A 53,997-nucleotide genomic window follows, 5' to 3' on the forward strand; every position below is an offset into this window, starting at 1 on the left:
ATCCAATGGATCTGTTCTGTATAAAATATTGCGATGACCAGGATAGCTCCCAGATCATCCACAATTGCCAAAGCAGCAAGGAAAATTTTAATGGAATTCGGAATTCTTTTTCCCAGCATGGAAATAATTGCCAGTGAAAAAGCAATATCTGTTGCCATCGGAATTCCCCAACCGTTTCCGTATGAAGTTCCGAAATTAAAAAAACTATAAATAATTGCCGGAACAAGCATACCGCCGATTGCCGCAAATATCGGCAGAGAAGCATTTTTAAATGAAGAAAGTTCACCTTCCACCATTTCTCTTTTAATCTCCAATCCTACCAAAAGGAAGAAAATCGCCATCAAACCGTCGTTAATCCAGATACTAACGGGATATTTCAGATGAAAAATTTCTGTTCCTGCTTCTCTGTCCAAAAAGTGCTGAAAGCTTTCCGCAAAAGAGGAATTGGCAATAAGTAAGGAAACTAAAACACAGAAAATCAGGATAATTCCTGAAGCCTGACTGCTTTCGAAAAATTTTTTAAAATATACCGTTAAATTCATATCTAAGATTGTAGTCGTCTCACTCTGGAGACGCCGTTAATATCATTCAGTTTGGTGAAGGTCTGCTCGAGCTGGCTTTTATTTTTTACCTCCAGAATGATCGTTCCGGTAAAAATCCCGTCGTTGGATTCGATGGACATACTTTTCATATCCATTCCCATTGCGCCACTGATGACGGTGGTGATGTCATTGATCATTCCCATTCTGTCGAGTCCCTCAATTTCTATTTTTACTCTGTTTTTGAAGCTTTCCGCATTCACCCATTTCGCAGGAATTACCCTGTAATCGTACTGTGCGCGAAGGTTGATCGCGTTCGGACAATTATCGCTGTGTACTTTGATTCCGTCTGAAATCGTGATGAATCCGAAAATTTTGTCTCCCGGAATTACCGTACAGCATTTTGCATAGCTGTAATTCAGTTTTTCTTCATCTTTTCCAAAGACAATCATGTCGAGATTCTGCTCTTTCGGCTCTACATAAGTTGTATTTTTCGCAGGCGATTTTCTGAATCTTGAAAGCAGGTTGTTGAATACGTTTTTACTTTCAATATATTTTCTTAAACTGCTTGCATCCAGTTCGTTGCTTTGGAATTTTAAAAATAATTCCTGTGAACTTTTAAGGTTAAAGAATTTTTGAAGCTTATTAATTTCCTCATCATTAAAATTAATTTTCGCATGACGCAGTTTTCGCTGCAGAATTTCTTTTCCGTCTTCAACCAGTTGATTTTTTTGTGAGTTTAAATAACTCTTGATCTTGGATTTAGCTTTTGAAGTAACAACAAATTCAAGCCAGTCGGATTTTGGTTTCTGATTTTGGGAGGATAAAATATCGATCTGATCCCCATTTTGCAAAACATACGAAATCGGAACCAGTTTGCCGTTGATTTTCGCACCTAAACATTTCATTCCCAGATCGGAGTGAACGGAAAAGGCAAAATCCAGAGCGGTTGCATTGGTCGGTAAAATTTTAATCTCACCTTTTGGCGTAAACACAAAAACTTCCTTTGAATATAAATTCAGCTTAATATTATCCAGTAATTCCGAAGTGGAAAGATCCTGCTGCTGTTCCAGAACCTCGCGGATTTCGGTTACCCAGTTTTCAAAATTCCGGTCTTCGGAGCTTTGTTTATAGCCTTCTTTGTATTTGTAATGTGCTGCAACGCCTTTTTCAGCAATTTCGTCCATTCTTTCGGAACGGATCTGTACTTCAATCCATTTTTTATCAGGACCAAGAACCGTTAAATGCAAACTTTCGTATCCTGTAGAACGCGGCTGAGTGATCCAGTCCCGCATTCTGGATGGATTACTGTGATAAACATCCGTTACAATGGAGTAAATTTTCCAAGCCAGGAATTTTTCGTTTTTGGCATCCGATTTATAAATGATTCTGATGGCGTAATTGTCGAAAACCTCTTCAAAGGAAACGCCTTGTTTCAGCATTTTCCTGTAAATCGAAGAAATGGCTTTCGCGCGTCCTTTAATTTTGAAATTTAATCCTTCTTCATTTAATTTCTCAGAAACTTCTTTTTTAAATTCCTCAATATATCTTTCGCGGCTTTCTTTGGCAAGTTCTAATTTCTCGGTAATTTCTTTGTAAACATCCGGATTGTTATACTTTAAAGAAAGGTCTTCAAGCTCAGATTTGATGTTGTATAATCCGAGACGATGCGCCATCGGAGCGTAAATATAAACGGTTTCGGAAGCAATTTTCTTCTGCTTGTCCGGAGCCATGCTTTCCAGAGTACGCATATTGTGAAGACGGTCTGCAATCTTAATAAGAATCACCCTGAAATCTTCAGACAGCGTCAACAGAAGCTTTCTGTAATTCTCAGACTGCACCGAAATATTCTGATGATTCATGATGGAGATTTTCGTGAGTCCGTTCACGATATTGGCTATTTTCTCCCCAAAAATTTTCTTCAGGTCTTCGTAGGTGTAGTCGGAGTCTTCAATTACATCATGCAATAAGGCGCAGGCAATGGAAGTGGCTCCCAAACCGATTTCCGTTGCTACAATTTTGGCAACAGCAATAGGATGGTAAATGTAGGGTTCACCAGATTTTCTTCGCTGATCTTTGTGCGCATCGAGCGCTATATCGAATGCCTTTCGGATGAGCTTGTTATTTTCCTCATCTAAAGTTCTGTATGTATTCGAAATCAGATCCTTATACCTTGCAAGGATCTCCTTGTTTTCCTGTTCTAAGTCGTAACTCATTTGTGTAAAAGCCTATATTTACACGAAAATACGAAATTTTTTGCAGTTTTCAGCATTAAAAGATCCGCAGAACGCTCTGCGGATTTCGGTTATTAATTTTTATCTTGAATGGTTAAAATTTTACTTCAGAGTCCATTCCGGCAGTAGAGGTTTTTATTCTTATATCCGGACTGTCGTGGATTTCCGCTTTATTTCTGGCATCGATAAACTTTTTGATGTTCATATAATTTGCCTGCTCAATTTCTATGTTTTCAAAAAGATAGGTTTTTAGCACATTATTCCGGCTGAAAATAGAGGAAGCATTATCCGTCTGATGGTGGTCTTTTACGGCTACACTTACCAGATACTGGGAATGTAGCTCATCATCATGAAGATAGACAATATATTCTGAATCTGTGAAACCTGAGTTTTCAAGGTCTGCTTCTATTTTTTTATAATCGCTGTGATGTCCAAATAATCCAGCTAATATATTTGACATAAGCAATAGTTTTTAAGTTGAATATAAATTTAGTGAAAATAATTCATGTATTTTAAGAAAATAACAATTAAATGGTTGTATTAATATAAAATCTATAAAGTTTTGCCTTTTCTTTGAAATCTTCTATTGAACAGATGTTTGATTTTTACTAATTGATAATTTCCAGATTTTCAATATTTTCATTTTTAAAAGCATGATATATATCTGAGATGTTATTTTTTCTTGTTTCGGTTTTTGCATGGATGATTGTTTTTGCTTTGTTGACCATAACCTCGATTTTATCATTAAAAATGGTATAGCGTATATCGCCACTTTCAAAAGAAAGCGAATTTTCTTTTTTTGAATAGAAAAATACATCACGGTAAAGAAGTTCAATATCTCCGTTTTTTTTGGTGAAAAAATAATACAGATGGTTTGTTTCAGTTTTAATGAGGTACATTTTTTTGTTATTTTCCAGCGTGTAGGAGAGAAGAATGTATTTACTTACAATATCAGTATCAATGGTTTTGTATTTATACGTGATGTATCTGTTTTTCCATTCTTTAACTTCTGTTTCAAAATAAAGACCGGAAGCATCGAGCTGTTCTTCAGATTGTTTCAGAAGAAAAGGTGAGCCATTTTTTATAATGAAATCAGAATATTGATGCCAACAGCAGCCAGACTTAGTCATCACATGAATCTGCTTTTTAGCTTTATCGACATCAAAAAAGCCACAATAGTTTTGGGCTAAATCTGAAAAATCTGCATTTTCAACAAATGTGTTATTTTCATAAAGATAAACCACGAACGACGGACCGCCGTAGCAGCTTTCATTACCATATTTTATCGCAATGTCTTTTTTACCGTCAAAATTAAAATCATCATAGATAATAATGCTATAATGACCATATGGGATTTCTGCAATATTGGATTGGGTATTTTTAAAATCATACTCGCTTAAATTTACCGTTTGCGTGATAAGCGGTTTTTTGTTTTTTAAACTAAAAACTTTGAGGATCTGTGATGTTTTGTCTCTTGAGTTTTTAGTAACTGTTGCGTAGTAATCTTTAGAAAAATCTGATATTTTATAATTTTGAGCGTTCAGAAAAACAGTTGAAAATGGCAGAAGAATAAGCTTTTTCATGATAATTAATTGAATTTAAAAATAACAAAAAAACCTCACATTTCTGCGAGGTTATATATAGGTTTCAGTGAAAAATATTAAATTCTTTCGTTCTTGATTTCTTCAACAATTTCAGGATTCAAAAGGGTAGTGATGTCTCCGAAGTTGCTGAAATCTCCTTCTGCAATTTTTCTCAGGATTCTACGCATAATCTTTCCGGAACGCGTTTTTGGAAGTCCTGAAACAAACTGTATTTTATCAAGCTTCGCAATCGGACCGATCTGGTCTGAAATCAACTGATTAATTTCTTTTTTCAGATTGTCCTTGTCTCTGCTTTCACCGGATTCTTTCAGGATCACGAAACCGTACAGCGCATTTCCTTTGATGTCGTGAGGATAACCTACGATTGCAGATTCCGCTACAGCAGGATGTTCATTGATGCTGTCTTCAATTGGCGCTGTTCCTAAATTGTGTCCGGAAACAATAATTACATCGTCTACACGGCCAGTAATTCTGTAATAGCCGACTTCATCTCTCAAAGCTCCGTCTCCCGTGAAATATTTCCCCGGAAAAGCGGTAAAATAGGTTTCCTTGTATCTTTGATGGTCTCCCCAGATCGTTCTGGCAATTCCCGGCCATGGAAAACGAATGCAGAGATTTCCCGTCACCTGATTTCCGGTAATTTCGTTGCGTTTATCATCCATTAGAACAGGCTGAATTCCCGGTAAAGGAAGAGTAGCGTACGTTGGTTTTGTAGGGGTAACGAAAGGGAGAGGAGAGATCATAATTCCTCCGGTTTCTGTCTGCCACCAAGTATCAACAATCGGACATTTCTTGTTGCCCACATGATCATTGAACCAATGCCAAGCTTCATCGTTAATAGGTTCTCCAACAGAACCGATCACTTTTAACGAGCTTAAATCGTGTTTGTCTACCCATTCTGAACTTTCTTTAGCCAGAGAACGGATTGCAGTCGGAGCTGTGTAAAACTGTGTAATTTTATGTTTTTCAATCACTTCCCAGAATCTGTCCAGTTCAGGATATGTAGGAACGCCTTCAAAAATAACGGTGGTTGCACCATTTAAAAGCGGTCCGTAAAGGATGTAGGAATGTCCTGTAATCCAGCCTATATCTGCGGTACACCAGTAAATATCATTTTCTTTATAATTGAATACATTTTTAAAAGTATACGCGGTGTACACCATATATCCGGCGCAGGTATGAAGCATTCCTTTAGGTTTTCCCGTAGAACCGGAAGTGTACAGAATGAACAGCGGATCTTCTGCATCCATAATTACGGTAACGAAATCCGGAGAGGCGTTTTCGTAAAGATCTTCCATCCAGAAATCTCTGTGCTCCTTCATTTTTACTTCATTGTTGGTTCTTTTTACCACCAAAACTTTTTCTACACTTGGCGTTTTTTCCAGAGCTTCGTCTACAATGCTTTTCAGATCCAAAACTTTGTTTCCTCTGTAGCTTCCGTCTGAAGTGATGACCATTTTTGCACCACAGTCATTTACTCTTGAAGAAACAGCTGAAGCCGAAAATCCTGCAAAAATAACGGAATGAACTGCTCCCAGTTTTGCACAAGCCAGCATTGTGATGGCTAATTCAGGGATCATCGGAAGGTAAATACAGACTCTGTCGCCTTTTTCGATCCCCATTTCACGAAGAACATTGGCGGTTTTGTTGACTCTTTTGTAGAGTTCGTTGTAAGAAATATGCTGTGCTTCTTCTTTCGGATCGTTGGGTTCCCAGATGATTGCCGTTTTATCGCCTCTTACCGCTAAATGTCTGTCGATGCAGTTTTTGGTAATATTTAATTTAGCATTTTTAAACCACGAAATTTTGGCTTCATTCATATCGTATTTCACAACCTTGCTCCATCTCTGATACCACACGAAATTTTCATCTGCAATTTTATCCCAGAATTTTTTAGGATTTTTGATCGATTTTTTATACTCTTCAAAATATTGCGGTAAGTTTTCTATCTGATAGTTTCTCATATTTTTCTTTTTAAAATTTATTTTATTATTTAAATTATTGTCTTAACACACAGTGTGCGGAGTTTTTTCTTTTTTTATATAAGCCTAAATCATGAATAATTTGATCTATAATTTTAGTTCCATTACAGGTAAAAACCGATTTTTTATTGATGTTTCAATCTGGTTGATTTTTAGAAATCCGAAACCTTCATAAAATTTCTCTGCATTAGGATCAGCTTCCAAAATTATCTTTGCTGTTTTTTCTTTCTTAGTTTTATTGATGAGATCGTTCATAAGCGTTTTTCCGTAACCTTTTCTCATTTCTTCAGGAACAACGAATAAATTGTCAAGTTTAACAGTATTCTTATTAATGTTAAGATAAGAATAGTAAGCAATAATTGTATTATTTAATGATAATTTATAAACCTTACTTTTTTTGATATAATCTTTAGTTATCGTTAAATCTTGCGACCATTTTTCAATTTGTTCATCCGAATATCCCCAATGTGCTTTTGATTTTTTGGTTATTTCGGTTAAAATCTTATCATCATCAGGATTTGCTTTTATTATTTTCAACATTTTGATTTCAATTTATGCTCCGTATTCTTCAATTTTCTCCTGAATTTCTTCAATGATCTTTTCATCATCAATCGTCGACGGAATCTGGAATTCTTTTCCGTCCAGTAAAGTTCGGATCAGCTTTCTTAAAATTTTTCCTGAACGGGTTTTAGGTAAGCGTTTTACAACCATCACATTTTTAAGACAGGCAACGGCGCCTATTTTTTCGCGGACTGTTTTTACGATGTCTTTTTCTACATTTTCCTCAGAACTAGAAGAGCCATTTTTCAAGACGATTGTTGCAAAAGGAATCTGCCCTTTCAGTTCATCATCAATTCCGACTACGGCGCATTCTGCAACATCGGGATGAGAGGAAACAATTTCTTCCATTTCGGAAGTGGAAAGGCGGTGTCCTGCAACATTAATTACATCATCCACTCTTCCTGTGATGAAAATATAGCCGTCCTCATCTTTTATGGCTCCGTCTCCGGAAAAATAATAGCCTTTGTACTGCGAGAGATAGCTTTTCTCAAAACGGTCATAATCTTTCCAGATTCCCAGCAAAGCTCCGGGAGGAAGCGGTAATTTTATAACTAAATAACCTTCATGATGCGCATCCAGTTCATAGCCGTTTTCATCGAAAATTTTAATATCATAGCCGGGAATTGGTTTTCCTGCGGAAGCTCTTTTTATTTTGTAGTCTTCATTAAAAGTCATTAAACCCAGCATTGGAGAACCGGATTCGGTCTGCCACCAGTGATCGATTGCCGGAACGCCGATGTGTTCTGCAAACCAGTCCAGAGTGGCAACATCACATCTTTCTCCTGCTAAAAACTGCTTTCTGAAGTGGCTTAAATCATATTTTTTCACCAATTCTCCGTTCGGATCTTCTTTTTTGATGGCTCTGATTGCAGTAGGAGCGGTAAACATGGCTGCTACTTTATATTCGGAAATAATTCTCCAGAATGTTCCCGCATCGGGCGTCATAATAGGTTTTCCTTCAAAAATAATCGTTGAATTTCTGTTGATTAAAGGACCGTAAACGGTATAACTGTGACCAACTGCCCATCCGAAATCGGAAGCTGCCCAAAAAGTTTCTCCCGGTTCGATTCCATAGATGTATTTCATCGAAAATTTCAACGCGGTGGCGTAACCTCCTGTATCTCTTGCAACACCTTTTGGTTTTCCGGTTGTTCCGGAAGTATACAGTAAATAGAGTGGGTGAGTGGATTCCACCGAAACGCAATCCGCAGGTTCTGAGTTCTGTACCAATTCTTCGTAATCAATTAACCCATCAAACATTTCATGTTGATTATCAACCAATTTCCTGTTGTATACAATGATGTGATCTACCTTATCTTGTGCCAGTTCGATCGCTTTTTCTACCAAAGGCAAATAAGGGATTCTCTTTGCGATTTCGACTCCTGCGGTTGCCGTAATTAATGCTTTTGGTTTGCAGTCGTCGATTCTCACCACCAGTTCATGCGGCGCAAACCCTCCGAAAACCACATTATGAATGACTCCGATTCTTGCGCACGCAAGCATGGAGAACAAAGTCTGCGGAATCATCGGCATATAAATAACGGCGGTATCACCTTTTTTCAGACCTAAAGAAATCAAACCTCCCGCCAATTTTGAAATTTCCTTTTTGGCTTCATTGAAGGTATAGGTTTTCTTTTGGTTCGTTACCGGAGAATCGTAAATAACCGCAATCTTATCTCCAAAACCATCTTCAATATGTTTATCAATACATAAATAGCAGATGTTGAGTTTTCCGTCCGGAAACCACTGATTGTAGTGGTTTTCGTCAATAGAAGTAATGGTTTTCGGGAATTCAAACCAACTGATTTCCTGAGCCTGCTCTTTCCAGAAATTCTCTTTGTCTTCTATGCTTTGCTTAAATAAAATATCTGTATTCATATTAGTTTTTGTGTTTTTGTCATTGCGAGGAGCGTAGTGACGAAGCAATCTTTTAATATTTTGTTGAGATTGCTTCACTTCGTTCGCAATGACGGTTTGTAAAATGTATCAAAACATTTCTTCTATTTGCTGCATGAGTTTTTTGATTGAATAAGGCTTTGTAACGTAAGCATCGGCTGCCATTTCCAGACCTTTTTCAATGTCTTTCGGATTGTTTTTGGCACTCAGGAAAATTACTTTTGTATCTTTCAGTTTCTCATCCTGTTTTATTAGTTCCAGAGTACTGTATCCATCGAGATTTGGCATCATAATATCCAGTAAAATGACATCGGGAGTCATTGTTTTCAGAAATTCCAGAACTTCTGTTCCGTCTCTTGCAATAAATACATCGTATCCGTTTTTCTTAAAGCTGTATTCCAGCGACATTAATATTTTGTGCTCGTCGTCGGCAATGATTATCTTCTTCATATTGTGGTTATCTTTTTGTTCGACTGCATTGTTTTTTTGTTTCTTTTGGGGAACCCGAAGGGTTCAATTTAAATAGCCGTAGGTGAAACCTATGGAATAATGATTCGCATCAAATCAACCCTTAAGGGTTGAATTTTATTAATTTAATTCCGGCTCGATTCCATGTTCTGTTAAAAGCTTTCTAAATTCGTCATCAAAAGTCTCTGTTTTATGGTGATTTTTTTGATTTTTTATAAAATTTATAATTGTTTGTTTATCCTTTAATGAATAGGTAAATGCTCCGTATCCTTCCTGCCATCCTGAGAATTCAGGAAATAACCCCGATTCTTTCATCCATAAATTGGTTGCAACTTTTATATCTTTTACAAGATTACTGAGGTTGATATTTGGGTGCAGGTCACAAAAAATATGAATATGATCCGGCATTCCGTTAATTCTATATAATTTACACTTTTTATTTTTTAAAATTCCCCAAATATATTTGTATAGCTCTGATTCATTTTCTTCATTAATTGTTTGTTCCCGATGCCTTGTTCCGAAAACAATATGATAAAATATTTGTCGATACGTTCCCATTTTTTCATTTGTGTTTTTTATTATTGAACCCTTCGGGTTCCGGTATAATGTTATTCATCTGTTTCCATAGGTTTTACCTAAGGCTATTTAAATTGAACCCTTCGGGTTCTCCTCCTTCTTGTTCTTTTGGCAGAGCGATTGTAAAAGTCACGCCCAATCCGCTGTTTTCTGCTTTTATGGTTCCGCCCTGTGCTTCTGTGATTTTTTTTGAAATAGCCAGTCCCAGTCCGCTTCCTGTAGGTTTCAAAATGTTTTGATTTTTCGACTGGTAAAATTTATCGAAAATCATTTCCAGATCCTCTTCGGGAATATGTTTTCCGGTATTGAAAATTTTAATGATTAACCCATCTTCTGTTTCTGATAATTTGGTCTGAATAGTTCCCTGTTCATCCGTAAATTTCAAAGCATTTCCTAAAATATTCTGAAAAAGCTGAATCATTCTTGCTTCATCATATTTAAATAAAAACTGATTGAGAAGATTAACTTCACTCAGATGAATATTTTTCTGCTGAATAAGATGCATAAGAGGGTTGACTGCTTTTTTGTACGTTTCAAGAATGTTATTTTCCTGAATGTGCAGTACGATTTCACCATGCTGCAATTTGTCCAGATACAGAATGTCGTTGATGATTTCACTCAGCCTGTCGGATTCTGTGATGATGTTGTTTAAAAATTCCTTTTTAATTTCCAGAGGAATATCGTCATCATCGGCTAAAATTTCTCCTGCGGAACGGATGGCGGTAATCGGAGTTCTTAATTCATGGGCAACAGAATCCAGAAAATCGTCTTTCTGACGGTCTTTAATGATGAGGTTTTCATTGGCATTTCTCAGATCATCGGATAACTTTTGCAGCTCTTCCGATTGTTCGGTAAGCTTTTTATTAAGCGTGATGGTTTCTTTTGATTCTTCAAGAATGTTTAAAACTTCCTTTAAAGAAATTTTATCTTCTTTGGTTACCCCTTCGATAAGGATTTTGGCAGAAGCTGTTCCGATTCTACCCGCAAGAAGGTTTTCGGAGAATTTAATGAATCTGGAATCGGCGGTTTCCGTCTGCGAATCAATATTATATTTTAAATTAAAAATTCTTAATGCCTGTTCCGTTTTGTTTTTACCTAAAAATCGTTCCAGAATATTTTTAATGTCCGAAACGTAGGCTGTTCCGCGCCAGATAAAGGCATTTTCGTGGTTTTGAATGTACTTATCAATGTCTACATACAATTCAGCGAAATTTCTTTCACGGTAATTGCCTTTGGTGCTCACCGAAATGATAGAAAATAAAGCAGTATTCACTAAAAGAGACCAGAAGAAAATCTGTGGAATTCTTCCTAAAAAGGAAATCTTGAAAAAGTCAAAAACATCGTATAGATCTCTTAAAATACCTTTAAATTCCTGATTGTAAGAGAAATAATATTGCGGAATAATCAATCCGAAATAACAGATTGCCAATCCTGCCAATAAACCGATAACAGCACCTTTATAACTCCCTCGTCTCCAGAAAATAGCTCCGAAAAAAGCAGGTGCCAATTGAGCAATGACAACGAAAGAAATAAGCCCGACAGAATCCAGCGAAGTTTTTAAAATAAAATATTTGTAAAAACCAAAAGCCATGATAATCAGTGCAAAAATACTGAATTTCCTGATGTTGGTGATATTTCTGGTATTCTGAACTTCGTTTTCAGATTTGAACTTTCCTAATAATCCGTAAGGAATGATCAGGTTATTGGAAAGCATGATGGATAAGGTGATCGCGGAAATAATAATCATCGAAATAGATGAGCTTAATCCTCCCAGAAAAACCAAAACCGTAATTAAAGTATTGTCAAAATACTGAGGAATCAGGATAGAGTAGAACTCCGGATTGACGTTTTGTCCGTCAAAAATCAATCTTCCTGCCCATGCAATTGGAAAAATGAAGATCGTAAAAATCAATAAATAAAGCGGAAAAAACCAGATGGCTGTTTTGATGTGTTTTTCCTGTCGGTTTTCTACGATTGCGGTATGAAACTGTCTTGGAAGAATACAGATTGCTGTTCCGGAAATCATGCAAAGCACCATCCAGTTCATCGCACCTTCAATACCGTTGAATGTATTTTTTTCTTTAAAATCTTTAAAAAGACTTGCCTTTTGGAAAATATCAGAGAATCCGTCAAATGCAAAGTAAATAACAAATAATCCTAAAATAATGATAAAGAACAGTTTAAGAAAACTTTCCAGTGCAATGGCGGAAATTATTCCCAAACGTTTTTCCGAAGCATCTACGTAACGTGTTCCGTAATAGGATGAAAATAAAGCAATTAAAACAACAACGAAAGTTGCGTTATCCGTTAAAATATTTTTAGAAATTGCTGTTTTGGTTACAAGATGAAAGGTTTCAGAAATAGCCTTGATCTGCAAACCAATGTACGGAACAATTGCCAAAAGACAAACCACCGTAATAATCGCGCTGAAACTTCTGCTGTTCCCATATCGTAAAGAAATAAAATCGGCTAAACTGCTGATTTTATTCACCCTGGAAATACGTACAATTCTCGTGTTGATGTAGATCCATGCAGGAATTACCATAACCGGTCCTACATAAATCGGAAGATAATTAAGTCCGCTTGTCGCTGCCACACCAATGCTTCCGTAGTACGTCCATGCGGTACAGTACACGGCGAGAGAAAGTGCGTAGATGTAAGGATTGTTGATCCAGAGCTTGCTCTTTTTCTTCTCCGCCAGATGAGCGACTAAGAACAAAAGTGCCAGATAAAACAAAACTACGGTGAATAAAGCGAAACTACTCATCATACTTTTTTACGATTACAAAAGAAATAATGATGGAAACCATCCAGACAGCGAAAATATAAACCAGAATCATCGGGTAACCGAAAACTTCCCGGTCACTGTTGAACAGCAACGAAACAGGAATGCTGAAGGCTATCAGAAGTCCGATGCTCAGAATGATCAGTTTTTGTTCGTGTCTTTTTTTCATATATGATAATTAGATGAATGATAATTGATTATCTGACATTTTTGTATCATCAATCAATTATCATTCATCATCAATAGATTAAACTTTATCGTCAGAATATTCCCCGATCAGTGCATAGTAGCCAAAAATTGCCATTCCGCCGGAAATAATCGGCATCAGTACACAAAGGATAATGATCCCGAAAACCAGATCTTCCTGTTTTCCTGAGGTGATTTTTGGAATTCCCATTACTGTAATTCCGAAATATCCTACAGCTAATGCAATGGCGATCCAGAGTACGCCTAATATTTTTTTTAGTCCGTTCATTTTAGTAGTTTTAAAATTAATAAATTTTTAAGTGATTCTGGGCTTAATCGTGAATATTATTGTTCTTATTTTTTAGATAAATTAATCCGACTAAAAGACAGACTCCGGCAACGCCGATTGGATACCAAAGTCCTTCCAGATACCATTCAGGATGTCCTCCGTCTTTTCCTGTGGTTACGAGATAAGTGGCAACTGCCGGAAGCAGTCCTCCGAAAACCCCGTTTCCGATATGATAAGGCAATGACATCGAGGTGTAGCGGATTCTTACCGGGAACATTTCAACTAAAAATGCCGCAATAGGACCGTAAACCATCGTTACAAAAATCACCTGAATGAAAACTAAAAATACAAGATACCATTTTGTGCTGTCGTTGATCTTTATCGACTGAGTTACTTTTGCTTCTTCAGCTTTTCCGTCTTTCATCACAGGTCCGGTCGGAGACCAGTGTACAATGCTGTCTTTTTTAGCCAAAGTTCCGTCCGTGAAAAGCGTTTCTTTATGAAAAGTGATTAAACTGTCCGTTGCAATTTTGTCATGAATTTTTGACGTTCTTTTTTCAACCAGACCGCTTTCTGCAACGGTTTTGGATTTTAAATCAACGCTTTTAAACATATTGTCATAAATCGGTCTGTATGCGAAAATCGCGATCAGCATTCCGGTCATCATGATTGCTTTTCTTCCTACTTTATCAGAAAGCCATCCGAAGAAAACAAAAAACGGAGTTCCCAAAAACAAAGCAGTTGCCATTAAATAATCCACCTGAATCGATTCAATATTCATCACTTTCTGAAGGAAGCTCATGGCATAAAATTGTCCTGTATACCAAATTACCCCTTGTCCCATGGCTGCCCCGAATAAGGCAAGAAGAACAAATTTGAAGTTCAGTTTATTTCCGAAACTTTCCTTTAACGGATTTTTGGAAGTCTTTCCTTCACTTTTAGCTTTGGCAAAAAGCGGAGATTCTTTCATGTTTTTTCTGATGATGTAAGAAACCCCCACCATTAATATCGAAATCCAAAACGGAACCCTCCATCCCCAACCGTCAAATTCCTCAGTGGAAAGAGTGGTTTTTGTCACCATAATTACAATAAGTGAAATGAAAAGTCCGGCTGTTGCGGTAGTCTGGATCCATGAAGTCCAGTAGCCTCTTCTTCCGGGTTGTGCATATTCTGCCACATAGGTCGCAGCTCCTCCATATTCTCCTCCTAAAGCCAATCCCTGTAATAATCTTAAAATTAATACCAAAACAGGAGCCATAAATCCTATGGTTTCATAACTGGGAATACATCCGATAAGGAATGTAGAAAATCCCATAATCAGTAAAGTGACCAAAAAGGTGTATTTTCTCCCGATAAGATCTCCTAATCTTCCGAAAAACAGAGCTCCGAAAGGTCTCACGACAAATCCTGCGGCAAAAGTAGCTAATGTAGATAAAAATGCTGCAGTAGGATTATCTGCCGGAAAAAATTTTGTAGCCAGTACAACGGCAAGACTTCCGAAAATGTAGAAATCATACCATTCAATCAGTGTTCCGAGAGATGATGCTGTAATGACGCTCCAGATCGTACGATTCTTTTGCTTATCCGTCATATTCTCGTAGCTTATTTCATTGTTATCGCTCATATGCTTTAATTTTTGATGTTAGTTTAAATTGATTGGATCTTAATAGTTTTTGTTTTTTATCGCAAGGGTGCAAGGAAAATTTTATATGCTTTATGTTGTAAGGCGCAAAGATTTTATCTTCGATAGAATTTAAAAGGGACTTGCTGAAAATCTTTGATTTTCTTGCGTCTTAAAAACGTTCAGGTTTAAAAAAAACTTTGCGATTGTAAAAAAATAATGATTAATATTTTTATAAATAAATCTGGAACTGTACAATGAATTCCCCTTTTGAAGAAGGACTTTCCGTAGGGCTCGTATAAACCGGTCTTGTTGAATACTGTGTGGTAATTTTCGCATGATGACCGTCTATGAACCAGTTTGCACCCACATCAAACTGTGACGAAGATTTGTCAAACGCTTCAAAATTTTTGTGAGTATACGCTGCGAAAGGCTGGATTCTGATTTTCGGTTTTTCTGCCTGACTTGGTAAAAGCAATCCGGCTTGTGCATAGATAATATTCCCTGTTCCGATGGTCGGTTGCAGATTTCCTACTCCTGCAATGGCTTTGCTTCCCGTAAAATTCGGATCAGAAGCAGCAATGTTCATAATTCCTAAATTTCTCACGTAATTCGGACCAAACTGATAATTGTAATAGCCTGCATACGCGGAAACTGCCATTTTATTTTTAGCATTTCCCAAAGGAATATCTGCAAAAGCATCTACAGCAACAAGCGTAATGTCATGCTTTTCAACAGTGGAATTTACAGAAGTTCGGGTTCCGTCTTTTTGATGATAAAAGCCTGCGCCAAGATTAAAAACTTTTTTGGTTCCCAGATAAGAACCCACTTTAAAAGGCAGCACATTGGATTCTTCATCTAAAAACTGATACTCTACATATCCGGCTTTTGAAAAATTAGGATTTCCGTTATTGTCTACGGCAACCGCTTTAGCCGGATCGGTAACATTTACCGGAGTTAAATCCGTTGCAAAAGGCTTGTTTAAACTGAAACGGTATTCCAGTTTTCCGTATTTGCCTTTCGCAAACATTCCCAGTTGTCTCGCAAACTGATCGGAATTATCGATTAATGGCCATGTAAAAATAGGAGAATCAACTGTAAGGAAATTTAATGTTGATGCCATCGTCATTCGGGAAAGTCCCATGTAGTAATGAAGTCCCGCCCCTAAAGACAAGGTAAATTTTCCTGCTTCTCCGGGTAGAAATACAGCGTATTCATTCCATGCATCATGAAAAAATAGCTGTGGTTTTTTACCGTTTCCATAACCTCCTGTTCCTGAAGTTCCCGAACCGCCTCCATTGATAAATGTCTGATTGTTAATCCCAAAATGCGCTAAGATCATATATCTTTTGGAAATCTGAGCGTACGCTAAAGTACGTAATCTCCTGTTTCCCAGACTCCATGAATTGTCTGTGGGTTCTCCGCCAACCATACTTCCCGGATTCATTTGCGTGTTCCTCAACCAAAACTGATCCCATAAAATGAACCTGACATATTTATTGCCCTGCTGATTGAGATTAATTTTTAATCCGCTTCCGTAATCCGGCGAACCTTGAGCGTGTAAAGAATTGCTGATTAGAGCCAATCCAATAAAAGTGATTAATTTCTTCATAAATTATCAATTTTTGGCGTTGTTTTTTGTGAAAGCCAAATTGTAATTAAAAATTTATTTAAAGAAATTTAATATATATTAATGGTAAGTATATAGATATATCTTAAAGTTCTAAGTTTTGAGTTTAGTATTTATTGGTATTGAGCAGGATTTTAAATTCTCAATTCATTTATTTACAATTGATTTTGTAGTTATTTTTTAAATCTTTCCCACTTGATGAGCATATATTTGTCTGCAAACTGAGTGATAATTAATCCTGAATTCTTCAGATTTTCTTCTTTACTCATGTAGTCAATCAGTTCATTTTGTTTTAGGATTTTATATACCGGATGAAACTCAGAATGCGGTGGTCGTGTAATATTGTATTTCTTGATCCATGAACTGATCGTCACATGAGAAACGCCAATAATTCTTTCAATTTCACGAAAACTCAATCCCTCGAGATAGAGCTGTAAAGCTTTGGTTACGTAGTAATCGTCTATTTGTTTCCCCAGTTTTTTTACCGTGAAATAATAGTTGCAATCTTTACATAGAAAGCGTTGTTTGCTGTTTACAATTCCGCTTCTAACCACTTTGTCTGTGTTGCATTTCGGACAGCGATTTTCCATAACTATATCTTTTTAGCAAATATATAATAATTTAGCAAAATATTAATTTCGTGTAAAGATAAAATTACCTGTATATTAATTTAATTCAATAAAATTATCTTTTTTATTTGGTTTTAAAAGAAATTATATTTTAAATTTGCCAAAAAATTTAGATAAATAAATGGAAATAGAAATTTCCTCATCCATGCATCTGATGTATGTGAGTGAAATACAGCAGGAAATGTACGATTCTGCACAGCGCAGAGGAACGGGGATTGCCAAACGTTCCATAGAATACCTCAGTAAAAAAATTACTGATGGAAACGCTGTAGTCGCCACCGATAAAGGAAAGTGGGTGGGTTTCTGTTATATAGAAACATGGTCTCACGGACAGTTTGTTGCCAATTCCGGGCTTATTGTCTCTCCCGAATTCAGACATTTGGGAGTGGCAACCTTAATCAAGGATAAAGTATTCGCTTTATCCCGAAAAAAATACCCAAACGCTAAAATTTTCGGATTAACTACCGGTTTAGCAGTAATGAAGATCAACAGCGATTTAGGATATAAACCCGTTATTTATTCTGAGCTTACTCAGGATGAAGAATTCTGGAACGGCTGCAAAAGCTGCGTGAATTATGATATTTTAATGAAAAAAGAACGGAAAAACTGCCTTTGCACAGCAATGCTTTTCGTTCCCGATAATACAAAAAACAGCACTGAAAATAATCAGTCTGAAAACAGATACAATAATGAGCAAGAAAGTAGTTTTAGCATTTAGCGGAGGTCTCGATACCTCTTACTGCGCCAAATATCTCAGCGAAACACTGGGATATGATGTGTATGCAGTTACTGTAAACACCGGAGGTTTTTCCAAAGATGAAGAAAAAGAACTGGAGAAAAAAGCCCTGAATCTTGGGGTAAAAGAATACAGGTGCGTTGATGCTCAGGAAGATTATTACAATTCTTGTGTAAAATATCTGATTTTCGGTAATGTTCTGAAAAACAATACCTATCCTCTGTCTGTAAGTGCGGAGCGTACCATTCAGGCGCAGGAAATTGCAAAATATGCGATTGAAATCGGCGCAGATGCAATTGCGCACGGAAGTACGGGAGCGGGAAACGATCAGGTTCGTTTTGATCTTATTTTTCAGGTAATGTGTCCGAATGTGGAAATCATTACGCCAATCCGTGATATGGCTCTTTCCCGTGAAGAGGAAATTGAATTTTTGAAAAGTCACGGCTACGAAATGGAATTTCAGAAAGCGCAATATTCTGTCAATAAAGGACTTTGGGGAACTTCAGTTGGCGGAAAGGAAACGCTGACTTCAAGAAATTATCTTCCTGAAGAAGCTTTTCCGTCACAAATTAAAGAAAATCAACCCTCTGAATTGGAAATTGAGTTTAAAAATGGCGAAATTATCTCTGTAAACGGAGAAAGTTTTGAACATCCGGTTTACGCGATTCAGAAAATCGAAGAATTGGCTTCGGCTTACGGAATCGGTCGTGATGTTCACGTAGGAGATACCATTGTCGGAATTAAAGGAAGGGTAGGTTTCGAGGCAGCGGCGGCTTCAGTGATTATCAAATCCCATCATTTATTAGAAAAACATACGCTTTCAAAATATCAGCAGATGATGAAGTCCCAATTAACCGACTGGTACGGAAACTGGCTTCACGAAGCACTTTTCTTAGATCCTGTGATGAGGAATATCGAATCTTTTCTTGTTGATTCTCAAAAAACAGTCAGCGGAAAAGTATTTGTAACCCTTCATCCTTACCGATTTATTTTGAATGGAATTGAATCTCAGCACGATTTGATGTCAGACAAGTTCGGAAGCTACGGAGAAGCAAACAGGGCATGGACAGGCGAAGATGTGAAAGGATACACAAAGATTGTAAGCAATTCTTTAAATATATATCATCAGATTAATAAATAAAATTTGGACAGCTTTATCCGCCTGTAGTTTATCCTGAGCTTGTCGAAGGGTCCCAATCTTTTATTCGTCGTTCCTCCTCACAAAAGGATTTCCGCTCAAGTCGGGCTGCGAGAAGGTCGAAGACCAATGAACCCGAAGGGTTCAATACGAATAGCCGTAGGTAAAACCTATGGATTAAAAGATCAAAAGAAACAAAGAACCCGATAGGGTTCAATAACAATAACCGTAGGTGAAAACCTATGGAAAATAATAAAATGAAAAAGAAAATAGGAATCATCGGAGCCAACGGTTACACAGGAAGCGAACTGGTTCGTCTGTTGGTTTTTCATCCCAATGTATCATTGAGTTTTTTATATAGCCGTTCAAATTCGGGAACAAAAATTTCAGATTTGTACCCGGATTTAACGACGGTTTGTGAAATGGTTTTAACGGATCAGCCTGAAGAAGTCGATATTCTGTTTCTATGCCTTCCTCACAAAGAAAGTCAGAATTGGCTGATTCAGAATCCCGTAAAAGATGAAACAGTGGTGATTGATTTAGGGAACGATTTTCGCCTCGATGGAAATTTCGGAAACAGAAATTTTATCTACGGATTACCCGAAATCAATAAAAAACAACTTTTCGGAGCCAGAAGCATTGCCAATCCGGGATGTTTTGCAACAGCAATTCAACTCGCTCTGCTTCCTTTAGCTCAAAAAGGTTGGTTGAATGAAGTGTATACAACAGGAATCACAGGTTCAACAGGTGCAGGTCAGTCTTTGCAGGCAACTACACATTTTACTTGGAGGAACGATAATATTTCGGCGTATAAAACTTTAACACACCAACATGTGGATGAGATTTTACACCAATTAGTTTCTTTTAATACCAATGAAATCAGTCTGAATTTTGTTCCATGGAGAGGAGATTTTGCCAGAGGAATTTTTACAAGTTCTATCGTGAAAACAAATGCAGAACTTTCAGAGATCTATCAGTTGTTTGAAGATTTTTATGCAGATGAACCTTTTGTACAGGTAAGCGAAAAAGCAATTGATTTAAAGCAAGTTGTCAATACCAATCGCTGTGTGATACAGATTGAAAAATGTGGGAATGTTGCGGTCATTCACTCAGCGATTGACAATTTGTTGAAAGGCGCTTCCGGACAGGCAGTTCAAAACATGAATATCGCCATGGGCTGGGAAGAAAATTCAGGATTGAACTTAAAACCGACAGCGTTTTAAACGTGAATAGTCAATAGGTCAATCGTGAATTTTTACAACTCAATCAAAACCGACTTAGGAAAATGGAGCGTTAAGAAAATTGAAATTTAATCTGTTAAGAAATTCCCACTGTTTGAGCACGAGGCAAATTTTCAGTCAAAGAACAAATCTTCAATTCGTGCGAGTTTTGGGAATTTTAGGATTTAATTTAAATTTTTAGCGGAAGTTTCCAAGTCTTGAATTTTTGTTTCTTTTGTTTCAAGACAAAAGAAATTAATTAAAAAAAAGGAAAAAATTTAGGATTGACCTTAAAATCGACTTAGGAGAATGTAGTGTTAAGAAAAATAGTTTTGTGAACGATAAGAAAATTCTACTGTTTGAAGCGCGAAACAAATGTAGAACTGAAGAACAAATGCTGATTTCGCGTAAGTTTTAGAATTTTTAGAGAACAAAAATGTTTTTTAGCGGAAGTCTCCAGTCTTGAATTTTTGTTTCTTTTGTTTGACTACGTCGAATCTTCGATTTCAAGGCAAAAGAAAAGTATAAAAAAGATGAATCATTCATCAAACATCAATTATCATTTATAAATAGACATGAATTTATTCAACGTATATCCATTATTCAAAATCAATCCGGTAAAAGCACAGGGATCATTTCTCTGGGATGATAAAGGAGAAAAATATCTTGATTTTTACGGAGGTCATGCGGTGATTTCTATCGGTCACAACCATCCCCATTATCAGACACAGTTAAAAAATCAATTAGATAAAATATCTTTCTATTCAAATTCGGTTCAGAACGAGTTGCAGACTGAACTGGCTGAAAAATTGGGAAAACTTTCAGGCTTGGAAGAGTACAATTTATTCTTGTGCAATTCAGGAGCAGAAGCCAATGAAAATGCCTTAAAACTGGCTTCATTTCATAACGGAAAAAACAAAGTGCTGTATTTTTCAGGTTCATTTCATGGAAGAACTTCTGCAGCAGTTTCTGTGACGGACAATCCTAAAATTGTAGCTCCGGTAAATTATGATGAAAGATTCATTAAATCTGAATGGAACAATATCGAACAGCTTGAAGAAGTTTTTGAAAAACAGGGAAATGAAATTTCATCCGTCATCATTGAAGGAATTCAGGGAGTGGGCGGAATTATGATTCCAACAGTTGAATTTTTAACTAAAATCAAAGAATTGTGCGAAAAATATGATGCTGTTTTGATTTTGGATGAAGTTCAGTCGGGATACGGAAGAAGCGGCTATTTCTTTGCGCATCAGGAATTTGGGATTGAAGCAGATATCATCACCACTGCAAAAGGAATGGGAAATGGTTTCCCGATTGGTGGTGTTTTAATTCATCCAAAATTTCAGGCAAGTTATGGTTTATTGGGAACGACTTTCGGGGGAAATCATTTGGCTTGTGTAGCGGCAATTGCAGTTTTAGACGTCATGAAAGATGAAAATCTCATCGAAAATGCTCAGAAAATGGGCGAATATATTGAAAATGAAATTAAGGATTTTCCACATATCAAAAACATCCGAAGGAAAGGCTTGATGATTGGGATTGAACTCGACAGAGATTGCTCGGAAGTGAGGAACAGCATCTTGTACAATCATCATATTTTCACAGGAAACTCTAATGATAAAGCGGTCTTAAGGATTCTTCCGGCGCTTAATATTAAAAAAGAAGAAACGGATCTATTCATAAATGCTTTGAAAGAAGTATTGGAGAATATTTAACCTGTGAAAATTATGTGGTCTGTCATTCAGAACATAAACTGAAGGTTTACGAACGAAGTTCAGAAGTGTAGTGAAGAATCTCTTTTATAATGTTATTAGATTCTTCCTTCGTCAGAATGACAAACACAATTATCATTAGCTGAGTAGAACGCCCTTGCGAACGAAAATGTTTTCAATTTTAATAAAAAAAAACGTAACGATTCATAGTGTTAAAGCTCCAATGATAAGGAGATAAAATTTTTAAAATTAACTAACTACAAGTCTAAAGATTTAAAGAGCATGGGAAAATCAAAGATTTTCAACTTATGTGCTCTAATATTTCAAAGTTTTTGAACTTAAATCTAATGTGACTTATGTGTTAAAAACTTTTGTGGTAAAAAAACAATTCAAAATGAAAAAATTCACCTCTGTAAGCGATGTTGAAAACTTACAGCAAATCATAAAAAAAGCATTACAAATTAAAGAAAATCCTCTTTCAGAACCCGAAAAAGGAAAAGGAAAAACAATAGGACTTGTCTTTTTAAATTCAAGTTTAAGAACCCGTTTAAGCAGTCAGATTGCGGCTCAGAATTTAGGTTTAAATGTTTTAACCTTAAACGCAGCACAGGAAGCATGGAATCTGGAATTCGCAGACGGTGCAGTAATGAACGGAGATACGGTAGAACATATCAAAGATGCAATCGAAGTATTGAATCAATATTGCGATATTATCGCCGTTCGTTGTTTTGCAGGAATGAAAAGTAAAGAAGATGATGTAAACGAAAGCATTTTAAGTCAGTTTGAGCAACATGCAAAAGTTCCGGTTATTTCTCTGGAATCTGCGACACGTCATCCTTTGCAAAGTCTGGCAGATTGCATCACCATTACCGAAAACTGGCACTTCGACAAGCTCAGTGTAAACCGTAAACCGAAAGTGGTTTTAACCTGGGCGCCTCACATCAAGCCGATTGCTCATGCGGTTGGAAACTCTTTCGCAGAATGGATGCAGGAAATGGATGTAGATTTTGTTATCGCCAATCCGGAAGGGTATGATTTAGATAAAAACTTTACAAAAAATGTGAAGGTTATTCATAATCAGGAAGAAGCATTGAAAGATGCCGATTTTATCTATGTTAAAAACTGGTCGTCTTTTGATGATTATGCTAAAATGCCTGAAGTAAAAGACAATTGGATGCTGACGAACGAAAAGCTGAAAAATACCAATCAGGCAAAAGTAATGCATTGTCTTCCGGTTCGCCGAAATGTGGAACTGAGCGATGAGGTGATGGATGGTGAAAATTCAATCATTTACCAGCAGGCAAAAAACCGGATTTTCTCTGCGCAGGCAGTGTTTTCAGAAATTTTGGATGAGTTGAATGCATAATACAATCAAACCTAACAGGTTTTTAAAACCTGTTAGGTTTCCCCTTGCAAAACTTGACAGGGCTTTCCAAAAAGTATATACAATGAAAGAAAAATTATACATCATAAAAATTGGCGGAGCGTTAATTGATGACGAGGAATTGTTAGAACAGTTTTTAGAGCAGTTTGCAGAAATTCAGGAAAAGAAAATTCTGGTGCATGGAGGAGGAAAACTGGCAACGACTTTAGCCGACAAACTGGGAATTGAGCAAAAGCTTGTAAACGGAAGGAGAATAACCGATAAAGATACGTTGGACATTGTCGCAATGGTTTATGCAGGAGGAATCAATAAAAACATTGTCGCAAAACTTCAGCAGAAAAAGTGTAAAGCCATTGGTTTTTCGGGAGCGGATGCGAATTTAATTAAAGCCAAAAAAAGAGAACACGCCGATATAGATTTCGGATTTGTGGGAGATATCACAGAGAAAAGCGTGAACAGAAAATTAATTTCAAAATTGCTGAAACTGGAACTGGTTCCGGTATTTTCGGCGATTACCCACGATAAAAAGGGACATCTTTTCAATACCAATGCAGATACAATCGCTTCGGTAATTGCACAGGCTTTATCCGTAAAATATGATGTGGAATTGTTATACTGTTTTGATAAAGAAGGCGTTTTGGAAGATGTGAACAATCCTGAATCTGTTATTAAAAATATATCCGAAGAAGAATTTTCAATCTTAAAAGAAGATGGAAAACTTCACAAAGGAATTCTTCCAAAGTTAGAAAACGCTCTTGGAGCAGTAAAAAATAATGTCAATAAGGTATTCTTAATTAAAGAAACCGAACTGAAAAACCATATAGAAAACCATCATGCAGGAACTGAAATCTGTTTATAGCAAAGAAGAATTACGGGATAACGCTGTTGAATTATTAAAAAAACTAATTGAAATTCCGTCATTCAGCAAGGATGAATTTAACACGTCGGTGGAAATTGAAAATTTTTTCAAAAAACATCAGATTCCGACAAAACGTTTTAAAAATAATATTTGGGCTGTAAATAAAAATTTTGATGTTTTCAAGCCATCTATTTTGCTGAATACGCATCACGATACCGTAAAACCGAACAAAGCGTATACTTTGGATCCTTTTGTTCCGATTGAAAAAGACGGAAAATTATTCGGGTTGGGAAGTAATGATGCGGGAGCTTCATTGGTTTCTATGGCACAGGTTTTTTTACACTTTTATGAAAAAGAAAATTTACAATATAACTTAATTATAGCTTTGACGGCAGAGGAGGAGATTTCAGGTTTTGACGGTATTGAAGCGCTTTTTCCCCAATTACCCAATATTGAACTCGCCATTGTAGGAGAACCCACGCAGATGAATCTGGCGATTGCAGAAAAAGGACTTTTGGTAATTGATGGTGAAATGAAAGGCACTCCTTCTCACGCCGCTCATCCGAACAATGATAATTCGATTGTGAAATGCATGGAAGATTTGCAGAATATTTTAAATTTCAAATTTCCAAAAGTTTCGGATTATTTGGGCGAAGTTAAAATTACTTTGTCAGGAATTCATGCAGGAGTTCAGCATAATGTCGTTCCGGAATCCTGTACTTTCACTTTAGATGTAAGAGTTACGGATGAATATTCTAATAAAGAAGCATTTGAAATCATACAGTCTCAGATGAAATCTACATTAACGGCAAGATCTTTCAGGTTAAATTCTTCAAAAATTGAAATGGATCATCCTTTTGTAAAAGCAGGTTTGGAAATTGGGAGGACAACATACGGTTCCCCAACATCATCGGATCAGGCAATCATTCCCTGTACTTCCGTAAAGCTCGGTCCCGGTGACAGTACCCGTTCTCACACCGCGGATGAATACATTTATATAAAGGAAATAGAAGAGGGAATTGAGATTTATATTGAGATTTTGGAGAAAGTTTTGTAGCTGGAAGCTGGAAGAGGAATGATGGGAGTTTATGAAGCATAAAAATATCGACCTAGGAAAATAGAGCGTTAAGAAAAATAATTTTATGAACGTTAAGAAAATCCCACTGTTTGAGTGCGATGGAAATATCAAATCGAAGAACGAATATTCAATTCGCACGAGTTTTGGGATTTTTAGAGAATAAAAATATTTTTTAGCGAAAGTTTCCAGTCTTGAATTTTTGTTTCTTTTGTTTCAAGACAAAAGAAAACATAAAAGAAATATATTCAGTTATGTCATTCTGAAAGAAACGAAGTGGATTGAAGAATCTTTAAATTTAGATAGATTCCTCCTTCGTCGGAATGATAAAATCAAATTAATAAAGGAAGATAAAACAGTTGGTTGTAAACATCCGTCACCCAACTTTCATCTTCCATCAAAAAAGAAATTTTATGAAAAAAATATGGCAAAAAGACGATAACGCCACCAATATATTAGTCAATACATTCACAGTCGGGAAAGATCTTGATTTTGACGAACGTTTGGCAAAATACGATGTCAAAGGTTCAATGGCGCACTGCAAAATGTTGGCAGAAGTAGGAATTATTTCTTTTGAAGAATCAGAGCAAATGTTATTTGTTTTATCAGAAATTTTTGACGATATTGAAAACGGAATCTTTGGAATCGATAAAAATGCGGAAGATATTCATTCTCAGATTGAATCAATTTTAATTGAAAAATTGGGCGATACCGGAAAGAAAATTCACACGGCGCGTTCCAGAAACGATCAGGTTTTACTGGATATCAAATTGTATTTATTAGAAGAAATCCGTGATATTACAGCATTAACAGACGAATTCTTTCAGATATTAATCAAACTGGCGGAACAGCATAAAAATGTGTTGCTTCCGGGATATACGCATTTGCAGATTGCGATGCCTTCATCGTTCGGATTGTGGTTTGGAGCCTATGCAGAAGCATTGTTGGATGATATTGAAATGCTGTTTTCAGTTAAAAATATCATCAATAAAAATCCATTGGGTTCGGCGGCAGGTTACGGTTCATCGTTCCCGATTGACCGTGAAAGTACGACATATAATTTAGGCTTTCAATCGATGAATTACAATTCGGTTTACGCTCAGATGACGCGTGGAAAGTCTGAAAAAATGCTGTCGATGGCAATGGCGACTTTAGCCGGAACATTAGGGAAATTCTCTTACGATGTTTGTCTGTATTTAAGTCAGAATTTCGATTTTATAAGCTTTCCGAAGGAATTTACCACAGGAAGCAGCATAATGCCACACAAAAAAAATCCTGATATTTTCGAGTTGGTTCGTGCGCGTTGCAACAGAATACAGTCGTTACCGAATGAATTTATTTTACTGACGAATAACCTTCCTTCAGGCTATCACAGAGATATGCAGCTTACGAAAGAAATCCTTTTTCCTGCGATTGATTCCCTAAAAGAATGTCTGGAAATTTTAAATTATACATTACCCAATATTCATGTTAAAGACGGAATTTTGGAGGATGGAAAATACAAATACCTTTTCAGTGTAGAGAAAATTAATGAAGAAGTAAAAAACGGAAGCTCATTTCGGGATGCTTATGTAAAAGTAGGGCAGGAGATTGAAAATAACGCGTTCGATTTTGAAATTGGAAATTTAAACCATACGCATCAGGGAAGTATCGGGAATTTGTGTTTGGATAAAATAGAATATCAGTTTAATAAATTGAAAAATAAATTGTTGGGATAATTATTTTTAGGCGATTATTTCAGTTTAAATAAAGAACAGTATATAATTAAAATTTAATCTTGATTTGTTAAGTCATCTATGTGAACGATTTTTCCATAATGGTTAAAAGTTACTATTTCATCAAATTTATATTCGATACCATTAATTGTTTGAGTTCCAATTAATCTATATCGAACTTGGTCAATTTCAGGAAAATAATGCGTTAGTCTCCATTCATTAACATTTATATACGGCTTATAGAAACAGTTTTGATACATATAATATAACTTTATATATGCTTTTGAAGGATATGAATGTCCGTAGAAGTACTCTACATCATCAGAGAAAAATGGTATTATCCAAGGGTACACATTATCAAATCTTTCTTTTATATGTCTTGATTCAATAAATCTTGCAGCTTGTAATTCATATTTACTACCTGTAAAACTATTTGCAGAGTAGTAATCTTTTGAATAAAATTCTAATTTAGCCCATATACAAATTATAAGAGTAATAATTATGAAAATAGATATTCTTTTTGATGATTTCTTCTTCGCATTATTCATTTGTTTTTTTTATATTAAATCCGACAATTCCACATATAATTCCTAAGCAACTTGATAGTAAGAATGGATTTCCCATTTGACTATTAGTTAAAGTGGAGTAAAATGCTAAAATTGCGATACCAAAAATATTTCCGAGAACAAAACCTATTATTGCTAAAATAAATTTCATAAAAATCTTATTTTTTTAATTTTCACTAATTTAAATTAAATTATTTGTTCTCTATTACGGTTTAACGTAATGAGGTATTTTCAACAATGCATTTAAAATCACTGATAAATTATGTTAAATAATAATTCTTTTTTATATTTTCATCGCATATCTATTTAACCCAGATCAATCTTAAACTTCGTAGACTTCTTCACCTCGTGCAACACAATAGAACTGTGATATTGCCCGATATTAGGTATGTTTGAAATCACATTCACCGTAAAATCATTATAAGAATTAATGTCTTTTGCAATAATTTTCAGCATATAATCGTATTCACCGGAAAGACTGATGATTTCCTGAACTTCATCATGCTGCATAATGTTCTTTTCGAATGTTTCCAGAACTTTTTTAGACTGTTCCTTAAGACGCACATTGCAGTAAACCACAATATTTAAGCCCAGTTTTTCACGGTTTAAAAGACCCACATATTTCTCAATAATTCCCTGTTTCTCCAGTTGCTTGATGCGTTCGTACGTCGGAGTGAAAGTAAGACCAATTTTTTCTGAAATTTCTTTCACCGAAAGTGTAGAATCTTCCTGAATAATACTGAGAATCATCCTGTCTTTTAAATCCATATAGTCTATTTTGAATGGTAAATATACAATTTTATAAAAATTAAAACTAAATTTTTTGTGTTTTGAACTCAAAAATCCCTTCATAAACAGCCCGAATATTAATCTTTGTATTTTAGGCAATGGCAAAATAATTGCTGTAATCTGCGTACGAAATCCAGATTAATATGAACAGAAATACGACTACGGCAACAACTTTATTGGCTGATTACGATCCCCATCATAAATTTAAAAGTGAAATTTTAGACGGACTGAAAGAGGAGCCTAAACATTTATTATCCAAATATTTCTACGATAAAAAAGGCGACGATCTTTTTCAGCAGATCATGAATATGCCGGAATATTATCTCACCGATTGCGAACTTGAAATCTTTACCGGAAAAAAGAGAGAACTCGCAAACGCGATACGAGCATTCGACGAACCTTTTGATCTGGTGGAACTCGGAGCAGGAGATGCTACAAAATCCTCTCATCTGCTTGAATATCTTGTAAAGCAAAACGCAGATTTTACCTATATGCCGATTGATATTTCGGCAAATATTATTTCTGTTTTGGAGGAAAATCTTACATCTGAAATTCCGGGGCTTAAAATGACGGGGCTCAATGGAGAATACTTTGAAATGCTCGATAAAGCAAACAAAATTTCTTCCCGCAGAAAAGTCATTCTTTTTTTAGGAGGGAATATTGGAAATATGGAAATTGAAGAAGCCTATCAGTTCTGTAATGCATTGAAAGCGAGACTCAATCCGGATGATATTCTTCTCATTGGTTTTGATCTGAAGAAAAATCCACACACCATTCTTGCTGCCTATAACGATAAAGCGGGAATAACGGCATCGTTCAACCTTAATCTTTTAGACAGAATTAATGAAGAGCTGGATGCAGATTTTAAAACAAATCAGTTCAAACATTACCAAACCTACGATCCGCTTTCCGGAGCCTGCAGAAGTTACCTGATCAGTCTGGAAAATCAGTCGGTACATATTGAAGAAGAAGAGGTAAACTTTAAGGCAAATGAAGCTATTTATATGGAAATTTCTCAGAAATATTCGGAAAAAGAAGTCGATATAATGGCAAGAAAAACAGGTTTTAAACCGTTAAAACAAATTTCGGACACCAAAGGCTGGTTTGTAGATGCGATCTGGAAAGTCTAATTTAAATGAAAACCTAAAACGATGATCGAACAGAATATACTAGTCAAAGAAAAACAGTTGCTTGAGAATTACCGCAGAATTAGAGCGCGGTCTGTGGAAATATGCGAACCGCTTGAAACAGAAGATTTTGTAGTTCAGCCTGTTATAGATGTAAGTCCGCCAAAATGGCATTTAGGACATACCACATGGTTTTTCGAAACTTTTATTTTGATCCCGAATCTTAATGATTATCAGGTATTTAATCCCCAATATAATTTCGTTTTCAACAGTTATTACGAAACCATTGGGGCAAGAGTAATCCGGACGGACAGAGGAAATTTAAGCCGACCTTCGGTTGCAGATATTTTTCAGTATCGGAAATATGTGGATAAACAGATGGAAACTTTTCTTTTAAACAACGACTTATCCGATGATCTTAAAAAACTGTTTGAATTAGGACTAAACCACGAACAGCAGCATCAGGAATTATTATTAACCGATATCAAATATATTCTCGGACACAATCCTTTATTTCCAGCTTACAACGAAAATTTTCCGTTAGAAAAATCAGAACCTGAAAATTTTGAAATGCTTTCTTTTAAGGAAGGAATTTATGAAATAGGATTTGAAGGAAAGGGATTTTGTTTTGATAACGAACTGAACAGACATAAAGTATATCTCAATGATTTCCAAATCTCAAACCGATTAGTAACCAATTCAGAATATCTGGAATTTATGAATGACGGAGGATATGAAAACTTCAGACATTGGCATGCGGAAGGTTGGGAATGGGTGAAAGAAAATTATGCAAAGGCTCCCTTATACTGGCATTTTATTGAGGGTAAATGGATGCTGTACACATTGAACGGTCTAAAAGAAATTACTCCTGACGAAGCCGTTTGTCACATCAACTTTTTTGAAGCATCGGCTTTTGCCTCTTGGAAAGGAATGCGTTTACCTACCGAAGCGGAATGGGAAGTCGCTTCCGGAAAATTTGACTGGGGAAAACGCTGGGAATGGACAGGAAGTGCTTATCTTCCGTATCCCGGCTTTGCAAAAGAAGAAGGAGCAGTAGGAGAGTATAACGGAAAATTTATGGTTAATCAAATGGTATTAAGAGGCGCTTCATTAGCAACACCAAAAGGACACAGCCGGAAAACATACAGAAATTTCTTTCCCACATCACTGCAATGGCAGTTTACAGGAATCCGACTGGCTAAATAATTCCCATTGATGATTACGGTAGAATCTGTTTCCAAAAGTTTTAAAAATCGTCCCGCAGTGGACGATATTTCCTTTGCTGCCCACGAAAAGGAAATTCTGGTATTGCTGGGAACAAGCGGCTGCGGAAAAACAACAACTTTAAAAATGATCAACCGGCTTATTGAATCAGATTCGGGAAGAATTTTAATCGATGGTAAAAATATCAAGGATCATAACGTTGAGCAACTGAGAATGGGAATCGGTTATGTCATGCAGAATTCAGGGCTTTTTCCCCATTATACGGTTGCAGAAAATATCGCCGTCGTTCCGAAACTTCAAAAATGGAACTCAAAGCAGATTAAAGACAGAACGGAGGAGCTTATTCAGAAATTACATTTATCCGGTGATGTTTTAAACAGATTTCCCCACGAATTAAGCGGCGGACAACAGCAACGTGTCGGAATAGCCAGAGCTTTAATCGCCAATACTCCGGTCTTACTGATGGACGAACCTTTCGGAGCATTGGATAATATGACGAAATCCGAGATTCATAATGAGTTTAAAACGTTGGACGAGCTTAAAAATAAAACCATCATTCTGGTAACCCACGATGTATCTGAAGCTTTCGAATTGGGACACAGAATATGTCTTATGGATAAAGGAAAAATAATACAGATCGGAACTCCGAAAGAAATGATTTACCGTCCTGCGAATGATTTCGTGAAAAATTTCTTTGCCAATAACCGTTTGACATTAGAATATCAAATCACTAAAATTTCAGATCTGCAGTTTAAAAATGTTTCAGAAAAAAGATTTGATGAAGATCAGAATATCTGGAATGTTTTGCAGGATCTCAGTACAAATTCCGGAGATGCTGAACTTTACAACACAATTACAGCTTCTTTTAATGAATACCGACAAAAACAGTTGACCTGATGCAGCAAAGTTTATGGCAGTTTCTTGTTGAGCAGCAACACAAGATCTATATTCAGGTGATCCAGCATTTGGGATTAACCTTTATAGCCCTGTTGTTGGCAATTGTTGTCGGTTTGCCGTTGGGAATTCTCATCAGCCGGAAAAAGAAATTAGCCACTCCGGTTTTAACGGTTGCCGGAATTTTACAAACGATTCCAAGCATTGCCTTGCTAGGTTTTATGATTCCCGTTTTCGGGATCGGGCCGCAACCCGCCATTGTCGCACTGTTAGTTTATGCTTTATTACCCATCATCCGAAATACGTACACAGGAATTTCGGGAGTAAATGAAAATATCATTGAAGCGGCAAAATCTTTGGGAATGACGAAAAGCCAATTACTTCTGAAAGTAGAATTACCTTTAGCAATGCCCGTTATTGTTGCCGGAATAAGAACTGCCGCAGTAATCAACGTTGGAGTCGCAACATTGGCTTCTTTTGTTGCAGCGGGAGGTTTGGGAGAATTTATCTTTGGCGGAATCTCCCTGAACAATTCAAATATGATTCTTGCAGGAGCAATTCCGGCCGCTTTACTGGCGGTTATTGTAGATCAGATGATTGCTTTTGTTCAGAAATCAGAATACCGTACAATCAGAAAAATGATATGGATTATTCCTTTACTGCTGATTGTTGCAGGAGGAATTTATTTTTGGAATAAAAACTCATCAACCCGATTAAAAGCAGGTTTTACCCCTGAATTTATGGGAAGAAAAGATGGAGATATCGGCTTGAAAAAGATTTATCAGCTGGATGTCAATCCTTCGGTTGTTAATGACGCTCTCATGTACAAAGCTTTGTATGAAGGCAAACTAGACCTTATCAGCGGATATTCTACCGATGGAAGAATAAAAGCATACGATCTTTTGGTTCTTGATGATGATAAAAAAATATTTCCGCCTTACTTCGCCGCTCCTATTGTTAAAGAAAAAACGTTGCAAAAATATCCTGATCTCGAAAAGACGCTCAACATTCTTTCAGGAAAAATCAATGATTCCGTGATGACCGAACTGAACTATCAGACAGATTATCTTCATCAGGTTCCTGAAAAAGTAGCAAAAGAATTTTTAATCAGGAATAATCTGTACAAAACACATCAAGAAGCAGGAAATCAAACCGTCCGAATCGGATCAAAAATTTTTGGAGAACAATATATTCTTGCCGAAATCTACCGAATGCTCATCGAAGGAAACACAAACTATAAAGTTGAAACCAAAACAGGATTAGGCGGAACAAAAATCTGTTTTGATGCCTTAATGAATGATGCTGTCGATTTTTATCCGGAATATACAGGTACCGGATTGCTGGTTCTGCTGACTCCGGATCATAAAACGATTGAAAATGTGACCAAAAGCCCTGATCTTACCTATCAGTTTGTACAAAATGAATTCATCAAAAAATACAAGATCCGTTGGCTGAAGCCGATTGGATTTAACAATGCGTATGCGCTCGTTATGCGAAGAAAACAGGCAAATAAGCTCAAAATAAAATCCATAACAGATTTAAAAAACATGGAGACCAGGAAATAATTTCTGCTGTACTAATTTTAACTACAAAAGATACAAAAGACTTTATTGGATTTATTTAAAGTATTTCAAAAATCTGCAAAGAGAAAAAATCTTTGATTTTTTTAAACTTATATGCTCTTTTTTCCATTAAGTATTAAACTTAAGAAACTAAAGTGTTTAAATCTTTTATGGTAAAAAAGTGTAAACAAATTTAATGATAAAGATTGTAAAACAAAACACAAAAGACATGACTGATGAAATACTGACTTTCAATACCTCAAATTTTCATGAGATGTGTGATTTTCTCGCGAATTGTGATCAGGATTTCAGATCAATTATCGAAAATCATGGTTATCCTCCGATGTGGAACCGAGAAAATACTTTTGAAACCCTCGTTCATATCATTCTGGAACAACAGGTTTCTCTCGCTTCAGCTTTAGCCGCATTACATAAACTGAAAGAAAAAATTACAGAAATCACTCCTGAAAACATTCTTAGTCTTACGGATGCCGAAATGAGAGAATGCTATGTAAGCCGACAGAAAAATACGTATATCAAAGGTATGGCAAATTCAATTCTGGAAAGAAAAATCAATCTTGAGAAATTTCAGGAAATGTCTGATGAAAAAATTCGGGAAACATTAATCAGGCTGAAAGGCATCGGAAACTGGACGATCGATATTTATCTTATGCTTGCTCTGCAACGAACCGATATTTTTCCTATCGGAGATCTTGCCGCCGTTAATGCTTTGAAAAAAATTAAACGGCTGCATCCGAAAATATCCAAAGAAGAAATCATAACAATCAGTGAAGAGTGGAAACCGCTCAGATCTGTTGCTACAATGATACTTTGGCACTATTACTTATCAGATTCAGCCAGTAAAAAATGATGGTTTTTTTATAAATTCAATTTTCATTTTGTCAGTTTACAGAATTGTTATATCTTTGCACCTAATGAATAACACAGTATTTATATCATTAGAATTACCGGGCGTAGACGCCCTTTACGATATTTATTTATTTTAAGCGAAGATATTTTCTTCGCTTTTTTTTTGTAAAAAATTTAAAGACAATATGTTTACGATCACAGAACTAAGCAACGAGAGAATCAACAGTATAGTAACAGAAGCATTGGCTTTTGCGAACGGGAAAACTGCCAAAATTGAAGGAGAAGTTTTCTGTTCCAATCTTTTCTTCGAAGACAGTACAAGAACGAAAACAAGTTTTGATATTGCTGAAAGAAAATTAGGATTGCAGGTCGTTCCTTTCGATGCATCTCACAGTTCGGTAAACAAAGGAGAGAGTCTTTATGATACGGTAAAAACCATCGAAAGTCTGGGCGTAAATCTTGTCGTAATCAGAGATAAGAAAGACCGGTATTTCGATGAACTGAAAAATATAAAAATTCCGGTGATCAACGGAGGTGACGGAACAGGAAACCATCCTTCACAATGTATGCTGGATTTAATGACGATCTATCAGGAATTCGGAAAATTTGAAGGATTAAAAGTAGGAATCGTTGGAGACGTAAAACACAGCAGAGTTGCCAACTCCAATGCAGAAGCATTAAGAAGGTTAGGCGCAAAAGTATATTTCTCAGGACCGGAACAGTGGTTTGATGAAGGAGCCTTAATCAACGGAACCTATCTGAATATTGATGAAATGATCCATGACGTAGATGTTCTGATGTTATTAAGAATCCAGCACGAAAGACATGATGCCAAAATGAGTTTCTCCGCTTCAGAATATCACAAAAAATATGGCTTAACCAAAGTAAGAGAAAAAGCCATGAAAAAAGAAGCCATCATCATGCATCCTGCACCCATCAACAGAGGAGTGGAAATTGATGACGATTTGGTAGAATGCGAACGCTCAAGAGTTTTCAAACAAATGCAGAACGGTGTTTTCGCAAGAATGGCAATCTTAAAAGAAGCCTTGGAAAAACAAGGATATACTTTTAAATAAGAACCAAGGTAAAAGAGCCAAGCTAAAAGTAAAAAGAATCAAGTAGTAAGCCGACCCGAAAGGGTCAAACAACAATAGCCGTGGGTAAAACCCATGGAAAAGAGAAAAAGATGAAAACCAAAGCCCTGAAAGGGCGATCTGTTAATAGCCATGGGTAAAACCCTTGGAAACAAAAAAGATAAAGATTATCCAAGCCTCGTAGAGGCGACCTGTTAATAAAAAAGAAAATCTAAATAAAGAAAATGAAGAAAAAGTTAATACTGGAGTCCGGTGAAGTGTTTCACGGAGAAGGTTTCGGAGCAGAATTGGAAACTGCTGGAGAAGTGGTTTTCAATACCGGAATGACAGGGTATCAGGAATTGATCTCTGATCCGTCTTATTGCGGTCAGATTGTTTGCATGACCTATCCGCTTATCGGAAACTATGGAATTAATAGAGATGACTATGAGAGTATTGAACCGGCAATTAAAGGACTTATCGTAAAAGAACTTTGTGATCTGCCATCCAATTTCCGTACTCAGATTACTTTAGATGAATTATTTAAAAAGAAAAACCTTTCAGGAATTTCAGGAATCGATACCAGAAGACTGACAAGAATTCTTCGTAACCACGGAGTGGTGAAAGGAAAAATCGTAAACGCTGATGCCGATGAAAGCAAAGTAGTTTCAGAATTAAGATCAACCAGCTTCCCAACCAATCAGGTGGAGCAGGTTTCCACAAAAACACCTTATGCAAATCCGGGAAGAGGACTTAAAGTGGTGCTTGTAGATTTTGGTTCCAAATTAGGAATTATCAGAGAATTATCTCAAAGAAACTGCGATATCACAGTCGTTTCTCAGGATGTAACTGCAGAAGAAATTTTACTGATGAATCCGGACGGAGTAATGTTATCCAACGGTCCCGGTGATCCTGAAGATAATCAACAGGCTTTAAAGATGATCAGAGGAATTTTAGGAAAAGTTCCGATTTTCGGAATCTGTTTAGGACACCAGTTAATTGGTTTGGCTTGTGGCGCAAAAACCTTCAAATTAAAATTCGGACACAGAGGTGGAAACCATCCGGTTTTAGATTTAGAGAAAAACAAAGTGGCGATCACTTCCCAGAATCACGGTTACGCAGTAGATCAGGAAAGTTTAAAAAATACAGACTTAATAGAAACACACATCGCACTGAACGACAGAACAAACGAAGGTCTGAAACACAAAATTCACCCTTGTTTCTCCGTTCAATATCACCCTGAAGCAAGCCCGGGTCCTGAAGATGCAAATTATTTGTTCGATGAATTTATCCAGTTAATGGAAGATTTTAAAAATAAATAAAACATTTAGTTTATCATTCTGAGTGAAGCGAAAGTGGAATGAAGAATCTCAATAATTAAAAAAGATTCCTGAGAATGACAATGTGTAAAAATTAAATCTAAATAAACATTGCTAAAAGTCTAACTTCTGGCAACTCAATCTAAAAAGAAAAATGGCAAAACGTACAGACATAAAAACAATTTTAGTAATCGGTTCAGGTCCCATCATTATCGGTCAGGCGGCGGAATTTGATTACGCAGGAACGCAGGCTTGCTTATCTTTAAAAGAAGAAGGCTACAAAGTAATTTTGATTAATTCAAACCCTGCAACCATTATGACGGATGTTGAAATCGCAGATAAAGTATACATCGAGCCGATTTCACTTCAGTTTGTAAGTCACATCATCAGAAAAGAACGTCCCGATGCGCTTTTACCAACGCTTGGAGGACAAACCGGACTGAATATGGCGGTAGAATTGGAAAAATCAGGAATTTTGGAAGAATGCAAAGTTGAGGTGTTGGGAACAAAACTTTCAGCCATCAACAGAGCGGAAGACAGAGATCTTTTCCGTGAACTGATGAGAGAACTGAACGAACCCGTTCCGGAATCTGACATCGTAAACACGGTAGAAGGAGCATTAAATTTTGCCGACAGAATCGGGTATCCTGTTATTGTTCGTCCGGCTTTCACCATGGGTGGAACAGGAGGAGGTATCGCTTCCAATGAAGTTGAATTAAAAGAAATTGCTGAACTGGGATTGAAACACAGTCCCGTAACACAATGTCTGATTGAAAAATCAATCGCAGGTTTCAAAGAAATAGAATACGAAGTAATGCGTGATGCAAACGACAACGCCATTGTGGTTTGTAACATGGAAAATATAGATCCGGTTGGAGTTCACACAGGAGATTCAATCGTTGTGGCGCCTTCTCAGACGCTTTCAGACAGAGAATACCAGTTGTTGAGAAATGCTTCACTGAAAATCATCAGAGCATTAGGAATCGAAGGAGGATGTAACGTACAGTTGGCTTTAGATCCGCATTCATTCGATTACTACATCATCGAAGTAAACCCGAGAGTTTCAAGATCATCCGCTTTAGCTTCAAAAGCAACAGGTTACCCGATTGCAAAAATCGCTGCGAAAATTGCGGTAGGTTTAACGCTGGACGAAATCATGAACCCGGTGACAGGGAAAACATACGCTTGTTTCGAGCCGGCTTTGGACTATGTGGTAACGAAATTCCCAAGATTCCCTTTCGATAAATTCGAAACAGCGGACAGAAGATTATCCACCCAGATGAAAGCTACGGGTGAAGTAATGGCAATCGGAAGAAATTTCGAAGAATCTTTACAGAAAGCCATCCGTTCTCTGGAAACCGGGATTAAACATATCGGTTTAAAAACCAAGCAGACAGCAGCTTTAACGGCTGAAGAAATTGAAAGAAGAATCAGAGTTTGTGATGACGAAAGATTATTCATCATCGGAGATGCTTTAAGAAGAGGGTACGACTGGGAACAGATCGTAGAATGGAGCAAAATCGATAAATTCTTCATCTGGAAAATCAAAAAACTGATTGATTTCGAAAAGACAATCGCAGAAAATAAATTCAGCAAAGAAATTTTACTGGAAGCTAAAAAATTAGGTTTTGCAGATATAAATATTGCGGTTCTGTGGAACGTGACGGAGCGTGAAGTGTTCAATTTCAGAAAAGAAAACGGAGTAATGCCGGTGTACAAAATGGTAGATACCTGCGCGGCGGAATTCGAATCTGAAACCCCTTATTTCTACGGAACGTACGAAGAAGAAAACGAATCTGTAGTTTCAGACAAAGAAAAAATCATCGTTCTTGGTTCAGGGCCTATCAGAATCGGACAGGGTGTTGAGTTTGATTACGCAACGGTGCACTCAGTTTGGGCCATCAAAGAAATGGGTTACGAAGCGATTATCATCAACAATAATCCGGAAACAGTTTCTACAGACTTCTCGATTTCAGATAAACTATATTTTGAGCCTTTAACGGAAGAAGATGTAATGAACATCATCGAATTGGAAAAACCAAAAGGAGTGGTTGTACAGTTCGGAGGACAGACAGCCATCAACTTAGCAGATAAATTAGCCGCTCACGGAGTTCAGATTCTGGGAACTTCTCTGGAAGATCTGGATAGAGCAGAAAACAGAGATAAATTCGAAAAAGCGCTTCAGGAAATGCAGATTCCGCAGCCTTTAGGAAAAACATCGGTTTCAAAAGAAGAAGCGATAAAAATTGCCAACGAGATCGGTTATCCGGTATTGGTTCGTCCGAGCTACGTTTTAGGAGGAAGAGCCATGGAAATCGTGTACACGGAAACAGAACTGGCGCACTACATGGAAAATGCAGTGGAAGCAAGTCCTGAACACCCTGTTTTGGTCGACAAATACATGGTTGGAAAAGAAGTGGAAATCGATGCGATCTGCGATGGTGAAACGGTAATCATTCCAGGAATTATGGAGCATATCGAAAGAGCGGGAGTTCACTCCGGAGACTCAATTGCAGTGTATCCTCCACAGAATATTTCACAAAGCGAAATCGAAACTTTGGTTGATTACACAAAAAGGTTAGCGAAAGGATTAAATGTGATCGGATTAATGAACATCCAGTATGTTCTTTTCGAAGGAAACGTTTATGTGATCGAGGTGAACCCACGTTCTTCAAGAACCGTTCCTTTCTTATCTAAAATTACGGATGTTCCGATGGCAAATCTGGCTACAAAAGCAATTTTAGGACAGAAACTGAAAGATTTAGGCTACGAAAGCGGATTGGTTCCCAATAAAGAAGGGGTTTTCGTAAAAGTTCCTGTATTCTCTTTCTCAAAATTAACAAAAGTAGATATCTCTCTTGGCCCTGAAATGAAGTCTACAGGAGAAGTAATGGGGAAAGATACAACTCTGGAGAAAGCATTATACAAAGGATTGGTTGCGGCTGGAAGAAAAGTTCCGATGCACGGCTCAATTTTGTTCACCGTTGCAGATAAACACAAGCAGGAAGCGGCTGATCTGGCAGCAAGATTCCACGAAGTTGGTTTCAGAATCTGGGCAACGGAAGGAACGGCAAAATTCTTTGAAGAAAAGGGAATTCCATGCAAAATCGGTTATAAAATCGGGGAGGAGAGTATCAACCTGATCGACCTGATCCAGAAAGGAAAAGTGCAGTACGTTGTGAACACGATGACGAAAGGGAAACAATCGGAAAGAGACGGTTTCCAGATCAGAAGAATGAGTGTGGAAAACGGTGTACCTTGTTTAACATCCATGGATACAGTAGAAGCCATCCTGAAAGTTATCGAAAGCATGAGTTTCAAAATGGAGACAATGTAGTTTTCGGAAATATTAATGATTTACCATAAATCAAACCTCACAGGTTTTTAAAACCTGTGAGGTTTAAATTATCCTTTACAAATAGTAGCCGATTCAATACCAATTAAAAAATTATTTATAAAGAACTAATCCGTTTCGCGTAATTATATTAATAATCATAACTCTATTTTCTGAAAATCTAAAAAGGAAATTATAATTTCCATCCGTAGCTATTGTTTCAAGATAATTTTCTCCAGCTTTGTTTTTCGAATTTTGTGTTTTTGATATTATTGTATAGGTTTCTTTTTCATCTTCTAATTTGTTTATTGTTATTTTTTTCGAAGTATAATCATAAATGACTGTCGCTTTTGTAGGTTTGATTTCACTCATATCATTGTTTTTTACAATTGAAAAAAGTGTATAGTTTCTTACAAATTTATTCTGTGAGAATACAGAGAAAAAACACAATAAAAATAATATTGTAAATATTTTTAATTTCATATTATAATTTATTAGAGGCTCTGTATTGAATTTTTTTTATCTTGAATCTTCCTATTTTCCTTTTCTTTTTCTCTCTTGATATTATCTTGTTTAGCAATTTCATTTGTTATTTCATTGATAATATTTTTGTAGTCAATATCTTGAATGGATACAAAAGAACTTGTAGATAAGTTCTTTTTTTCGGAATCTGGAAATAGATAATTTATATCTTCAGGCTTAATGGACAAATAATAACTAAGATTTTCATTATGCCACTCTAAATCTACTGATGTAAGCTCTCCATTATTTTGTGTTTCATTATATGATTTATCTATTTCATTTAGATTTTTATTAAAATCACCATTCATTTTCTGAGGTTGCTTCCCCCATATGAAATATTGGAAAGAATCTGGTTTACCAAATGCTGATGTAAATATTTCTATAAAGCTGTTATATTTTATTCCGCGCGAAAATTTCTTAGATTGATATTCAGCAGAACTAATTTGCCAACTTTCTTGTTGGTGAATTTCTATCTCTTTTAAGATATTATCTATAAATATTAAATTCACAAACATAATATTACCGCGACCAGATTTAATATCTAATGATTTAGGAATATATTGAACCTCTTTGAAGTTGTGATTTTTGATATTTTTATCAGTTATAATTTTAGATTCATCATCAATTATAAAATCTTTAAAATTACTATTGATTTTTAATCCTTTAAAACCATTAAAATTTTTGAGATTTTCCTTGTTTTCAAGTTTTAGTCCATTCGTATTTATTTTTTGACTTAATAGAGAGGCAAAAGAATTTTGTGTAATTTTCTGATCCGCCTTTATTGTATCACTATTGTTGTCACTTATTATATTTTGTGATTTTTTTTCATTACATGAGTTTAGTAATAAAATTGAAATAATTAATATGTATTTTTTCACGGTATTTAATTTTTCAAATATAATTTATAATTCTTAAACTTTTTTATTGCTTTTCCGTAAAAAAAGCGAGTAACTTTTCCATGCTTTAGTAATACAGGCTCGGCAAAGCCTTGACACATAAAACAGGAAAGCCCTCGCCATATAAGGCAAGGAGCTCAAATGTTTGCATTTTGTGTCTTTGTGAATTTTGCCGATTCGTATTACAAAAGCAAAAGTTTAAACTCTTCTTTTTTTCGTTGATGTTTTGCAAAAATACGATTTTTTGCGATCATCATATAATTTTTGTAATCCTCATTTTATACGATAAATTTTTAGTATTAAAATTGGAGAATTTTAGATTTGTTAGATAATTGTAATTTCAAAGTTAAGTATGGTTTATAATACCTTAATACATAATTTTACCTACACGTTCACCACTTCAAAATCCCCTGAAGAAGTCTTCAGTACTTTAATCAATCCCCGAAACTGGTGGATTGGTCTGCATCATGAAATCATTACCAGAAAATCTGAAAACAGGAATGATGAATTTATTTTTGATGCCGGAAATGGAGTTCATCACACCGTTCAACGACTTATAGAAGTAAGTCCTTACGAGAAAATTGTTTGGGAAGTGATCGAAAGTAAACTCACATTTGTAAACAAAATGGACGAATGGACCGGAACAAAAATTTGTTTTGAGATTTTCAAAGAAGCCGATAAAACAAAAGTTGTTTTCACGCACGAAGGCTTGATCCCGCAATTTGAATGTTTTGGCGGCTGTTCCGGTGCATGGTCGCAGTATATGGAAAAGTTGGAGAAAGAGCTTAATCAATAAATTTAAGATTGTGAAAAAATATTTTTTACCAGCTCTATTTGTTATTTTTGCTTTGATCTCTAATCTGTATTTCGGACAAAACCGGATTCCGAATTCATCATCTGTTATCAAAGAAAATCTGGATTATCCATTTGGAACTTTAGTAAAATTAAAAGTAGAAATCGTAGACGGAACAGATCTTAAATTGAAAGCTATGGAAGGACGTTATCTCATTAAGATTAAAGAAGTTAATGATATTCCTGCCGATAAACCCTTTATAATGGAGTTTGTGGACGATTCCGGCGAATTTCCAACGGAACATTTTAGTTTGTATAAAAAACTTTATAAAATAGAAGCTGAACATGACTTTTCTTTAGATGATATAAAGAAAATGCAGAAATATTACGTAGGGAGAACTTTCATTGTTTTGGCTTATGAAACAGGAAAATTCGTGGGAACTCCAAATGAAAGTGATTATGTGCGTAAAAAAGTAAATTTACCACGTTTAATGAGACAGGATGTGAGTTTTCAATTTAAAAATTATTTGGTGATTGATTCTAAATTGAAAGATTAATTCATTTTATAATAAGTTTTCTTAAAATATTTACTCGGTTTAATATAAACCTTCTTTCTTTCCGCATCAAAAATCCAGTTGAACCTCCTCAGTAAATCTGCTCCTAAATAGCTGGATTTCTGAATTTTAAGTTCTCCTGGGAAAAATCCTGCCGAAACATCCTTTAAAACAAAATTTCCCACTTTCAGAACAGGCAAAATTCCGTTTTTGGTGATAACGCTTTGTCCGGATGAGTTCTTCAATGTTTTTTCGCCGGTTACTTTTAGCTTTTTGTCGAGTTCTTTGCCATCTGCAAATTCATTGCTGTAAAGAATCCCGCCGGAATATCCGGATTGAAGGAGAAAATAGGCTTCTACATTTTGCTTTTCAATAACACTGGTTGCAGGAATAAAAAGCTGTTCATTTTTTAAAAGTAATGGAACTGACTGATAGCCATTTAAATCCGGCATTTTATCATACACTACAAATCTGCTGTTATCATAATCGATCTTAAAAATTTTTCCTTTAAAAATTCCGGTTCCGATTTTTCCGTCTGCTTCATGACCGGTAAGTTCATTATCGAAAAATCTAATATTTTCATATTTCTTTTTGCCGATTTTTATCGTATTTCCGTTGCTTATTTCATCTTTAAAAATAATATGATCTGCATTTCTTTTCCGGTCCGGAGAAATGGACGCATCTTCCATAGCAATCTGAAACATCAGATCCAGAGAATCTTTGTCATTTACTAAAGTTTTAACAATGATGTTGTTATGCTTTGTAATTCTGAACGGAATGATTTCCTGAGCCTGAATGGTTGATAAAAAAGATAATAATAAAAGCGATGAAATCATTTTGAACATCTGATTCTAATTTTACATAAAAATAAAATTAGTTTTTATTTGAGCCAAAAGAATTGTGGGGAAAAGAAATTTTATATCTTTAAAACCTGAAAATTAATAACTCTGAAACCAAATGACGAAACATCAGCAAAGAGTAGCCGAAGTCTATCATTTTTTCGATAATAAAGATACTGTTTTAGGATTTAGAAAATTACTGGACTGTGCGATGGATACTCAGAATATGGAGATCTACAAAGAAGCTGTCGCATTAACGGACTGGAAAGAACAGTTTCCTTCCTACACGGAGGAACTCATCGAAAAATCAAAAAATCTTCTTCAGAAAATAGAAAAAATTCCGGTGAAAGAACAATCACTGGAAAAATCTGTACTGAGAGCGAGAAATATTTTAAAATCCTACGGTAGCAACCGCTTTTCGCTCGGTCCTGTTTCTGTGGAAATGAATAAAGGACAGGTTTACGGTTTGGTAGGCGAAAACGGTAACGGAAAAACAACTTTACTCAGAATTCTGGCAAAAGAAATTTCCCACAATGAAGGAGAGCTGAATTATTCTTTCAATGAAGAACCCAAAAATGAATACGATCTCCGTACAAAACTTGTTTACATTCCGCAGAGAACTGCAAAATGGTACGGAAGTTTAAAGGACAACCTGAAATTTGTATTGGCAAATTACGGCGTGAAACCGGAAGAAAACGAAACACGAACTTTAATGATGATCGCCCGTCTCGGACTTTGGAATTACAAACATCTGAAGTGGAGCGAACTTTCTTCCGGCTACAAAATGCGTTTTGAATTAGCCAGAACACTGCTAAGAAAACCGGAAATTTTATTACTGGATGAACCTCTTGCCAATCTGGATGTTTTGGCGCAGCAGGTTATTCTGGAAGATTTAAAATCGATTGCAAATTCGGTTAACAATCCTATTGCATTGATTTTGAGTTCACAGCAGCTTTACGAAGTAGAGAAAATATCAGACAAAGTCATATTCCTGAAAAACGGACAGTACAAAGACAATTCTGAACTGGTGAATGAAGAAAACGACGGACTGATTATCGAAATTGATACCACAAATTCCAGAGAAGATTTATTAAAAGCATTTGAAGGTTTCCCTCTTGAAAAACTGAATTTCAACGGAGGAGTGTATGTTGCTCATTTTTCAACAGATACAGAGTTCCATACCGTGATGTCCGCGCTCGGAAATGCCAGAATGAATGTGGTGTATATCCGTAATATTTCTTCCTCAACCAGAAGATTTTTCGTAAGCTAATTTTCTCAAATTCAACAAAAAATGCAAAAAATAAATCAATTCAATCAATATCTGCTCGAAAAATATCCGACAGTCTGGAACACCAGAATTGTATGGATGCTTTTGGCGAGTGCAGTTCTTCATGTTTTCTTTTTTATCGTAGGCTATATTTCTCACGCAGATCCTGTCTCTTTACAGAAAATAAATGTAAAAGATGATTATTTCCGTGAAGGGATGATTTTTATCCACCTCATTATTTCCGTTCTCATGATGGTGGGATGGCTGATTATGATGTTTAAAAATAACGCATTCAAAAACTTTTATCCTTCTTCAAAAGGGAAATTGTTCCTGCAGTTTGTTCAGTACTTCATTATTATTTTTGCAGGTACTACTTTTTATTTTTCTTATATGACGGGTTTTAAATTGTTTATCAAAAACAAATATCCCGATCAGGAAATGACTGAAAATATTAATGTTATTAATAAAGCCAATGCTTTTCTTTCTCAGGATCTTGAGCATTATACTTTGGATAACAGAACTTTTCCAAAGTTTTACGATCTGTATTGCGAGACCGACATCAATAAAATAGACCGGAATCAGAAATATTTTGTTTACTATAACAGGGTTTATCAGTTCTATAACTTATATTCAAAAACCGTTTATAAAAAAGATAAATACGGAGATTTCCTTTTCCCATCAGGTGAAACCGAAAAGAATCTGGCGTATGAAGAAAATAAAAAAGGTTCTGCAACCTACTATTTCAAAAAAGATGTAGTGGATATGTCACCTTACATCAATACCACGGATTTAACGTATTATAATTTTTCTGATGTATTTTATAGTGATGATTATTCAGGAAAGGATTATTTGAGGATGCAATATTCCGGTGAAGAACCTTATGACGGATATAATCAGACGATTAAAGACTCTTATAAAAAGAAGAGATTCGAAATCAACAGATTTACAACGAATCTGCTGAATAAAAAAAATCCTGCTGAAATTGAAAAGCTGCTGAAAAATTTTCTTGATATTTCGAAGAAATTCGGAATCAAGAATAACTTAGATTCAAAAAGCTGGGTGAAAATGATCTATCATCCCAATGATTTCAACGTAAGATATTTTATTAAAAAATACAAACCTCTTCCGGATGAAGAATATGATGTAAATAATGCGCCAATGGATGAAGACGGAAATTATGTATACACTAAAACTGTTACAGATTCTGCGGCTGCAGTGGTTGACGGTGAAGTGGTAAATGATTCCGTTCAGATCAGAGACTTTAATCCGGATATTGATACCCAGCTTTCTCCGGCAGAATATTTTAAGAATAACACCACAGATTACTACTATTATTCAGACAATCTTCAGAATCTTCTGAATAATGTGGATCTTATAAAATCTACGGATTTCTTTTCAGAAAATATTCATATTTATATCTGGATCGCATTTTTCCTTGCTACCATTATTTTCAGCTTCAGAATAACAGGGCTTAAATCTCTTCTTTTCAGCGTGATCAGTGCAGGCGTTTTATTTTTGGCAGTTGTTCTGGTAACAGTGTTATTTTCTGCTTCGAGCGGAAGAAACGGAATTGAATTTTTTGTTTCCTATTTTGTTTTTTTCATAGGTCTGGCTATTTTACTCCTTCCGATTGTGATGATGAAAAGCCTTAAAAAACTAATCGCTTCAATCCTTATCAATATCTCTTTGAATGGTTTTGTACTTTTTGTATTGCTGATCTTTTTTATCATTAATATCCATCAGGAAGAAAGCTGTGAACAGATTAATATCATGTCTTATGACTGTCCGACAATTATCAAAACATTAGGATTCAATCTCAGCTATATTATTTTAGCCTGCGGATTCATCTTTATGTATCTGTATACTTCCGTTCTGCATAAATGGAAAGCAATGCCGAATTAAATTTTTAAATAAGATTAAACCTCATATATAATTTTATGAGGTTTTTGTTTTAAATAATATTAAATAAATTCCTAGTTTTGCGCATTAATAACTATCATGAAAAAATATTTACTTGGAATTTTTTTTATTTATCTTTTGTCTTGTGGAAATTCTGATAATCTTGAAAATGAAAATGTAAATCTACAGAATACAAAAATTCAGACATTAACCATTCAGGATGAAGAGATCGACAATGGAAATGCTACTTTATATGAAAAGCTAGATTTTAAATTTGAATATGCTCAGAATAAACTAATTAAGGTTTGGGATATTCATAATAATTATACGGAGAACCTTTCTTACACTAATAATTTAATTACTAATATAAACATTAGTGGATATTCTTATCCGCAATTATCTAATCATCTGTTTTTTAAAGTGAAAAGAAATTTATTTTATGACAATAACCAAAGAATCATAAAATCTGAAGCTGTAGAAAGTCCTAATAATTATAGATATACAACTTTTGAATATCCTTCTGCAAACATTATTGTTGCAAAAAATTATCTTCAAAATTCTTTTGATGGTAGTATAACATGGTCACAAAAATCGATTATTTACTTAAGTAATGGCAATGTAGAAAAAGTAGAAATATGGTCGAATACAATTCCTTCTATACAAAGTAGTGTTACAAAATATGAATATGATCAAAAAATAAACCCTAATCATTCAGTTGATATAAACAGAATTTTAGCACTACCGGAATACTCATTTAATGTTTTTGAACTTCAGGATTACTCACAGATTTCAAATAATAATGTTATAAAGAAAATGAAGTATACCGTAAATAATACTGTTGAATCATTATCTGAAACAGTAAATGTTCATTATAATTATCAAAGTAATAATCTTCCTGCAACAATTTATTTACAATATAATTATTCCGGAAATACGGGACTAAAAGTTTCAGCGATCTACGGATATTAATAGAAAATTGAAACTACCTTATTATAAACAAATTTTAATTATAAAAATAATAGCAATGAGACTATATTATAACATGAAACAAAAATTGTTATAATTGAGAAGGCTATTCTTTTTTGATTTCGTAATTTTAGGCAAAATTTAAAAAAGTGAAAAAGTTATTATTTGCGATTTGTATATCAGCTTCAGTTTTCAGTTTTGCGCAGGATTATTCTGTACCGGCAGCAAGTCCGCGCCAGAAAGTAGAGCAGCAGTTTTCAATGTCTAAAATCACGATCGATTACGGAAGACCGGGTGTGAAAGGACGTAAAATTTTCGGAGAACTTGTTCCTTATGGACAGGTTTGGAGAGCGGGAGCCAACTCATCTACTAAAATTACCTTCGGACAGTCTGTAAATTTCGGCGGAAAAATTGTTCCTGCCGGAACATACGGATTATTCATCGTTCCTACAGAAAAAGAATGGAAAGTGATCTTGAACAAAGATTTCCAGCAATGGGGAGCTTATACATATGATGCAAAACAGGACGTTGTAGACGTTACCGTTCCGGTTAATAAATTAGCAGATAAGCAGGAATGGTTCGAAATTACATTAAATCCGACAGGCGAAAATTCGGCAAATCTTGTGCTGAAGTGGGATATGTCTCAGGCGGAAGTGGGTTTAAAACCTTCAAGTCCGGAAGCTGTAAATAAAATTGCAGATAAGCTGAAGGAAATCAAAAAGATAGAATCTGACGCAGCAAAAACAAAAGGCTAAACATGAACTTTTCTATTCAGACTGTTTTAGAAAACGAAAAATATCAGTTAATCCCCTTGCAACAAGGGGATTTTGAGTCTTTATACGAAGTGGCTTCCGATCCGAAAGTCTGGGAGCAGCATCCCAATAAAGACCGCTACAAAAGAGAAGTTTTCGAAAATTTTTTCAGAGGAGCAATAGAAAGCAAAGGCGCCTTTAAAATTATTGAGAAAGAAACAGGAGCCGTTTTAGGAAGCAGCCGTTTTTATGATTATGATGAAGAGACAAACCGTATTTTTATCGGCTACACATTTTACGGAACAAAATCGTGGGGAAAAGGAATCAATCCGCAGATTAAAAAATTAATGCTCGATTACATTTTTCAGTTTGTAGATACCGTTCATTTTCATATCGGAAAAGAAAATTACCGGTCCCAGATTGCTTTGGAAAGACTGGGCGGGAAGAAAATCGCAGAGCAGGAAGTCGCGTATTTCGGAGAACCGACCAGAACTAACTTTGTATACGAAATTAAAAAGGAGAACCATTTTTAAAGCTTGTTTAAGCTAATTTCAGAATAAACCGCAAAAGGAACAAAAGATAATGTTAAAATGAATTTCCATAATAATCAAAGCGCTCAAAAGAATAAAAATCAAAGATTTTTAAAAACTATTGTGAGCTTTTTCATTTATAATGATCAACTTTAAATAAAAGTTAGTTCATCTTTTGCTCCTTTTGCGGTTAAATAAAACTTTAGGCAGACTTTTAGTTTAAATTAAAACCTTTGTTAACTTTTACAAGTGAAACGGCTTTGTGAAACTTAAAAGCGATAATTAGTAAAAAACTTTTTTTACTTAGTGTTCAAAAAATAAAAAAATAAATAATATGAAGAAATATAAAATTCAGCAATCGCCATTCGTTGTTCCTACCACAGACGGAAAACTCATTGAAGAACACTGGGGAAACTCCACAGGAAATTCCAATATTTCCATTGCACACATGGTTGCACCGCCCAACTGGAGCGAACCGCATCAGACTCCCGAATTTGATGAATTCACCTTAATTATTTCAGGAAAAAAACAATTTGAAATTGACGGCGAAATTGTTGTCTTAGAAAAAGGACAAAGTATTTTAATTGAAAAAGGTGCAAGAGTTCGGTACAGCAACCCATTTTCCGAAGAATGTGAATACGTTGCCATCTGTCTTCCGGCTTTTTCTATGGATCTTGTAAACAGGGAAGAATAAAGTATGGCGCTGCAAATTTGTCATAAATGTAAAGAAAATTCCTTTACGTGGTTTATCAACGGAAAGTCTCATCTAACCGTTTGGAGCTGTTTCAATTGTGATTATGAAGCAAAGGAAAACGAAAGTGAGGAATGCATCTGCGAAAACTGTGGAAAGAAAACAAAAACAAAGCTTAAAGATAAAGAAACCGAATATTTCTGGTGTTCTGACTGCAATACTACAAGCGAACTATAAAGAAAACGACCTCTAAAATTGGAGGTCGTTTTTTATGAGGATTATAACTATTTCAGTAGCTCTTTCAAAAACATCAGCATGTGATTCCACGCTCTTTTTGCCATCACTTCATTATAATCCGGCGATTTCGGATCGGTAAAAGTATGCTTGGAATGTGCATACGTGATGATTTGCCAGTCCGCATTTCCATCATTCATTTCCTTCACCAGATTATTGTAATCTTCCGGACTTACCCCTCTGTCATCGGCAGGATTTTCCACCAAAATTTTTGTCGAGATCGGTCCGTTTTTTCTCGCCTGATCCTTTCCGATACTTCCGTGGATAGAAACAACGCCCACCACAGGAAGATTTCCCCTCGCTGATTCCAAAGCTCCCGTTCCTCCGAAACAATAGCCGATAACCGCAATTTTTTCAGGAATTGCTCCGTTTTTTTTCAATTGTTCCAGTGCAAGCGAAATCCTTTTCTGGTACGCTTCGTAATTTTTCTTGTAATATCCCGAATTTTTCGCAGCCGTATCCATATTCGTAGGAATGTTCCCCTCTCCATAAATATCTGCAATAAAAGCAACGTAGCCTTGTTTTTCAAGTTCGGCAGCCGCTGTTTTCGCTTCATCATCAATTCCTTTCCACGCAGGAAGAATCAGAACTCCCGGAAGTTTCTTTCCCGCATTGGAAGTAACCAGTCCGTTAAGTTTCTGCGCGCCGTCCTGATAAGCGACAGGTTTCAGATTCTGACTAAAAAAAGTCACCGAAGTCATTAAAAACGAAGACAATAAAAGTGAACGTATCATATTTTGTAATTTAAATTTTTTTTAGGAGCTGTTTCCCGCTTTCGCTACTCGCTTTTTCTGTATTTCGGCGGTGGCGAAGCCACCGCCGAAATACAGAAAAGAGCTCAGACACGCCGCTCAATCGGGGCTAAATATTGGTCTGATTTATCAATACTGCAACAATACCATCAATAGTTCTGCCAAATTCAGCCAATCCTTATTAAGATTTAATCAATAAAAATTTTGAACTTCAGTTATTTATCCCAAAAGTTAAGATTTTCCTGTCCGAATCCTTTCATATTGACCAACCATCGTATTTTTAATTATTTAAAATAAATCCAGAGTTTAAATTACTAAAAATAACTCAGAACCAATAAAAATATAATATCATTTAATTTTTCAAAACCAATTTAACCTCAATCAATCTCAGCCTCAGTCTCAATCTCACTTTCACTCCGGCTTATAAAACTGATACTGCTCATTCTCATAATACGCATGAATATGCTGCAAACCATTCGTCAGAACAATCTCTTTCGCTCCGATCACAGAATTGTATCTTGCGGTTTGCTCAAAAGTTTTCTCCGTTAATTTAATTTGGGGAGCTTTGCATTCAATTAAAATTTTAGGCTGTGCTTTTTCAGTAATTAAAAGATCAACCCTCTTCGTTAAACCGTTTAAAACAATCTTTTTTTCCGTAATTAATGCAGAAGCAGAGTAGGACTGTACTGTAAGATAATAATGGATCCAGTGTTGCCGTACCCACTCTTCAGGAGTCAGCAAAAGGTAAGTTTTACGAACCAAATCATAAATAAAAAACTTATCTTTGTCTTTCTTGAATTTAAAATCAAAAGTTTCCTGAAAATTCAGTTTTGGAAGTTCCATTTATAAGATGAAAGAATTAGATTTAATCCTCAAAAATATTAAAAATAAAGAAGTTTTACCGATTTATTTTTTTCACGGAGAAGAACCCTATTTTATAGATCTTGCTGTAAAAGCTCTCGAACACGACTTTCTGACGGAAGATGAAAAAGCATTCAACCAAACCGTAGTCTATGGCAAAGATACCACTTATCAGGAAGTTCTTTCTTTGGCAAGACAGTTTCCCATGATGGGCGACAAACAGGTAATCATTGTAAAAGAAGCGCAGGATTTAAGACTCGCTGAAAGCGAAAGCAATGCTTTGGAAATGTACGTTCAGAATCCTGTTCCGTCTACTGTTCTGGTTTTTGCGCACAAACACAAAAAATTAGACAGCCGAAAGAAAGTAACCAAATCTTTAGAAAAAGCGAAAGCATTGTTTTTAAGCGAATCAATCCGCGAAAACAACCTTCCCAAATGGATTGCAGACGAATGTGCCGCACTAAAAATAAAAACAGCTCCCAATATCTCACATCTTTTAGCAGAATATTTAGGAAACGACCTTTCAAGAATTGCCAATGAGCTGAATAAACTGAAAATTATCCTGAAAGAAGGTGAAATTTTAGACGGAACCATCATCGAAAACCACATCGGAATCAGCAAAGAATACAACGTTTTTGAATTACAGAAAGCTTTAGGAACAAAAAATGCCAACGCAGCATTTAAAATTGCACATTTTATGGGCAAAAACCCTAAAAACAATCCTTTCGTGATGATGTTGGCAAGTTTATACAATTACTTTTCCAATGTCATTATTTATAATACAATGATCGGTCAGCCGCCTCAGACAATTGCCGCACAAATGGGCGTAAATCCTTATTTTATAAAAGATTATGCAGAATCGGCAAGATTATATCCTTTGAAACATGCAACCAGAGTCATTTCAATTTTAAGAGAATTCGACATGAAAGGGAAAGGATTGGGTGCAGTCAATATGAGCGAAGCAGAACTGATTAAAGAATTGGTTTACAAAATTATAAATGTCGATAAAATTAAGATGAAAGTATGATTTTGATAATTGTTGTTGACTGATTGACCTTAATTTTACCATCAACGGACAACCAATGTCTAACATCTACTATCGAAATTCAACATATTAGATATTGACAACTATCATTAAAATAACTTTAAATAAACAGTAAAAATTCCGAAATTAGCACTCGGAAATTTTAAATTTTTTTGAAAAGCAGAATATGGAGCAAAACATTTTAGATTGTGTGATCGTTGGATCTGGACCTTCTGGTTTCACAGCGGCAATTTATGCAGCAAGAGCAGACTTAAAACCTGAACTGTACACAGGTCTGGAGCCGGGCGGACAATTGACTACAACTACTGAAGTCGACAACTTTCCAGGATATCCGAACGGAATTACAGGTCCTGAAATGATGATGGATTTGCAGAAGCAGGCTGAAAGATTCGAAACAAAAGTACATTATGAAATGATTACTAAAGTTGAATTTTCAAAAGAAGTAGGAGGAGTTCATAAACTGTACGCAGGAAATAAAGAAATTTTTGCCAGAACTGTGATCATTTCTACCGGTGCTACTGCAAAATATTTAGGTCTTGATGACGAAAAAAAATACAACGGAGGAGGAGTTTCCGCGTGTGCAACGTGTGACGGATTTTTCTACAGAGGAAAAGATGTTGTGGTAGTTGGAGCCGGAGATACCGCAGCGGAAGAAGCAACTTATCTTGCAAAGCTGGTGAACAAAGTAACCATGTTGGTAAGAAAAGATGAATTCAGAGCTTCCAAAGCAATGGTTCACAGAGTGAATAATACGCCCAATATTGAAGTGAAATTCCACCACGAGTTAATTGGAATTGAAGGAGAAAATAACCTTGTAGAAAGAGCGGTGGTCATCAATAATCAGACTCAGGAAAAATCTACAATCGATGTTCATGGAATCTTTATTGCTATAGGTCACAAACCGAATACAGATATTTTCGTGGGACAGATTGATCTGGATGAAAACGGATATATTGTAACAGAAAAAGGTTCTTCAAGAACAAATCTTCCGGGAGTTTTTGCAGCGGGAGATGTTCAGGATCACATCTACAGACAGGCGATTACAGCGGCGGGAAGCGGTTGTATGGCAGCAATGGATGCAGAGAAGTATCTTGCAGAATTGCATTAATCTTCAGATTAGATATTAAAATATGAAACGCATCTTTCGGGATGCGTTTTTTTTGTTAACAATACAGGCAAATATTTTTACACAGCCCTAATTGTAAGGTTTTTTAAAAATAATTCATCTGATTTTTAGTTCATTATTAATTTTTGTTAAAATTTATTTTAAAATATTTTGTCATAATTCAAAAACGTTCTATATTTGCACCACTGAAAACGACGATATAATCGGAGTTTCTGGAGAGTTGGCAGAGTGGTCGATTGCGGCAGTCTTGAAAACTGTTGACTGTAACAGGTCCGGGGGTTCGAATCCCTCACTCTCCGCCAGGTTAGAAACCAAAATAAGCTAAAACGCTGTAAACATCAATGTTTACAGCGTTTTTCGTTTTAGCGCAGTATCAAAAAAAATCAAAATAGGTCACGATTTATATGTCCTATTTCGGGATCAAGTGCAAAACTTGGGGGCTATGCAAAAAGTTTAGTCAACCTGAATAGGAAGAAAGTTCTGTCTTTTACCCCTCGAAGTTGTAGTCTGAAATTTTTTATTTTGGCATTGAAGGATTCCGCAGCGGCATTGGTGCTTCTTTGATGAAAATAGTTTAAAATATCCCTATAATGATTCATTATTGTTTTTCTTAA

Annotated in this window: 51 protein-coding genes and 1 tRNA gene (1 of these 52 only partly in view); 28 read left to right on the plus strand and 24 right to left on the minus strand. The window is 35.8% G+C overall.

The genetic code is table 11. The features are described 5' to 3' along the window. The 15 genes from nhaA to BW951_RS13280 form a co-directional block, all read right to left on the minus strand. On the minus strand, positions 1 to 542 hold the beginning of the coding sequence (gene nhaA / locus BW951_RS13210) for a Na+/H+ antiporter NhaA (protein WP_076393572.1). 640 nt of this gene lie to the left of the window's left edge; 542 of the gene's 1,182 nt are visible here — the first part of the coding sequence; it begins with the start codon at positions 540 to 542; the stop codon falls past the left edge of the window. Positions 543 to 544: 2 nt separating this feature from the next. Beyond that, the gene (locus tag BW951_RS13215) at positions 545 to 2,755 is read right to left on the minus strand and encodes a RelA/SpoT family protein (protein WP_076393574.1); all 2,211 of its coding nucleotides are present in this window, start codon (positions 2,753 to 2,755) and stop codon (positions 545 to 547) included. Positions 2,756 to 2,867: 112 nt separating this feature from the next. Further along, entirely contained in the window at positions 2,868 to 3,233 is a 366-nt protein-coding gene (locus BW951_RS13220) for a hypothetical protein (protein WP_076393576.1), read from the minus strand. A 148-nt stretch (positions 3,234 to 3,381) separates the two neighbouring features. Further along, positions 3,382 to 4,356, minus strand: a complete 975-nt coding sequence (locus BW951_RS13225) for an XAC2610-related protein (RefSeq protein WP_076393578.1) — start codon at positions 4,354 to 4,356, stop codon at positions 3,382 to 3,384. Positions 4,357 to 4,433: 77 nt separating this feature from the next. Next, positions 4,434 to 6,362: an acetate--CoA ligase gene (acs, locus tag BW951_RS13230; protein WP_228427545.1), complete on the minus strand. Its 1,929-nt coding sequence runs from the start codon at positions 6,360 to 6,362 to the stop codon at positions 4,434 to 4,436. Between the two features lie 84 nt (positions 6,363 to 6,446). Continuing rightward, on the minus strand, positions 6,447 to 6,896 hold the full coding sequence (locus BW951_RS13235) for a GNAT family N-acetyltransferase (RefSeq protein WP_175608818.1): 450 nt from the start codon (positions 6,894 to 6,896) through the stop codon (positions 6,447 to 6,449). Between the two features lie 15 nt (positions 6,897 to 6,911). Next, positions 6,912 to 8,798, minus strand: a complete 1,887-nt coding sequence (locus BW951_RS13240; protein WP_076393584.1) for an AMP-binding protein — start codon at positions 8,796 to 8,798, stop codon at positions 6,912 to 6,914. Between the two features lie 108 nt (positions 8,799 to 8,906). Then, positions 8,907 to 9,266, minus strand: a complete 360-nt coding sequence (locus BW951_RS13245) for a response regulator transcription factor (protein WP_076393586.1) — start codon at positions 9,264 to 9,266, stop codon at positions 8,907 to 8,909. Between the two features lie 138 nt (positions 9,267 to 9,404). Continuing rightward, a complete protein-coding gene (gene tnpA, locus BW951_RS13250; RefSeq protein ID WP_076393588.1) occupies positions 9,405 to 9,842 on the minus strand; it encodes an IS200/IS605 family transposase in 438 nt (145 codons plus the stop codon). A gap of 73 nt (positions 9,843 to 9,915) precedes the next feature. Next, a complete protein-coding gene (locus tag BW951_RS13255; protein ID WP_076393590.1) occupies positions 9,916 to 12,627 on the minus strand; it encodes an ATP-binding protein in 2,712 nt (903 codons plus the stop codon). Then, complete coding sequence (locus tag BW951_RS13260; protein WP_076393592.1) at positions 12,620 to 12,814, minus strand: hypothetical protein; 195 nt, start codon at positions 12,812 to 12,814, stop codon at positions 12,620 to 12,622. The genes BW951_RS13255 and BW951_RS13260 overlap by 8 nt, the downstream gene beginning before the upstream one ends. Before the next feature lie 78 nt (positions 12,815 to 12,892). After that, a complete protein-coding gene (locus BW951_RS13265; RefSeq protein WP_076393594.1) occupies positions 12,893 to 13,120 on the minus strand; it encodes a DUF6814 family protein in 228 nt (75 codons plus the stop codon). Between the two features lie 43 nt (positions 13,121 to 13,163). After that, complete coding sequence (locus tag BW951_RS13270) at positions 13,164 to 14,744, minus strand: MFS transporter (protein ID WP_076393596.1); 1,581 nt, start codon at positions 14,742 to 14,744, stop codon at positions 13,164 to 13,166. A gap of 229 nt (positions 14,745 to 14,973) precedes the next feature. Next, positions 14,974 to 16,353, minus strand: a complete 1,380-nt coding sequence (locus tag BW951_RS13275) for a porin (RefSeq protein ID WP_076393598.1) — start codon at positions 16,351 to 16,353, stop codon at positions 14,974 to 14,976. A 191-nt stretch (positions 16,354 to 16,544) separates the two neighbouring features. Continuing rightward, entirely contained in the window at positions 16,545 to 16,961 is a 417-nt protein-coding gene (locus BW951_RS13280; protein ID WP_076393600.1) for an IS1/IS1595 family N-terminal zinc-binding domain-containing protein, read from the minus strand. 160 nt (positions 16,962 to 17,121) lie between these two features. Between BW951_RS13280 and BW951_RS13285 the strand changes: the two genes are divergently transcribed. From BW951_RS13285 to argH, 8 genes are all read left to right on the plus strand, one after another. After that, positions 17,122 to 17,718, plus strand: coding sequence for a GNAT family N-acetyltransferase (locus BW951_RS13285; RefSeq protein ID WP_083477497.1), 597 nt, complete (start codon positions 17,122 to 17,124; stop codon positions 17,716 to 17,718). Beyond that, the gene (gene argG / locus BW951_RS13290) at positions 17,690 to 18,877 is read left to right on the plus strand and encodes an argininosuccinate synthase (RefSeq protein ID WP_076393602.1); all 1,188 of its coding nucleotides are present in this window, start codon (positions 17,690 to 17,692) and stop codon (positions 18,875 to 18,877) included. Before BW951_RS13285 ends, argG begins: the two co-directional genes overlap by 29 nt. Positions 18,878 to 19,131: 254 nt before the next feature. Next, positions 19,132 to 20,097, plus strand: coding sequence for an N-acetyl-gamma-glutamyl-phosphate reductase (gene argC / locus BW951_RS13295; RefSeq protein ID WP_084196439.1), 966 nt, complete (start codon positions 19,132 to 19,134; stop codon positions 20,095 to 20,097). Between the two features lie 572 nt (positions 20,098 to 20,669). Continuing rightward, entirely contained in the window at positions 20,670 to 21,809 is a 1,140-nt protein-coding gene (locus tag BW951_RS13300) for an aspartate aminotransferase family protein (RefSeq protein ID WP_076393606.1), read from the plus strand. A gap of 391 nt (positions 21,810 to 22,200) precedes the next feature. Further along, complete coding sequence (locus BW951_RS13305) at positions 22,201 to 23,172, plus strand: Rossmann-fold NAD(P)-binding domain-containing protein (protein WP_076393691.1); 972 nt, start codon at positions 22,201 to 22,203, stop codon at positions 23,170 to 23,172. Positions 23,173 to 23,254: 82 nt separating this feature from the next. Continuing rightward, entirely contained in the window at positions 23,255 to 24,049 is a 795-nt protein-coding gene (gene argB / locus BW951_RS13310; protein ID WP_076393693.1) for an acetylglutamate kinase, read from the plus strand. Continuing rightward, positions 24,024 to 25,106, plus strand: coding sequence for a M20 family metallo-hydrolase (locus BW951_RS13315; protein WP_076393608.1), 1,083 nt, complete (start codon positions 24,024 to 24,026; stop codon positions 25,104 to 25,106). Before argB ends, BW951_RS13315 begins: the two co-directional genes overlap by 26 nt. Positions 25,107 to 25,537: 431 nt before the next feature. Beyond that, complete coding sequence (gene argH / locus BW951_RS13325; RefSeq protein WP_076393612.1) at positions 25,538 to 26,842, plus strand: argininosuccinate lyase; 1,305 nt, start codon at positions 25,538 to 25,540, stop codon at positions 26,840 to 26,842. 53 nt (positions 26,843 to 26,895) lie between these two features. Here the strand turns inward: argH and BW951_RS13330 are convergent, their stop codons facing one another. The 3 genes from BW951_RS13330 to BW951_RS13335 form a co-directional block, all read right to left on the minus strand. Further along, on the minus strand, positions 26,896 to 27,387 hold the full coding sequence (locus tag BW951_RS13330; protein WP_076393614.1) for a hypothetical protein: 492 nt from the start codon (positions 27,385 to 27,387) through the stop codon (positions 26,896 to 26,898). Continuing rightward, a complete protein-coding gene (locus tag BW951_RS22780; RefSeq protein ID WP_175608819.1) occupies positions 27,380 to 27,556 on the minus strand; it encodes a hypothetical protein in 177 nt (58 codons plus the stop codon). The genes BW951_RS13330 and BW951_RS22780 overlap by 8 nt, the downstream gene beginning before the upstream one ends. Before the next feature lie 155 nt (positions 27,557 to 27,711). Further along, positions 27,712 to 28,173: an Lrp/AsnC family transcriptional regulator gene (locus tag BW951_RS13335; RefSeq protein WP_076393695.1), complete on the minus strand. Its 462-nt coding sequence runs from the start codon at positions 28,171 to 28,173 to the stop codon at positions 27,712 to 27,714. A gap of 164 nt (positions 28,174 to 28,337) precedes the next feature. On the opposite strand from BW951_RS13335, the gene BW951_RS13340 reads away from it, so the two are divergent. The 8 genes from BW951_RS13340 to carB all read left to right on the plus strand — a co-directional run bounded on the left by BW951_RS13340 (position 28,338) and on the right by carB (position 39,600). Continuing rightward, the gene (locus BW951_RS13340) at positions 28,338 to 29,324 is read left to right on the plus strand and encodes an L-histidine N(alpha)-methyltransferase (protein ID WP_076393616.1); all 987 of its coding nucleotides are present in this window, start codon (positions 28,338 to 28,340) and stop codon (positions 29,322 to 29,324) included. 21 nt (positions 29,325 to 29,345) lie between these two features. Beyond that, positions 29,346 to 30,527: an ergothioneine biosynthesis protein EgtB gene (gene egtB, locus BW951_RS13345; RefSeq protein WP_076393618.1), complete on the plus strand. Its 1,182-nt coding sequence runs from the start codon at positions 29,346 to 29,348 to the stop codon at positions 30,525 to 30,527. Between the two features lie 9 nt (positions 30,528 to 30,536). Continuing rightward, positions 30,537 to 31,442 carry an ABC transporter ATP-binding protein gene (locus BW951_RS13350; RefSeq protein WP_076393620.1) on the plus strand — a complete coding sequence of 302 codons (906 nt, stop codon included), beginning with the start codon at positions 30,537 to 30,539 and terminating at the stop codon, positions 31,440 to 31,442. Then, positions 31,442 to 33,004 carry an ABC transporter permease/substrate-binding protein gene (locus tag BW951_RS13355; RefSeq protein ID WP_076393622.1) on the plus strand — a complete coding sequence of 521 codons (1,563 nt, stop codon included), beginning with the start codon at positions 31,442 to 31,444 and terminating at the stop codon, positions 33,002 to 33,004. Before BW951_RS13350 ends, BW951_RS13355 begins: the two co-directional genes overlap by 1 nt. Before the next feature lie 193 nt (positions 33,005 to 33,197). Further along, positions 33,198 to 33,872, plus strand: a complete 675-nt coding sequence (locus BW951_RS13360; protein WP_228427544.1) for a DNA-3-methyladenine glycosylase family protein — start codon at positions 33,198 to 33,200, stop codon at positions 33,870 to 33,872. A gap of 184 nt (positions 33,873 to 34,056) precedes the next feature. After that, the gene (locus tag BW951_RS13365) at positions 34,057 to 34,947 is read left to right on the plus strand and encodes an aspartate carbamoyltransferase catalytic subunit (RefSeq protein WP_076393624.1); all 891 of its coding nucleotides are present in this window, start codon (positions 34,057 to 34,059) and stop codon (positions 34,945 to 34,947) included. A gap of 242 nt (positions 34,948 to 35,189) precedes the next feature. Next, entirely contained in the window at positions 35,190 to 36,266 is a 1,077-nt protein-coding gene (locus BW951_RS13370) for a carbamoyl phosphate synthase small subunit (RefSeq protein ID WP_076393626.1), read from the plus strand. A gap of 151 nt (positions 36,267 to 36,417) precedes the next feature. After that, complete coding sequence (gene carB / locus BW951_RS13375) at positions 36,418 to 39,600, plus strand: carbamoyl-phosphate synthase large subunit (RefSeq protein WP_076393628.1); 3,183 nt, start codon at positions 36,418 to 36,420, stop codon at positions 39,598 to 39,600. A 111-nt stretch (positions 39,601 to 39,711) separates the two neighbouring features. Here carB and BW951_RS13380 read toward each other — a convergent pair whose 3' ends face one another. Beyond that, positions 39,712 to 39,969: a hypothetical protein gene (locus BW951_RS13380; protein ID WP_139326158.1), complete on the minus strand. Its 258-nt coding sequence runs from the start codon at positions 39,967 to 39,969 to the stop codon at positions 39,712 to 39,714. 122 nt (positions 39,970 to 40,091) lie between these two features. Then, complete coding sequence (locus tag BW951_RS13385) at positions 40,092 to 40,997, minus strand: hypothetical protein (protein WP_076393632.1); 906 nt, start codon at positions 40,995 to 40,997, stop codon at positions 40,092 to 40,094. A 370-nt stretch (positions 40,998 to 41,367) separates the two neighbouring features. On the opposite strand from BW951_RS13385, the gene BW951_RS13390 reads away from it, so the two are divergent. Beyond that, complete coding sequence (locus BW951_RS13390) at positions 41,368 to 41,811, plus strand: SRPBCC family protein (protein WP_076393634.1); 444 nt, start codon at positions 41,368 to 41,370, stop codon at positions 41,809 to 41,811. Between the two features lie 10 nt (positions 41,812 to 41,821). Continuing rightward, positions 41,822 to 42,364 carry a hypothetical protein gene (locus BW951_RS13395; RefSeq protein ID WP_076393636.1) on the plus strand — a complete coding sequence of 181 codons (543 nt, stop codon included), beginning with the start codon at positions 41,822 to 41,824 and terminating at the stop codon, positions 42,362 to 42,364. Here the strand turns inward: BW951_RS13395 and BW951_RS13400 are convergent. Then, positions 42,361 to 43,206, minus strand: a complete 846-nt coding sequence (locus BW951_RS13400; protein WP_076393638.1) for a hypothetical protein — start codon at positions 43,204 to 43,206, stop codon at positions 42,361 to 42,363. The genes BW951_RS13395 and BW951_RS13400 overlap by 4 nt on opposite strands. Positions 43,207 to 43,318: 112 nt before the next feature. Here BW951_RS13400 and BW951_RS13405 point away from each other — a divergent pair, with 112 nt between their 5' ends. The 7 genes from BW951_RS13405 to BW951_RS13435 all read left to right on the plus strand — a co-directional run bounded on the left by BW951_RS13405 (position 43,319) and on the right by BW951_RS13435 (position 49,542). Beyond that, the gene (locus BW951_RS13405) at positions 43,319 to 44,470 is read left to right on the plus strand and encodes an ABC transporter ATP-binding protein (RefSeq protein ID WP_076393640.1); all 1,152 of its coding nucleotides are present in this window, start codon (positions 43,319 to 43,321) and stop codon (positions 44,468 to 44,470) included. Between the two features lie 21 nt (positions 44,471 to 44,491). Beyond that, positions 44,492 to 46,369, plus strand: a complete 1,878-nt coding sequence (locus tag BW951_RS13410; protein WP_076393642.1) for a hypothetical protein — start codon at positions 44,492 to 44,494, stop codon at positions 46,367 to 46,369. A 96-nt stretch (positions 46,370 to 46,465) separates the two neighbouring features. Then, entirely contained in the window at positions 46,466 to 47,335 is an 870-nt protein-coding gene (locus tag BW951_RS13415; protein WP_076393644.1) for a hypothetical protein, read from the plus strand. 146 nt (positions 47,336 to 47,481) lie between these two features. Next, positions 47,482 to 48,087, plus strand: a complete 606-nt coding sequence (locus tag BW951_RS13420) for a DUF2911 domain-containing protein (RefSeq protein ID WP_076393646.1) — start codon at positions 47,482 to 47,484, stop codon at positions 48,085 to 48,087. 2 nt (positions 48,088 to 48,089) lie between these two features. Beyond that, the gene (locus tag BW951_RS13425; protein WP_076393648.1) at positions 48,090 to 48,617 is read left to right on the plus strand and encodes a GNAT family N-acetyltransferase; all 528 of its coding nucleotides are present in this window, start codon (positions 48,090 to 48,092) and stop codon (positions 48,615 to 48,617) included. 331 nt (positions 48,618 to 48,948) lie between these two features. Further along, the gene (locus tag BW951_RS13430; RefSeq protein ID WP_076393650.1) at positions 48,949 to 49,308 is read left to right on the plus strand and encodes a cupin domain-containing protein; all 360 of its coding nucleotides are present in this window, start codon (positions 48,949 to 48,951) and stop codon (positions 49,306 to 49,308) included. Positions 49,309 to 49,311: 3 nt separating this feature from the next. Next, positions 49,312 to 49,542 (plus strand): hypothetical protein, encoded by a 231-nt coding sequence (locus BW951_RS13435; protein WP_076393652.1) that lies wholly within the window; start codon positions 49,312 to 49,314, stop codon positions 49,540 to 49,542. A 47-nt stretch (positions 49,543 to 49,589) separates the two neighbouring features. Here BW951_RS13435 and BW951_RS13440 read toward each other — a convergent pair whose 3' ends face one another. Continuing rightward, complete coding sequence (locus BW951_RS13440) at positions 49,590 to 50,333, minus strand: dienelactone hydrolase family protein (protein WP_076393654.1); 744 nt, start codon at positions 50,331 to 50,333, stop codon at positions 49,590 to 49,592. A gap of 429 nt (positions 50,334 to 50,762) precedes the next feature. Beyond that, positions 50,763 to 51,194: a type I restriction enzyme HsdR N-terminal domain-containing protein gene (locus tag BW951_RS13445; protein WP_076393656.1), complete on the minus strand. Its 432-nt coding sequence runs from the start codon at positions 51,192 to 51,194 to the stop codon at positions 50,763 to 50,765. Between the two features lie 7 nt (positions 51,195 to 51,201). Between BW951_RS13445 and holA the strand changes: the two genes are divergently transcribed. From holA to BW951_RS13460, 3 genes are all read left to right on the plus strand, one after another. Then, positions 51,202 to 52,239, plus strand: coding sequence for a DNA polymerase III subunit delta (gene holA, locus BW951_RS13450; protein WP_076393658.1), 1,038 nt, complete (start codon positions 51,202 to 51,204; stop codon positions 52,237 to 52,239). Positions 52,240 to 52,423: 184 nt separating this feature from the next. Continuing rightward, complete coding sequence (gene trxB / locus BW951_RS13455; RefSeq protein WP_076393660.1) at positions 52,424 to 53,365, plus strand: thioredoxin-disulfide reductase; 942 nt, start codon at positions 52,424 to 52,426, stop codon at positions 53,363 to 53,365. A gap of 232 nt (positions 53,366 to 53,597) precedes the next feature. Continuing rightward, positions 53,598 to 53,685 (plus strand) — tRNA-Ser (locus BW951_RS13460). A gap of 138 nt (positions 53,686 to 53,823) precedes the next feature. Here the strand turns inward: BW951_RS13460 and BW951_RS13465 are convergent. Then, the gene (locus BW951_RS13465) at positions 53,824 to 53,982 is read right to left on the minus strand and encodes a transposase (RefSeq protein WP_477099924.1); all 159 of its coding nucleotides are present in this window, start codon (positions 53,980 to 53,982) and stop codon (positions 53,824 to 53,826) included. Positions 53,983 to 53,997: the final 15 nt, after the last annotated feature.

Origin of the sequence: Chryseobacterium gambrini, from assembly GCF_900156825.1 — a bacterium.
Taxonomy (GTDB): domain Bacteria; phylum Bacteroidota; class Bacteroidia; order Flavobacteriales; family Weeksellaceae; genus Chryseobacterium; species Chryseobacterium gambrini.

Coding starts and splice junctions, on each gene's coding strand:
- BW951_RS13215 (WP_076393574.1), bottom strand. CDS start 2,755: ATGAGTTACGACTTAGAACAGGAAAACAAGGAGATCCTTGCAAGGTAT.
- BW951_RS13220 (WP_076393576.1), bottom strand. CDS start 3,233: ATGTCAAATATATTAGCTGGATTATTTGGACATCACAGCGATTATAAA.
- BW951_RS13225 (WP_076393578.1), bottom strand. CDS start 4,356: ATGAAAAAGCTTATTCTTCTGCCATTTTCAACTGTTTTTCTGAACGCT.
- BW951_RS13240 (WP_076393584.1), bottom strand. CDS start 8,798: ATGAATACAGATATTTTATTTAAGCAAAGCATAGAAGACAAAGAGAAT.
- BW951_RS13245 (WP_076393586.1), bottom strand. CDS start 9,266: ATGAAGAAGATAATCATTGCCGACGACGAGCACAAAATATTAATGTCG.
- tnpA (WP_076393588.1), bottom strand. CDS start 9,842: ATGGGAACGTATCGACAAATATTTTATCATATTGTTTTCGGAACAAGG.
- BW951_RS13255 (WP_076393590.1), bottom strand. CDS start 12,627: ATGAGTAGTTTCGCTTTATTCACCGTAGTTTTGTTTTATCTGGCACTT.
- BW951_RS13260 (WP_076393592.1), bottom strand. CDS start 12,814: ATGAAAAAAAGACACGAACAAAAACTGATCATTCTGAGCATCGGACTT.
- BW951_RS13265 (WP_076393594.1), bottom strand. CDS start 13,120: ATGAACGGACTAAAAAAAATATTAGGCGTACTCTGGATCGCCATTGCA.
- BW951_RS13270 (WP_076393596.1), bottom strand. CDS start 14,744: ATGAGCGATAACAATGAAATAAGCTACGAGAATATGACGGATAAGCAA.
- BW951_RS13275 (WP_076393598.1), bottom strand. CDS start 16,353: ATGAAGAAATTAATCACTTTTATTGGATTGGCTCTAATCAGCAATTCT.
- BW951_RS13280 (WP_076393600.1), bottom strand. CDS start 16,961: ATGGAAAATCGCTGTCCGAAATGCAACACAGACAAAGTGGTTAGAAGC.
- BW951_RS13285 (WP_083477497.1), top strand. CDS start 17,122: ATGGAAATAGAAATTTCCTCATCCATGCATCTGATGTATGTGAGTGAA.
- argG (WP_076393602.1), top strand. CDS start 17,690: ATGAGCAAGAAAGTAGTTTTAGCATTTAGCGGAGGTCTCGATACCTCT.
- argC (WP_084196439.1), top strand. CDS start 19,132: ATGAAAAAGAAAATAGGAATCATCGGAGCCAACGGTTACACAGGAAGC.
- BW951_RS13300 (WP_076393606.1), top strand. CDS start 20,670: ATGAATTTATTCAACGTATATCCATTATTCAAAATCAATCCGGTAAAA.
- BW951_RS13305 (WP_076393691.1), top strand. CDS start 22,201: ATGAAAAAATTCACCTCTGTAAGCGATGTTGAAAACTTACAGCAAATC.
- argB (WP_076393693.1), top strand. CDS start 23,255: ATGAAAGAAAAATTATACATCATAAAAATTGGCGGAGCGTTAATTGAT.
- BW951_RS13315 (WP_076393608.1), top strand. CDS start 24,024: ATGCAGGAACTGAAATCTGTTTATAGCAAAGAAGAATTACGGGATAAC.
- argH (WP_076393612.1), top strand. CDS start 25,538: ATGAAAAAAATATGGCAAAAAGACGATAACGCCACCAATATATTAGTC.
- BW951_RS13330 (WP_076393614.1), bottom strand. CDS start 27,387: ATGAATAATGCGAAGAAGAAATCATCAAAAAGAATATCTATTTTCATA.
- BW951_RS22780 (WP_175608819.1), bottom strand. CDS start 27,556: ATGAAATTTATTTTAGCAATAATAGGTTTTGTTCTCGGAAATATTTTT.
- BW951_RS13335 (WP_076393695.1), bottom strand. CDS start 28,173: ATGGATTTAAAAGACAGGATGATTCTCAGTATTATTCAGGAAGATTCT.
- BW951_RS13340 (WP_076393616.1), top strand. CDS start 28,338: ATGAACAGAAATACGACTACGGCAACAACTTTATTGGCTGATTACGAT.
- egtB (WP_076393618.1), top strand. CDS start 29,346: ATGATCGAACAGAATATACTAGTCAAAGAAAAACAGTTGCTTGAGAAT.
- BW951_RS13350 (WP_076393620.1), top strand. CDS start 30,537: ATGATTACGGTAGAATCTGTTTCCAAAAGTTTTAAAAATCGTCCCGCA.
- BW951_RS13355 (WP_076393622.1), top strand. CDS start 31,442: ATGCAGCAAAGTTTATGGCAGTTTCTTGTTGAGCAGCAACACAAGATC.
- BW951_RS13360 (WP_228427544.1), top strand. CDS start 33,198: ATGATAAAGATTGTAAAACAAAACACAAAAGACATGACTGATGAAATA.
- BW951_RS13365 (WP_076393624.1), top strand. CDS start 34,057: ATGTTTACGATCACAGAACTAAGCAACGAGAGAATCAACAGTATAGTA.
- BW951_RS13370 (WP_076393626.1), top strand. CDS start 35,190: ATGAAGAAAAAGTTAATACTGGAGTCCGGTGAAGTGTTTCACGGAGAA.
- carB (WP_076393628.1), top strand. CDS start 36,418: ATGGCAAAACGTACAGACATAAAAACAATTTTAGTAATCGGTTCAGGT.
- BW951_RS13380 (WP_139326158.1), bottom strand. CDS start 39,969: ATGAGTGAAATCAAACCTACAAAAGCGACAGTCATTTATGATTATACT.
- BW951_RS13390 (WP_076393634.1), top strand. CDS start 41,368: ATGGTTTATAATACCTTAATACATAATTTTACCTACACGTTCACCACT.
- BW951_RS13400 (WP_076393638.1), bottom strand. CDS start 43,206: ATGTTCAAAATGATTTCATCGCTTTTATTATTATCTTTTTTATCAACC.
- BW951_RS13405 (WP_076393640.1), top strand. CDS start 43,319: ATGACGAAACATCAGCAAAGAGTAGCCGAAGTCTATCATTTTTTCGAT.
- BW951_RS13410 (WP_076393642.1), top strand. CDS start 44,492: ATGCAAAAAATAAATCAATTCAATCAATATCTGCTCGAAAAATATCCG.
- BW951_RS13415 (WP_076393644.1), top strand. CDS start 46,466: ATGAAAAAATATTTACTTGGAATTTTTTTTATTTATCTTTTGTCTTGT.
- BW951_RS13425 (WP_076393648.1), top strand. CDS start 48,090: ATGAACTTTTCTATTCAGACTGTTTTAGAAAACGAAAAATATCAGTTA.
- BW951_RS13430 (WP_076393650.1), top strand. CDS start 48,949: ATGAAGAAATATAAAATTCAGCAATCGCCATTCGTTGTTCCTACCACA.
- BW951_RS13435 (WP_076393652.1), top strand. CDS start 49,312: ATGGCGCTGCAAATTTGTCATAAATGTAAAGAAAATTCCTTTACGTGG.
- BW951_RS13440 (WP_076393654.1), bottom strand. CDS start 50,333: ATGATACGTTCACTTTTATTGTCTTCGTTTTTAATGACTTCGGTGACT.
- BW951_RS13445 (WP_076393656.1), bottom strand. CDS start 51,194: ATGGAACTTCCAAAACTGAATTTTCAGGAAACTTTTGATTTTAAATTC.
- holA (WP_076393658.1), top strand. CDS start 51,202: ATGAAAGAATTAGATTTAATCCTCAAAAATATTAAAAATAAAGAAGTT.
- trxB (WP_076393660.1), top strand. CDS start 52,424: ATGGAGCAAAACATTTTAGATTGTGTGATCGTTGGATCTGGACCTTCT.
- BW951_RS13465 (WP_477099924.1), bottom strand. CDS start 53,982: ATGAATCATTATAGGGATATTTTAAACTATTTTCATCAAAGAAGCACC.